This is a genomic window from Kitasatospora sp. NPDC001159 (assembly GCF_053598235.1).
This window is the reverse complement of sequence record NZ_JBSFJV010000039.1, coordinates 1-57,254: the sequence shown is the minus strand read 5'-3', so window position 1 is coordinate 57,254 and position 57,254 is coordinate 1. Positions and strand designations below refer to the sequence as shown.

General features: G+C 71.3%; 53 protein-coding genes, 1 tRNA gene and 1 pseudogene (1 of these 55 running past the window's edge). 30 read left to right on the top strand and 25 right to left on the bottom strand.

The window, feature by feature from the left end; genetic code table 11:
• The 11 genes and pseudogenes from bldG to ACWC9T_RS21175 all read left to right on the top strand — a co-directional run.
• On the top strand, positions 1–312 hold the 3' portion of the coding sequence (bldG, locus tag ACWC9T_RS21225; RefSeq protein ID WP_188305076.1) for an anti-sigma factor antagonist BldG. It extends 30 nt beyond the left edge of the window; the window shows 312 of its 342 coding nt (coding positions 31–342); its start codon lies beyond the left edge, outside the window; the stop codon is at positions 310–312.
• Between the two features lie 159 nt (positions 313–471).
• Positions 472–879, top strand: coding sequence for an ATP-binding protein (locus tag ACWC9T_RS21220; RefSeq protein WP_449822589.1), 408 nt, complete (start codon positions 472–474; stop codon positions 877–879).
• A 188-nt stretch (positions 880–1,067) separates the two neighbouring features.
• Positions 1,068–1,431: pseudogene (locus tag ACWC9T_RS21215) on the top strand (cyclophilin-like family protein).
• 108 nt (positions 1,432–1,539) lie between these two features.
• Positions 1,540–2,304 (top strand): small secreted protein, encoded by a 765-nt coding sequence (locus tag ACWC9T_RS21210; RefSeq protein WP_449822588.1) that lies wholly within the window; start codon positions 1,540–1,542, stop codon positions 2,302–2,304.
• Between the two features lie 320 nt (positions 2,305–2,624).
• On the top strand, positions 2,625–4,157 hold the full coding sequence (locus ACWC9T_RS21205) for a DUF7059 domain-containing protein (protein ID WP_449822587.1): 1,533 nt from the start codon (positions 2,625–2,627) through the stop codon (positions 4,155–4,157).
• A 227-nt stretch (positions 4,158–4,384) separates the two neighbouring features.
• On the top strand, positions 4,385–4,843 hold the full coding sequence (locus ACWC9T_RS21200) for a hypothetical protein (RefSeq protein ID WP_449822586.1): 459 nt from the start codon (positions 4,385–4,387) through the stop codon (positions 4,841–4,843).
• A gap of 436 nt (positions 4,844–5,279) precedes the next feature.
• Positions 5,280–8,159: a type I DNA topoisomerase gene (gene topA, locus ACWC9T_RS21195; RefSeq protein WP_449822585.1), complete on the top strand. Its 2,880-nt coding sequence runs from the start codon at positions 5,280–5,282 to the stop codon at positions 8,157–8,159.
• Positions 8,160–8,318: 159 nt separating this feature from the next.
• A complete protein-coding gene (tmk, locus tag ACWC9T_RS21190) occupies positions 8,319–11,678 on the top strand; it encodes a dTMP kinase (protein ID WP_449822584.1) in 3,360 nt (1,119 codons plus the stop codon).
• A gap of 180 nt (positions 11,679–11,858) precedes the next feature.
• Positions 11,859–13,070 carry a DNA polymerase III subunit delta' gene (locus ACWC9T_RS21185; RefSeq protein WP_449822583.1) on the top strand — a complete coding sequence of 404 codons (1,212 nt, stop codon included), beginning with the start codon at positions 11,859–11,861 and terminating at the stop codon, positions 13,068–13,070.
• A 247-nt stretch (positions 13,071–13,317) separates the two neighbouring features.
• Complete coding sequence (locus ACWC9T_RS21180) at positions 13,318–14,511, top strand: hypothetical protein (protein WP_449822582.1); 1,194 nt, start codon at positions 13,318–13,320, stop codon at positions 14,509–14,511.
• Positions 14,512–14,703: 192 nt separating this feature from the next.
• Positions 14,704–16,335 (top strand): alpha/beta hydrolase, encoded by a 1,632-nt coding sequence (locus tag ACWC9T_RS21175; protein ID WP_449822603.1) that lies wholly within the window; start codon positions 14,704–14,706, stop codon positions 16,333–16,335.
• Between the two features lie 10 nt (positions 16,336–16,345).
• On the opposite strand, the gene leuE is transcribed toward ACWC9T_RS21175, so the two are convergent.
• Positions 16,346–16,996, bottom strand: coding sequence for a leucine efflux protein LeuE (gene leuE / locus ACWC9T_RS21170; RefSeq protein WP_449822602.1), 651 nt, complete (start codon positions 16,994–16,996; stop codon positions 16,346–16,348).
• Positions 16,997–17,200: 204 nt separating this feature from the next.
• Between leuE and ACWC9T_RS21165 the strand changes: the two genes are divergently transcribed.
• Positions 17,201–17,274, top strand: a tRNA-Thr gene (locus tag ACWC9T_RS21165).
• Positions 17,275–17,321: 47 nt separating this feature from the next.
• Here ACWC9T_RS21165 and ACWC9T_RS21160 read toward each other — a convergent pair.
• From ACWC9T_RS21160 to ACWC9T_RS21075, 18 genes are all read right to left on the bottom strand, one after another.
• Positions 17,322–18,680, bottom strand: a complete 1,359-nt coding sequence (locus ACWC9T_RS21160) for a tyrosine-type recombinase/integrase (protein WP_449822601.1) — start codon at positions 18,678–18,680, stop codon at positions 17,322–17,324.
• A gap of 106 nt (positions 18,681–18,786) precedes the next feature.
• Positions 18,787–18,981: a helix-turn-helix domain-containing protein gene (locus tag ACWC9T_RS21155; protein WP_449822600.1), complete on the bottom strand. Its 195-nt coding sequence runs from the start codon at positions 18,979–18,981 to the stop codon at positions 18,787–18,789.
• Between the two features lie 180 nt (positions 18,982–19,161).
• Positions 19,162–20,418: a DUF3631 domain-containing protein gene (locus ACWC9T_RS21150; protein ID WP_449822581.1), complete on the bottom strand. Its 1,257-nt coding sequence runs from the start codon at positions 20,416–20,418 to the stop codon at positions 19,162–19,164.
• 82 nt (positions 20,419–20,500) lie between these two features.
• The gene (locus ACWC9T_RS21145) at positions 20,501–21,370 is read right to left on the bottom strand and encodes a DNA primase (protein WP_449822580.1); all 870 of its coding nucleotides are present in this window, start codon (positions 21,368–21,370) and stop codon (positions 20,501–20,503) included.
• Between the two features lie 188 nt (positions 21,371–21,558).
• Complete coding sequence (locus ACWC9T_RS21140; RefSeq protein ID WP_449822579.1) at positions 21,559–22,323, bottom strand: DNA methylase; 765 nt, start codon at positions 22,321–22,323, stop codon at positions 21,559–21,561.
• Positions 22,320–22,910 (bottom strand): hypothetical protein, encoded by a 591-nt coding sequence (locus tag ACWC9T_RS21135; RefSeq protein ID WP_449822578.1) that lies wholly within the window; start codon positions 22,908–22,910, stop codon positions 22,320–22,322. Before ACWC9T_RS21135 ends, ACWC9T_RS21140 begins: the two co-directional genes overlap by 4 nt.
• A 189-nt stretch (positions 22,911–23,099) precedes the next feature.
• Positions 23,100–23,357 carry a hypothetical protein gene (locus ACWC9T_RS21130; protein WP_449822577.1) on the bottom strand — a complete coding sequence of 86 codons (258 nt, stop codon included), beginning with the start codon at positions 23,355–23,357 and terminating at the stop codon, positions 23,100–23,102.
• Positions 23,358–23,373: 16 nt separating this feature from the next.
• Complete coding sequence (locus tag ACWC9T_RS21125) at positions 23,374–23,808, bottom strand: hypothetical protein (protein WP_449822576.1); 435 nt, start codon at positions 23,806–23,808, stop codon at positions 23,374–23,376.
• A 35-nt stretch (positions 23,809–23,843) separates the two neighbouring features.
• On the bottom strand, positions 23,844–24,035 hold the full coding sequence (locus ACWC9T_RS21120) for a hypothetical protein (protein WP_449822575.1): 192 nt from the start codon (positions 24,033–24,035) through the stop codon (positions 23,844–23,846).
• Positions 24,036–24,269: 234 nt separating this feature from the next.
• Positions 24,270–26,333 carry a plasmid transfer protein TraB gene (gene traB, locus ACWC9T_RS21115; RefSeq protein ID WP_449822574.1) on the bottom strand — a complete coding sequence of 688 codons (2,064 nt, stop codon included), beginning with the start codon at positions 26,331–26,333 and terminating at the stop codon, positions 24,270–24,272.
• 128 nt (positions 26,334–26,461) lie between these two features.
• The gene (gene traA, locus ACWC9T_RS21110) at positions 26,462–27,091 is read right to left on the bottom strand and encodes a plasmid transfer protein TraA (RefSeq protein WP_449822573.1); all 630 of its coding nucleotides are present in this window, start codon (positions 27,089–27,091) and stop codon (positions 26,462–26,464) included.
• Between the two features lie 22 nt (positions 27,092–27,113).
• Positions 27,114–27,653: a hypothetical protein gene (locus ACWC9T_RS21105; RefSeq protein ID WP_449822572.1), complete on the bottom strand. Its 540-nt coding sequence runs from the start codon at positions 27,651–27,653 to the stop codon at positions 27,114–27,116.
• Between the two features lie 17 nt (positions 27,654–27,670).
• Entirely contained in the window at positions 27,671–27,913 is a 243-nt protein-coding gene (locus ACWC9T_RS21100) for a hypothetical protein (protein ID WP_449822571.1), read from the bottom strand.
• Positions 27,914–27,931: 18 nt separating this feature from the next.
• Positions 27,932–28,306 carry an RRQRL motif-containing zinc-binding protein gene (locus ACWC9T_RS21095; RefSeq protein ID WP_449822570.1) on the bottom strand — a complete coding sequence of 125 codons (375 nt, stop codon included), beginning with the start codon at positions 28,304–28,306 and terminating at the stop codon, positions 27,932–27,934.
• Positions 28,303–28,677, bottom strand: a complete 375-nt coding sequence (locus ACWC9T_RS21090) for a hypothetical protein (protein WP_449822569.1) — start codon at positions 28,675–28,677, stop codon at positions 28,303–28,305. The genes ACWC9T_RS21095 and ACWC9T_RS21090 overlap by 4 nt, the downstream gene beginning before the upstream one ends.
• The gene (locus ACWC9T_RS21085; protein WP_449822568.1) at positions 28,674–29,693 is read right to left on the bottom strand and encodes a DUF2637 domain-containing protein; all 1,020 of its coding nucleotides are present in this window, start codon (positions 29,691–29,693) and stop codon (positions 28,674–28,676) included. Before ACWC9T_RS21085 ends, ACWC9T_RS21090 begins: the two co-directional genes overlap by 4 nt.
• A gap of 73 nt (positions 29,694–29,766) precedes the next feature.
• The gene (locus ACWC9T_RS21080) at positions 29,767–30,147 is read right to left on the bottom strand and encodes a WhiB family transcriptional regulator (RefSeq protein WP_449822567.1); all 381 of its coding nucleotides are present in this window, start codon (positions 30,145–30,147) and stop codon (positions 29,767–29,769) included.
• Entirely contained in the window at positions 30,147–30,395 is a 249-nt protein-coding gene (locus ACWC9T_RS21075) for a hypothetical protein (RefSeq protein ID WP_449822566.1), read from the bottom strand. The genes ACWC9T_RS21080 and ACWC9T_RS21075 overlap by 1 nt, the downstream gene beginning before the upstream one ends.
• A 710-nt stretch (positions 30,396–31,105) precedes the next feature.
• Here ACWC9T_RS21075 and ACWC9T_RS21070 point away from each other — a divergent pair.
• A complete protein-coding gene (locus ACWC9T_RS21070; protein WP_449822565.1) occupies positions 31,106–31,876 on the top strand; it encodes a helix-turn-helix domain-containing protein in 771 nt (256 codons plus the stop codon).
• Complete coding sequence (locus ACWC9T_RS21065; RefSeq protein WP_449822564.1) at positions 31,873–32,346, top strand: NUDIX hydrolase; 474 nt, start codon at positions 31,873–31,875, stop codon at positions 32,344–32,346. Before ACWC9T_RS21070 ends, ACWC9T_RS21065 begins: the two co-directional genes overlap by 4 nt.
• On the opposite strand, the gene ACWC9T_RS21060 is transcribed toward ACWC9T_RS21065, so the two are convergent.
• The 4 genes from ACWC9T_RS21060 to ACWC9T_RS21045 form a co-directional block, all read right to left on the bottom strand.
• Positions 32,343–32,894: an HD domain-containing protein gene (locus ACWC9T_RS21060; protein ID WP_449822563.1), complete on the bottom strand. Its 552-nt coding sequence runs from the start codon at positions 32,892–32,894 to the stop codon at positions 32,343–32,345. The two genes, ACWC9T_RS21065 and ACWC9T_RS21060, sit on opposite strands and share 4 nt — an antisense overlap.
• 6 nt (positions 32,895–32,900) lie before the next feature.
• Positions 32,901–33,335: a GntR family transcriptional regulator gene (locus tag ACWC9T_RS21055; protein WP_449822562.1), complete on the bottom strand. Its 435-nt coding sequence runs from the start codon at positions 33,333–33,335 to the stop codon at positions 32,901–32,903.
• Between the two features lie 409 nt (positions 33,336–33,744).
• Positions 33,745–35,352 carry a tyrosine-type recombinase/integrase gene (locus tag ACWC9T_RS21050; RefSeq protein WP_449822561.1) on the bottom strand — a complete coding sequence of 536 codons (1,608 nt, stop codon included), beginning with the start codon at positions 35,350–35,352 and terminating at the stop codon, positions 33,745–33,747.
• Positions 35,349–36,017, bottom strand: coding sequence for a helix-turn-helix domain-containing protein (locus ACWC9T_RS21045; RefSeq protein WP_449788413.1), 669 nt, complete (start codon positions 36,015–36,017; stop codon positions 35,349–35,351). Before ACWC9T_RS21045 ends, ACWC9T_RS21050 begins: the two co-directional genes overlap by 4 nt.
• Before the next feature lie 125 nt (positions 36,018–36,142).
• Here ACWC9T_RS21045 and ACWC9T_RS21040 point away from each other — a divergent pair, with 125 nt between their 5' ends.
• From ACWC9T_RS21040 to ACWC9T_RS21020, 5 genes are all read left to right on the top strand, one after another.
• The gene (locus ACWC9T_RS21040; RefSeq protein ID WP_396477159.1) at positions 36,143–36,370 is read left to right on the top strand and encodes a hypothetical protein; all 228 of its coding nucleotides are present in this window, start codon (positions 36,143–36,145) and stop codon (positions 36,368–36,370) included.
• Between the two features lie 303 nt (positions 36,371–36,673).
• Positions 36,674–38,011, top strand: a complete 1,338-nt coding sequence (locus ACWC9T_RS21035; RefSeq protein WP_449822560.1) for a DUF3631 domain-containing protein — start codon at positions 36,674–36,676, stop codon at positions 38,009–38,011.
• A 472-nt stretch (positions 38,012–38,483) separates the two neighbouring features.
• A complete protein-coding gene (locus ACWC9T_RS21030) occupies positions 38,484–39,296 on the top strand; it encodes a DUF2637 domain-containing protein (protein WP_449822559.1) in 813 nt (270 codons plus the stop codon).
• Positions 39,297–39,702: 406 nt separating this feature from the next.
• Positions 39,703–40,263 carry a MobC family plasmid mobilization relaxosome protein gene (locus ACWC9T_RS21025; protein ID WP_449788409.1) on the top strand — a complete coding sequence of 187 codons (561 nt, stop codon included), beginning with the start codon at positions 39,703–39,705 and terminating at the stop codon, positions 40,261–40,263.
• Positions 40,264–40,271: 8 nt separating this feature from the next.
• The gene (locus tag ACWC9T_RS21020; RefSeq protein WP_449822558.1) at positions 40,272–41,993 is read left to right on the top strand and encodes a relaxase/mobilization nuclease domain-containing protein; all 1,722 of its coding nucleotides are present in this window, start codon (positions 40,272–40,274) and stop codon (positions 41,991–41,993) included.
• Positions 41,994–42,139: 146 nt separating this feature from the next.
• Here ACWC9T_RS21020 and ACWC9T_RS21015 read toward each other — a convergent pair whose 3' ends face one another.
• Complete coding sequence (locus tag ACWC9T_RS21015) at positions 42,140–42,262, bottom strand: hypothetical protein (RefSeq protein ID WP_449822605.1); 123 nt, start codon at positions 42,260–42,262, stop codon at positions 42,140–42,142.
• A gap of 26 nt (positions 42,263–42,288) precedes the next feature.
• Here ACWC9T_RS21015 and ACWC9T_RS21010 point away from each other — a divergent pair, with 26 nt between their 5' ends.
• The 6 genes from ACWC9T_RS21010 to ACWC9T_RS20985 all read left to right on the top strand — a co-directional run bounded on the left by ACWC9T_RS21010 (position 42,289) and on the right by ACWC9T_RS20985 (position 47,623).
• Positions 42,289–43,119, top strand: coding sequence for an XRE family transcriptional regulator (locus ACWC9T_RS21010; protein WP_449822557.1), 831 nt, complete (start codon positions 42,289–42,291; stop codon positions 43,117–43,119).
• 104 nt (positions 43,120–43,223) lie between these two features.
• Positions 43,224–43,424 carry a hypothetical protein gene (locus ACWC9T_RS21005; RefSeq protein WP_380421691.1) on the top strand — a complete coding sequence of 67 codons (201 nt, stop codon included), beginning with the start codon at positions 43,224–43,226 and terminating at the stop codon, positions 43,422–43,424.
• 59 nt (positions 43,425–43,483) lie between these two features.
• Entirely contained in the window at positions 43,484–44,224 is a 741-nt protein-coding gene (locus ACWC9T_RS21000; protein WP_449822556.1) for a hypothetical protein, read from the top strand.
• A gap of 2 nt (positions 44,225–44,226) precedes the next feature.
• Complete coding sequence (locus tag ACWC9T_RS20995; protein WP_449822555.1) at positions 44,227–45,531, top strand: UDP-N-acetylglucosamine 1-carboxyvinyltransferase; 1,305 nt, start codon at positions 44,227–44,229, stop codon at positions 45,529–45,531.
• A 2-nt stretch (positions 45,532–45,533) separates the two neighbouring features.
• A complete protein-coding gene (locus tag ACWC9T_RS20990; RefSeq protein WP_449822554.1) occupies positions 45,534–46,577 on the top strand; it encodes a serine hydrolase domain-containing protein in 1,044 nt (347 codons plus the stop codon).
• An 11-nt stretch (positions 46,578–46,588) separates the two neighbouring features.
• Positions 46,589–47,623 carry a UDP-N-acetylmuramate dehydrogenase gene (locus ACWC9T_RS20985; protein ID WP_449822553.1) on the top strand — a complete coding sequence of 345 codons (1,035 nt, stop codon included), beginning with the start codon at positions 46,589–46,591 and terminating at the stop codon, positions 47,621–47,623.
• Positions 47,624–47,690: 67 nt separating this feature from the next.
• Here ACWC9T_RS20985 and ACWC9T_RS20980 read toward each other — a convergent pair whose 3' ends face one another.
• The gene (locus ACWC9T_RS20980; protein WP_449822552.1) at positions 47,691–48,173 is read right to left on the bottom strand and encodes a hypothetical protein; all 483 of its coding nucleotides are present in this window, start codon (positions 48,171–48,173) and stop codon (positions 47,691–47,693) included.
• Here ACWC9T_RS20980 and ACWC9T_RS20975 point away from each other — a divergent pair.
• The 5 genes from ACWC9T_RS20975 to ACWC9T_RS20955 all read left to right on the top strand — a co-directional run bounded on the left by ACWC9T_RS20975 (position 48,082) and on the right by ACWC9T_RS20955 (position 56,710).
• Positions 48,082–48,381, top strand: coding sequence for a peptide deformylase (locus ACWC9T_RS20975; protein ID WP_449822599.1), 300 nt, complete (start codon positions 48,082–48,084; stop codon positions 48,379–48,381). The two genes, ACWC9T_RS20980 and ACWC9T_RS20975, sit on opposite strands and share 92 nt — an antisense overlap.
• An 849-nt stretch (positions 48,382–49,230) precedes the next feature.
• Complete coding sequence (locus ACWC9T_RS20970; protein WP_449822551.1) at positions 49,231–49,383, top strand: hypothetical protein; 153 nt, start codon at positions 49,231–49,233, stop codon at positions 49,381–49,383.
• A 566-nt stretch (positions 49,384–49,949) separates the two neighbouring features.
• Positions 49,950–54,542, top strand: a complete 4,593-nt coding sequence (locus ACWC9T_RS20965) for an AAA domain-containing protein (RefSeq protein ID WP_449822550.1) — start codon at positions 49,950–49,952, stop codon at positions 54,540–54,542.
• On the top strand, positions 54,539–55,525 hold the full coding sequence (locus tag ACWC9T_RS20960; RefSeq protein WP_449822549.1) for a hypothetical protein: 987 nt from the start codon (positions 54,539–54,541) through the stop codon (positions 55,523–55,525). Before ACWC9T_RS20965 ends, ACWC9T_RS20960 begins: the two co-directional genes overlap by 4 nt.
• 969 nt (positions 55,526–56,494) lie before the next feature.
• A complete protein-coding gene (locus tag ACWC9T_RS20955) occupies positions 56,495–56,710 on the top strand; it encodes a hypothetical protein (RefSeq protein ID WP_449822548.1) in 216 nt (71 codons plus the stop codon).
• Positions 56,711–57,254 lie beyond the last annotated feature (544 nt).

Sequence of the window (57,254 nt, the reverse complement as noted above, 5' to 3'; positions counted from 1 at the left end):
GGCGATCGTACGGTCGTCGAGGTTGGCGGCGAGATCGATGTGTACACCGCCCCGAAGCTGCGGGAGCAGCTGGTCGAGCTCGTCAACGACGGCAAGTACCACCTCGTCGTCGATATGGAAGGCGTTGACTTCCTCGACTCGACCGGTCTGGGTGTTCTGGTCGGCGGTCTGAAGCGGGTGCGCGCCCACGAGGGCTCGCTGCGCCTCGTCTGCAACCAGGAGCGCATCCTCAAGATTTTCCGGATCACCGGCCTGACCAAGGTCTTCCCGATCCACACCTCGGTGGACGACGCGGTCGCCGCGACCGACTGACGCGTCCGGGCCAGTCCCCGCGGCCGGCCCGCCCGTTCCATGCGTCCGGGACGCCGGGGCCCGTGAGGCCCCGGTGCTTCCCGGCCGCTCAGGGGCCGGTTCGGCCGGCCCGTTGGGGCCGTACCTCCGGCCCCCGTCGGAGCACCCCGAGGGGGAGAGATGGCAACCGTCGAACTTCGATTCAGCGCGCTTCCCGAGCACGTGCGGACGGCCCGACTGGTCGCCGCGGCCGTCGCCAGACGGGCCGGGGTCGACGAGTCGGTGCTCGACGAGGTACGGCTCGCGGTCGGCGAGGCGTGCTCCCGTGCGGTCGGTCTGCACCAGCGTGGTGGCATCGGCGGCACGGTCCGGGTCGCGCTGACCGATCAGGAGAAGCGTTTCCTCATCGAGGTCGAGGACGAAGCCGGCCCCGCCGCCGGTGCCGACGAGGGCGGCGACCCGGACGAGGACACCCTGGGCCTCGCCGTGATCACCGGCCTGGTCGAGGATCTGGAGGTCGCCGACGGCACCGGTGGTGGCGTGATCCGGATGAGCTGGCCGGTCTCGATCTCCTCCGTCGCGGTCTGAGAACCCGCGCCGTCCGTACCGGCCCGGGTGCAGGAACCCCAAGTTCCGGGACCCGGCTTCCGGGATTCCGGCTTCCGGGGATCCCGACTCCCGGGATCCCGCTGGCAAATTGTTGATCCTGGCGGTTCGCTGCTTCCGGCACGACCGGGTCCGATCGTCGATCGGACCTGTCGCGGAACAGGAACCGCATGCGGATTCGCATCCTGTGGCCGGCCGGTCAGGCCGCCGCCACGCTGCGGGCCACGCCCACCACCGAGGTGTTCTGGGCCGAGCTGCCGATCGTGTCGACGACCAGCACCTGGGGCGGGAGGTCTACTTCGGCACGCCTGTCAGCGTGCCGGGCGAGGACGCTGCCCGGCAGGTGGTCGGGCCGGGCACGGTCGCGTTCCGGACCGACGGCGACAGCGCTGCCCTACGAGCCGACGCCGATCTCGCCTGCCGGCGAATGCCCGACTGGCCAGCCCCTGCAACGTCCTCGGAGCGCTGGACGGGGACGCCCGGGTGCTGCGCACCGTCCGGCCGGGCGACCCGATCCGGGTCGAGCGGGCCTGAGCGGTGGCCGGCGGCCGACCGGGAGCTGAGCAGCCGGGAACCAGGGCTCGGGTGACGGCCGTGTAGGTTCGACGACCGAAGACGACCGAAACCGAAAGGCTTCTCCCGGTGAACAAGCGACTGCTGGCCGTACCCGCCCTCGGCGTGCTGCTCGCGTTCGGCGCCGTCGGCTGCGGCGGCAACGACAACAGCAAGCAGCTGGAGTCCTGGGCGTCGAACGTCTGCGGCGCCGCCAAGGACCCGATCGCCCAGGCGCAGTCCGCGCTCGCCGACACCGGCCAGGTGAAGACCGGCGAGTCCCCGGCCGACCTGCAGAAGCGGCTCTCGACGGACATCGGGCGGCTGGCCAAGACCAACCAGGACATCGCGGCCGCCATCGACGCGGCCGGCGCGCCCAAGGTGGCCGACGGCGCGACCCTGCAGAAGGACACCGTCGACGAGCTGAAGAAGGCGTCCGACGGCTACCTGGACGTCCAGAAGAAGCTGGACGCGCTGCCCAACAACGACCAGGCGAAGTTCGCGGACGGGCTGCGCAGCGTAGCCGACCAGGTGCAGCAGCTGGCCTCGCTGTCGACCCAGGCGCAGAGCAAGCTGCAGCGCGGCGAACTCGGTGCGGCGATGGCCAAGCAGGAGGGCTGCAAGCCCAGCCAGACCACCCCGAACGCGGGTGCGAGCGGCAGTGCCGGCGGCTCCCCGGCCGCCGGGGGCGCGAGCGGGACCCCGAGCGCCGGAGCGTCTGCCACGACCGGCGCCCCCAGCGGCACTCCCACGCCCGGTGCGACGGGCAGCGCGAGCCCGGCGGCCACCCCCTCCGCGGGCGCCGCCACCACTCCGGCGTCCACCCCGTCGGCCCCGGCCCCCAGCGCGAGCTGATCGAGGACGGCGACCAGAGGACGGCAGCCAGAGGACGGGGACGGAGGACGGGAACCAAGGGGAGCAGTAGCCGCCGGGGCCGCTCGTAGGAGCGACCCCGGCTGCTGCCTGTGCGGGCCGGTTGCTGCCGGGCGGGGCGGCCTGGTCCGTCTCGGTGGTGCCGGGATCGACGCGCCGGTTCGAGCGGCGAGACGCTCCGCCGGAGGCAGGGGTGCGGGCTCGGGCGGTTGCGCCCCGGGCGGGTTCCGGTGGGCGGGCGTCGGCCGCCCTCGGGTGGGCTGGTGGGGCGGGGGCGGGGTGGGGCGGGGGACAATGGCAGGGTGATCAGTAGCCCCGTTCTCGACCCGACCCGTCTGGCCAAGCTGCGTGAGGCGCTGCTGGCCGCGTCCTTCACCGCCGATGGCTGCCTGGACCTCTTGGGGCCCACCGGCTACGCGGCGTTGGCCCGTAGCGAGGCGGTCCCGGCGCTGCGTGCGACGCGGGGTGGCAGCCCGCTGGAGACCCTGGTGCGGCTGTTCCTGCTGCAGCAGCCAGTGCCGTACAGGGCGGCGGCCGCCGCGCTGCCGGTGGAGGACTGCCTGGCGGATGGCTGGCTGCGGTCCGACGGGGATCTGGTGCGTGCCACGGTGGACGTCCGGCCGTACGCCAATGAGGTTGCCGGGCTGCCCAGTTCGGATGCCTGGGTGGTCTCCGACCTGGGCTGCGCGGTGGGCGGCGCGGGCGGCATCGGCTCCGGGGAGACCGCGCACGGGGTGGCCCGTAAGGACCTGGTGCTCGGGGTCGGCGGGGCGTCCACGACGCTGGCCAACATCACCGTGCGCCGCCTCGTCCGGGCCGCGCTGGACCTCGGTTCGGGCTCGGGTGTGCAGGCGCTGCACGCGGCCCGGCACGCCCAGCAGGTGGTCGCCACCGACCTCAACCCGCGCGCGCTGCGGTTCACCGAGCTGACCCTGGCGCTGTCCGGTTTCGACAACACCGAGGCGGCCGCCGGGAGCCTCTTCGAGCCGGTCGGGGAGCGGAAGTTCGACCTGATCGTCTCCAACCCGCCGTTCGTCATCTCGCCGGCCGGCCGGTTCACCTACCGCGACGGCGGCATGGCCGGGGACGACCTGTGCCGCAGCCTGGTGCGCTCGGCCGCCGAGCACCTGGAGCCGGGCGGCTACTGCCAGTTGCTCGCCAACTGGCAGCACGTCAAGGGCGAGGACTGGCACGAGCGGCTGGCCGGCTGGGTGACGGGCACCGGGCTGGACGCCTGGATCGTCCAGCGCGAGGTTCAGGACGTCGCCCAGTACGCCGAGTTGTGGCTGCGTGACGGCGGCGACCACCGCGGCCCCGGCGGCGACTACCAGGCCCGGTACGGAGAGTGGCTGGACGCCTTCGAGGCGGGCCGGGTCGAGGGCATCGGCATGGGCTGGATCACCCTGCGGGCGGGCGGCGCCGAGAGCCCGACCGTCCGGGTGGAGGAGTGGCCGCACCCGGTGGAGCAGCCGCTCGGTCCGCACATCGAGGAGTGGTTCGACCGGCAGGATTTCCTGCGTTCGCAGGACGACGCGGGCCTGCTCGCGGCCCGCTACGTGCTGGCCGACGAGGTGGTCCAGGAGCAGGTCGGCGCGCCGGGGGCGGAGGACCCGGAGCACGTGATCCTGCGTCACAACCGGGGCATGCGGCGGGCCACCAAGGTGGACACCGTGGGCGCCGGCTTCGTCGGGGTTTGCGACGGGTCGCTGTCGGCGGGCGAGATCGTGGACGCCATCGCGCAGTTGCTGGGCGAGGACCGGGTGGTCCTGCGGGACCGGGTGCCGGAGTCGCTGCGGCTGCTGACCGAGCAGGGGTTCATCAACCCCGTTCGGTGACCCCCGTCCGGGGCTCCATCCGGTGGCCCCGGTGCGGTGGCCCCGGTTCGGCGACCGCCGGCCCGGTGCCCCCGTTCGGTAGAACGCTTCGTGGACAGCCCCCGGTTCACCCGCCCGTACCCTCCGGTTCGTCCGGCGGCCCCCGGAGGGTCGTGCCCCGTTGGTCCGGCGCTGTGAGGCTCTCCGTCCACAGGCTGTGGACAGGGCTGGGGAGCCGGGGGCCAGGGGTGGACACGACGACGGCGACGGTGGGTGGGCTGGTGCTCGCCCTCTTCGGTGGCGTGCTGCTGCTCTGGTGCGCCGCCGAAGTGCGCCTTCGCCACCGGGTGCGCCGGCTGGGGGTGTCGACGGTCGCCACGGTGGTCGCCGAGAACGACGCGCACGGGCAGCTCGACAGCGCGCCGCTGCTCTCCTTCTCCGTGCTGCCCCCGGTCGACGGGTCCGCCGGTGGCCGGATCTCGGAGCTGGTGCTCACCCGTCCGCGCGGGCACACCCCGCTGCGCCGTCCGGAGCGGTTCGCGCCCGGGGCCTCGGTGCGGGTCTGCTACGACCCCGACCGGCCCTGCCGGGCGGTGCTGGCGGCGGGGGAGGTCGGCCGGGTGGTGGTCGCCGACCTGCTGTGGAGCGCGCTGGGCGGGTGCTGTCTGGCGGCGGGCGCCGGGCTGCTGGCCGCGGTCGGCCGCTGAGGTCACGGCGGTACCGGACGGCCCGGCCGTGCCGAGAACCCCAGCCGTAACACCCGCACCAAACACATCAGACGTATCAGTCGTAACGACCATGCCGGTAATCCCTGGCGCGATCCGGAGAGCCCAATACCGGAAGCGCGGCGATTTTTCCGTTGACAGATCTTGAAATCCGTCATTCCATCCTCCGGAACCTGCCGAAGCCCCCCTCCACGGGGCGCGAACCTCCGTCATCGGGTTACCGTTCGAGTGGCGTCGGTGAGCCCGGCAAGTGAAAACGCGGGATCCGTCCGTTTGACAAGGGTGGCCGGGGTACGGTCACACTCCGCTGGTGGGGTGTCGTGCAGCGGCAGCCCGGGACGGTGGAGGGGTCGGGCGGAGCGCAGCCCGTGCTGCCAGCGCCGACCAGCCACATAAGGACCGGGAGAGAAGAGCGAAGGTGTCCCCGAGCAGCGAGACCGCGCACGGACAGCGACTCGTCATTGTCGAGTCGCCGGCCAAGGCGAAGACGATCAAGGGCTACCTGGGCCCCGGCTACATCGTCGAGGCGAGCGTTGGGCACATCCGCGACCTCCCCAGCACGGCGGCCGAGGTGCCGGACAAGTACACCGGTGAGGTGCGCCGCCTCGGGGTGGACGTCGACCACGACTTCGCGCCCATCTACGTAGTCAACGCGGACAAGAAGTCCCAGGTCAGCAAGTTGAAGTCGTTGCTCGCGGAGTCCGACGAGCTCTTCCTGGCCACCGATGAGGACCGCGAGGGCGAGGCCATCGCCTGGCACCTCCAGCAGGTGCTGAAGCCCAAGGTGCCGGTGCACCGGATGGTGTTCCACGAGATCACCAAGTCGGCGATCCAGGAGGCCGTGGCCAACCCGCGCGAGCTCAACCAGCGCCTGGTCGACGCCCAGGAGACCCGCCGCATCCTCGACCGGCTGTACGGCTTCGAGGTCTCGCCGGTGCTGTGGAAGAAGGTCATGCCGAAGCTGTCGGCGGGCCGGGTGCAGTCTGTCGCGACCCGTCTGGTGGTCGAGCGCGAGCGCGAGCGGGTGGCCTTCCACACCGCCTCGTACTGGGACCTGGTCGGCACCTTCGGCACCGGCCGCACCCCGGTGGACTCCGCCAACCCGGAGACCTTCGGCGCCCGGCTCGCCTCGGTGGACGGCAAGCGGATCGCCAGCGGCCGCGACTTCGGCCCGGACGGCCGGCTGAAGGCCGGCAGTACCAACACCCTGCACCTGGACGAGCAGGCCGCCCGCCAGCTGGCCGCCGCCCTGGCGCAGACCGCGTTCAGCGTCCGCAGCGTCGAGTCCAAGCCCTACCGCCGCTCGCCGTACGCGCCGTTCCGCACCACCACGCTCCAGCAGGAGGCCAGCCGCAAGCTGGGCTTCGGCGCCAAGCGGACCATGCAGGTGGCCCAGAAGCTGTACGAGAACGGCTTCATCACCTATATGCGTACCGACTCCACCACGCTGTCGGACACCGCGGTCGCCGCCGCCCGCGCGCAGGTCACCCAGCTCTACGGCGCCGACTACCTGCCGGACGCCCCGCGCACCTACGCCAGCAAGGTCAAGAACGCCCAGGAGGCGCACGAGGCGGTCCGCCCCTCCGGCGACCGCTTCCGCACCCCGGCCGAGACCGGCCTGACCGGCGACGACTTCAGGCTGTACGAGCTGATCTGGATGCGCACCGTCGCCTCCCAGATGAAGGACGCGGTCGGCCAGTCCGTCACCGTCCGGGTCGGCGGCGCCTCCTCCGACGGCCGGGACGTCGAGTTCTCCGCCTCCGGCAAGATCATCACCTTCCACGGCTTCCTCAAGGCCTACGTCGAGGGTGCCGACGACCCGAACGCCGAGCTCGACGACCGCGAGCGCCGGCTGCCGCAGGTCGCCCAGGGCGACCCGCTGGCCGCCGAGTGGATCACCCCGGAGGGCCACGCCACCAAGCCGCCGGCCCGCTACACCGAGGCCTCGCTGGTCAAGGAGCTGGAGGACCGGGAGATCGGCCGTCCCTCCACCTACGCGTCGATCATCGACACGATCATCCAGCGCCGGTACGTGTTCAAGAAGGGCACGGCGCTCGTCCCGTCCTTCCTCTCCTTCGCCGTGGTCAACCTGCTGGAGAAGCACTTCGGCCGGCTGGTCGACTACGACTTCACCGCCAAGATGGAGGACGACCTCGACCGGATCGCCGCCGGTGAGGCGCAGTCCGTGCCGTGGCTGAAGCGCTTCTACTTCGGCGAGGGCGATGGCCACGCCGCGGGCGGCGCCGCCGAGGCCGGCAACGGCGACGGCGACCACCTGGGCGGCCTGAAGGAGCTGGTCACCGACCTCGGCGCGATCGACGCCCGGGAGATCAGCTCGTTCCGGGTCAGCGACGACATCACCCTGCGGGTCGGCCGCTACGGCCCGTACGTCGAGCGCGCCTCCGCCGTCGAGGGCGAGCCCGGCCAGCGCGCCGACATCCCGGACGACCTGCCGCCGGACGAGCTGACCGTCGAGCTGGCCGAGGAACTGCTGGCCAAGCCCAGCGGTGACTTCGAGCTCGGTCCGGACCCGGTCAGCGGCAACATGCTGGTCGCCAAGGACGGCCGCTACGGCCCGTACGTGACCGAGATCCTGCCCGAGGGCACGCCCAAGACCGGCAAGAACGCGGTCAAGCCGCGCACCGCCTCGCTGTTCAAGTCGATGGCGCTGGACAGCGTCACCCTGGAGGACGCGCTGCGGCTGCTCTCGCTGCCGCGCGTGGTCGGCACCGACGCCGAGGGCTCGGAGATCACCGCGCAGAACGGCCGCTACGGCCCGTACCTCAAGCGCGGCACCGACTCGCGTTCGCTCACCAGCGAGGACCAGATCTTCACGATCACCCTCGACGAGGCGCTGGCGATCTACGCCCAGCCCAAGCAGCGCGGCCGGGCCGCCGCCGCCCCGCCGCTCAAGGAGCTGGGCACCGACCCGGTCAGCGAGCGTCCGGTGGTGGTCAAGGACGGCCGCTTCGGCCCGTACGTGACCGACGGCGAGACCAACGCCACGCTGCGCAAGGACGACGAGGTCGAGACCATCACGCCGGAGCGCGGCTACGAGCTGCTCGCCGAGAAGCGGGCCCGCGGGCCGGTGAAGAAGGCGGCGAAGAAGGCCCCAGCGAAGAAGGCGGCGGCCAAGAAGACCACCACCAGCAAGACGACGGCGACCAAGACCGCCGCCAAGAAGACGGCCGCCAAGAAGACCGCCACCAAGACGGCGGCGGCCAAGAAGACGGCCGCCAAGAAGACCGCGGCCGGCAGGACGGCGACCGGCAAGACCGCCGCCACCGACGAGGGCTGATCCGACGGCAGCCCGCCGAGAGCGGAATCGGGCCCGCGCCTCCACCCCGGGGGTGCGGGCCCGAGGTCTGTGCAGGGATCGTCACAGGCCGGTGATGACCGGGAACCGGAACCCCCGTTCGTCTCAATCGGGCAAAGCCCGGCCCGCTACGCTGGCCGTATGACGAGCGAGGAGCAGCCCACCCCCAGCGCCGCCCCGGCCGCCAGAGCCACCGGGGCCGACCTGTCCGAGGTCGCGCCCGCCGGAACCCCCGTGGACCGGGCTCGGGCGCTGCTGCGGACCCGCCCCTACCGGAGGCTGTGGACCACCCAGCTGATCGGCGCCACCGCCGACCGGCTCGGGTTGCTGGTGCTGCTGGCGCTCACCGTGATCGCGGCCGCCCAGGGCGGCCAGCTCGGCGACCTGCCGCGCAGCCTCGCCCTCGCAACCGCCGCCGTCCTCGCCGTCCGGGTGGCGGCCACCGGGCTGGTCGGCGTGGCGTTTCTGGAGCCGGTGCACCAGCTGGTCGCAGGGAAGCTCGACCGGCGCTGGACGCTGTTCGGCGCCGACGCGCTGCGCGCCCTGCTGATCGCCCTGGCGCCGTGGTGGACGGTCTGGCTGAGCTCCGGCCCGCAGCCCTCGGGCGCCGCCACCTACGTCCTGCTCGCCACCGTGTTCGTCACCGGCGCGGCCGAACGGGTCTGGGGGATCGCCAAGGCCGCCGCCGTCCCCGGGCTGCTGCCGCCGGCCGACCCCTACGCGCCCGCCGCCGAGCAGCGGCCGGCCGCGGCCAACCTGGACACCGTCCGCGGCATCGACCGCTTCACCGGCTGGGTCACCGTGCCGCTCGCGGCCGTCGGACTGGTCGCCTTCACCCTGGTCAACAACATCGGCGCGGCGCTCGGCTCGGACTGGCTGCGTGCCCACCAGCTGACCTTCGCGGCGCTCGGCGCGGCCGGCCTGTTCGCCGTCTCGGCCATCCGCGGCTACCTCCAGCAGCTGTCCCGCGGCCCGGTGGCCGTCGCTCCGCACTCGCCGCTGACCGGCCTGCGCGCCCCGACCGACGCCCCCCCCGGCCCCGCGCTGAGCAAGGGCCGCACCGGCAGCGCCCCGTACTTCACCTTCGCCGTCGCGGCCGGCTTCGCCTCGATGGCGGGCGTCGCCGCGCTGGCGCTGCTCACCGCCGCCGAGCACCGGGCCGGTCCGATCGGCTACGGCCTGATCGTGCTCGCTGCGGCCCTTGCCCCGGCGCTGGGCGCCCGGCTCACCCGGGCCACCCTGCCCTCGCTCTCCCGCCGCCGGCTGCTCGCGCTGGCGCTGCTCACCGAGGGCGTCGCGCTGATCCTGGCCGGGCTGGTGCTGGACTTCGTGCTGGTCCTGCTGCTCACCGTGCTGGCCGGCCTGGCCGCCGGGATCGTGGTCTCGGCCGGGCGCACCCTGCTCGCCCAGGAGGTCGAGGAGGCCCGGCTGCCCAAGGTCGCCGAGCACCTGTACGCGGTGCTCCGGGCCGTGGTCGCGGCCGCGCTGGTGGTCGTCCCGCTGATCGCCGCCGCTTACGGTGACGTCGAGTACGGCACCGTCGAGCCCGGCTCCTTCACCTTCATCCACGGCGGCGCAGCCCTCGCCGTCGCCACCTCGGGCCTGCTCACGCTGGTGCTCGCGGCCGTGGTGCTGCTGCGCACCGACGACCGGCGCGGCACCGCCCCGTTCGCCAAGGACCTGGTGGACGCGGTGCGCGGCGGCAGCGGCCCGGTGCCGCACCGGGGCGCCGGCACCGGCTTCTTCATCGCCTTGGAGGGCGGCGACGGCGCCGGCAAGTCCACCCAGGCCCAGGCACTCGCCGAGTGGATCCGCGGCAAGGGGCACGAGGTCGTGCTCACCCGCGAGCCCGGTGGCAGCCCGGTCGGGCAGCGGCTGCGCGGCCTGGTCCTGGACGTCGGCAACACCGGCCTGTCGCACCGTGCCGAGGCGCTGATCTACGCCGCCGACCGGGCCGAGCACGTCGAGAACGTCATCCGGCCGGCCCTCGCCCGCGGCGCCGTGGTGATCACCGACCGGTACATGGACTCCTCGATCGCCTACCAGGGTGCCGGGCGCGACCTGGCCGCCACCGAGGTCGCCCGGATCTCCCGCTGGGCCACCGGCGGGCTGCTGCCCGACCTGACCGTGGTGCTGGACGTCGACCCCACCAAGGCCCGCGAGCGCTTCACCGAGGCGCTGGACCGGCTGGAGTCCGAGCCCACCGAGTTCCACCAGCGGGTCCGAGCCGGCTTCCTCGCCCTCGCGGCCGCCGACCCGGCGCGCTACCTGGTCGTGGACGGCAGCCAGGCCCCCGGCTTCGTCACCACCGCCATCCGGCACCGGCTGGACCGCGAGCTGCCGCTCTCCGAGAAGGAGAAGGCCGCCCGCGCCGAGCAGGAGCGGCTGGCGAAGGAGGAGGCCGAGCGGCGCGCCGCCGAGGAGGCCCGCAAGAAGGCCGAGGAGGAGGCCGCCGAGCGCAAGCGCCAGGAGGTGCTGGCGCAGCTGCGGGCCGAGCAGGCCGAGAAGGAGCGGCTGGCCAAGGAGGAGGCCGAGCGGGCCGCGGCCGAGGCACGGCGCAAGGCCGAGGACGAGGCCCGCCGCCGGGCGGAGGAGGAAGCGAAGCGCCGGGCCGAGGAGGAGGCCAAGCGGCGCGCCGCCGAGGAGGCCCGGCTGGCCGAGGAGGCCGCCGAGCGCAAGCGGATCGCCGACGAGGCGGCCGCCCAGGCGGAGCTCCAGCGGCAGCGGGAGCTGGCCCGCGAGGAGCAGCGCCGCCGGGCGGAGGAGGCGCTGCAGCGGGCCGAGGAGGCCCGGCTGGCGCAGGCCGCGGCGCTCGCGGCGGCCGCTGCTGCCGCCGAGACGGCGGCGGACCGGGCCGAGGGACGGCCCGAGGCCGAGGACGCGGTGACCACGCAGCTGCGGGCGGTCCGGGAGACGTCGCAGGGCGGCTCGCGGGACGCCTCGGCGGGACGCGGCACCTCGGCGGGGCTCGGTGACGAGGCGACGCGGGAGCTGTCGCTGCGGGACCGGCAGACGGCCGCCCGGGCTGCCGAAGCGGCCGATGCCACCGCCAAGCTGCCGGTGGTGCCGGCCTCGGCCGTGGACGAGACCGCCGTGCTGCCGAGGGTTCCGGCGGTGGACGAGACCGCCGTGCTGCCGAGGGTTCCGGCGGTGGACGAGACCGCCGTGCTGCCCCGGGCCGAGCCGGGCCGTCGTCCCGGTGAGCAGGCGGACAGCACGCGTGAGCTGCCCGTGGTCGACGGGCGGCAGGCGGGTGCCGAGCGTCAGCCCGGCGTTGACCAGCCCACGGCGGAGCGGCCCCGACCCGAATGGGCCGAGCAGACCCCGATGGACGACCTGCCGAGCCTGACCGACACCCTGCTCGGCTCGCGCGACGAGTGGGCGCGCTGGGAGCAGGGCGGCGGCGGGGGGCGGCACGACGGCCAGAACCGGCGCGACGGGGACGGCCGGGGCGAGGACGGCGGCAAGGGCAAGGGCCGGCGCTGGGGCCGTCGGGGCTGAGCCCCTTTCGTACCGTTGACGGGCGGCGCCGTCGTCCCCGGCGGCGCCGCCCGTCGTCGTACCGGCGCGGTCCGTGCCCGGGGTGACCCGGACGGAGCAGTGGTTGTCGGGGTGGAGACGTATGCTCGACGGCGGGGAATCGGCGCCGGGAGCGCTGTCGTACTGAGCTTGGGAGCAGCGGTGGCCGTCTGGGACGACCTGGTGGGCCAGGAGCGGGTGGTCGAGCAGCTGACCGCCGCCGCCCGGGCGGCCGGGGCGACGGCCGAGGCCGGCCGCGGCGCCGCCCCGGAGCAGGGCGGGAACGCCTCCCTGATGACGCACGCCTGGCTGTTCACCGGCCCGCCCGGGGCCGGGCAGGTCACCGCCGCGCGCGCCTTCGCCGCCGCCCTGCAGTGCACCAGCCCCGACCTCGCGCTCGGTGGCACGCCCGGCTGCGGGTTCTGCGACGGCTGCCACACCGTGCTGGCCGGCAGCCACGCCGACGTCAAGTACGTGCGGACCGACGGTCTGTCCATCGGCGTCGGCGACATGCGTGACCTGGTGCTGCGCGCCTCCAGCTACCCGACCGGCGGCCGCTGGTCGGTGATCCTGGTGGACGCCGCCCACCGGCTCACCGAGGCCGCCGCGAACGCGCTGCTCAAGGGCGTGGAGGAGCCCTCCCCGCGCACCGTCTGGCTGCTCTGCGCCCCCTCCGTCCAGGACGTGCTGCCGACCATCCGCTCGCGCTGCCGGCTGCTCGTGCTGCGCACGCCCGCCGCCGAGGCCGTCGCCGACATGCTGGTCCGCCGGGACGGGGTCGAGCCGGAGGCCGCCCGGCTGGCCGCGCTCGCAGGGCAGGGCGACATCGAGCGCGCGCGCCGCCTCGCCGTGGACGAGCAGGCCCGTACCCGCCGCACCGAGGTGCTGCGGATCCCGCTGGAGGTCTCCGACATCGGCGGCTGCCTGAGCGCCGCCCAGCGCCTGGTCGACACCGCCAAGGCCGACGCCGAGGCGCTCGCCGAGACCCAGGACGCCAAGGAGACCGACGACCTCAAGGCCGCCTACGGCGCCGCCGAGGGCAGCAAGGCGCCGCGCGGCATGGCCGGAGCGGTCAAGGAACTGGAGAAGCGGCAGAAGAGCCGCGCCACCCGCACCCGCCGGGAGACCCTCGGGGTCGCGCTGCTCGACCTGCTCGGCTTCTACCGGGACGTGCTGGCGATCCAGCTCGGCTCCACCGGCGCGCTCGCCAACGAGGACCAGCGGCAGGCGCTGAACCGGGTCGCCCAGGCCGGGCCGGCCGAGGGCACGCTGCGCCGGATCGAGGCGGTGCTCGCCTGCCGCGAGGCGCTGGACCGCAACGTGGACCCGCTGCTCGCGGTCGAGGCGATGACGGTGGCGCTGCGGGCGGGCTGAGCCCGTTCCGGCCCCCGGTAGTCCTCCCGGAGTCGGCCCGGTGTCCCACCTTCGAGTGAACGGGCGATACTCGCCGGGCACACCCGCGTGTGATGGTGCGCCCGTTGTGCACGCTGGGGGCCGACTGTGTCCCGGCCGTACCCCGGGCCCCTTTTCCTGTGTAGGGAGGGCCCGCCGCCGGAGTGGTCGTCCCCGTACGGCACCGGGTCCGGTCCGGCGCCGGCCCTTCTCCGAGGTGGTGCGTTCCGTGGTTCGTCCGCTCCTCGTCATCCCCCTGCTGGCCGCCGCCGTCGGCGGCATCTGGCTGGCACGCGGTGCGCTCCAGCGCTGGCGTGACCTGCGCGCCGCCAAGACCTACGAGCTGGCGGGGGACCGGTGGCCGATGCTGCTGCGAGCGGCGGGGGCAATGGTCTGCGGGGTGTGCGTCACCGCGTTGACGCTGCTCACCGCACTCGGGGCCTTCGGCGGCCTCGGCCGGGGCAGGACGGGGGCGGACCGGTCGGAGCCCGCCGTGGACGCGGCCGCGGCGGGGGCCTGGGCGGGTTCCGGCGCGGGTGCGGCGGTCCGGCAGCCGGCGGCGCCGCCGACGCTGACCGAGTCGGCCTCGGCCGCTCCGGCTGCGGCCGGCGCCGTCGCTGCTGCCTCCGCTTCCGCTTCCGTATCCGCGACGCCCGCCGTGGTCAGTCACTTCGACAGCGTCGGGCACCCGGGCGGCGGGGACCTGCAGCAGTCCGCGGTGGTCGGCCCCGACGGGAAGCCGCGCAACGTCCGGGTCTGGCTGCCACCGCAGTACGCCAAGGAGCCGCACGCGCGCTTCCCGGTCGTCGTGATGCACGCCGCCACGCCGCGCAAGACCGCCGACGCCGAGGTCCCGGACGTCTTCGAGGGCATCGGCGAGGCCCTGCAGAGCGGCCGGGCCCATCCGTTCATCCTGGTCGCCCCCGAGGCGCCGAACGGCACCGCGCACCCCTGCGAGCTGGTCGCCGCCGCCCCGGCCGCGGTCTCCGACGACGTGACGCTGCGCACCACCATCGCGACCTCCTTCCGCACCCTGCCGCCCGGCCCGGCCTCCTGGGGCACCCTCGGCGTCGAGGGCGGCGCGCCGTGCGCGGCCGCGGCCGGGCTGGCCCGTCCGGACCTGTACGGTGTGGCCGCGGCGGTCTCCGGCCGGTACGACGCCGCCGCGCTCACCCAGACCGGCGCCGAGGCCCCGGCGGGCAGCGCGGCCAAGCTGCTGCTCGCCGCGGCCAAGGCCGACGCCGCCGGGCTGGACGCGGCCCGCAAGCTCCAGGCCGCGCTCAAGGCAGGCCCCGGCCCGGCGGCCAAGGCCGAGGTGCGGATCTCGGACAACGTGCAGGACTTCAGCCCCGACCGGGAGCGGCTGCGGATGGTCCGGCAGGCGGCGCAGTTCCTGGCCGAGGCACTGGCGAAGGCGTCCTGAACGGCGGTTGAGCGGGCGTTACGCCTCCCGGTACCCGGGCGGGTACCGGGCAGCTGCGTTTCCTCGCTCTCGTGCTTTCGTGTGGTTCGTGGAGCTCGTGGTTCGTGGAGCTCGTGGTTCGTGGAGCTCGTCGTTCATGGAGTTCGTGGCTCGTGGAGTTCGTGGGTGCGTGGGTTCGTGGAAGGGAAGCGGATGAGGGCCTTCGGGCGGCGGGTTCGGGCGGCGGCCGCGGTGCTGGTGGTCGGGCTGCTGGTGGTCTCGGCGGGTGGGTGCAGCGCGGGGCGGTCCGGCTCGGACGGTTCCGCGGGTTCGAGCGGGGTGCCGGGGCAGGTCTCGTCCGACTCGACGGGCTCCGGCGCGGCCTCGGTCACCCCGTTGGAGCCGCTGCCCGCCGCCGTCCCGGCCGCGCTCGCGCCGTACTACGCGCAGCGGCCGGTCTGGCAGCCCTGCGACGGCGGGTTCGAGTGCACCACCTTCCGGGTGCCGATGGACTACGACCGTCCGGGGGACGGCGACCTCACCCTCTCGGCGGCCCGGGCGGCGGCCGTACCCGCTGAAGCCGCCTCAGGTGCCGACGCCCGGCTGGGCTCCCTGCTGCTCAACCCGGGCGGGCCCGGCGGCTCGGCGGTCGAGTACCTGGAGGCCGTCGGCCGGACCTACGACCGCTCGGTGCGCGCCCGGTACGACCTGGTCGGTTTCGACCCGCGCGGGGTCGGCCGCAGCAGCCCCGTCAGCTGTCTGAACGGCGAGCGGATGGACGCCTTCACCGCCGCCGACCTCGACCCCGGCGACCAGCGGGCGATCGACGCGCTGGTCGCCGCCGACAAGGAGTTCGCCGAGGGCTGCCACCGGCAGGCCGGGGCCGCGCTCGGCCACCTCAGCACCGTCGAGGCGGCCCGCGACATGGACGTGCTGCGCGCCCTGCTCGGCGACGAACGGCTGAACTACGTCGGCAAGTCCTACGGCACCTTCCTCGGCGCCACCTACGCCGGGCTCTTCCCGGGCCGGGTCGGACGGGTGGTGCTGGACGGCGCGATGGACCCGGCACTCGACTCGCTGGCCGACAACCGCACCCAGGCCAGCGGCTTCGAGACCGCCTGGGCCGCCTTCGCCAAAGACTGCGCCAAGCGCGAGGACTGCCCGCTCGGCCGAACCGAGCAGCAGGTCGGTGAGCAGCTCACCGCCCTGCTCACGGCCGTCCACGACCAGCCGCTGCCGAGCACCGACAACGGGCGTCGGCTCACCGGCTCCCAGGCGACCACCGGGGTCATCCAGTCGATGTACGCCGACTTCCTCTGGCCCAAGTTGCGCAGCGCGCTCACCGACGCCAAGGCGGGCGACGGCACCGGGCTGCTCAAGCTCTCCGACGCCTACTACGGGCGCGCGGCGGACGGCTCGTACCCCAACCTGATGTTCGCCAACACGGCGGTGAACTGCCTCGACCTGCCCGCCCCGTTCCGCTCGCCGGAGGACGTCCTACGGGCGGTGCCCGACTTCGAGCGGGCCTCGCCGCACTTCGGGCGCGGCATGGCCTGGATGGCGCTGACCTGCGCCTACTGGCCGGTCCAGGCCACCGGCGCGGCGCACACCATCCGGGCCGCCGGCGCCGCCCCGATCGTCGTCGTCGGCACCACTCGCGACCCGGCCACCCCGTACGACTGGGCCCGCTCCCTGGCCGGGCAGCTGGAGTCCGGCCGCCTGCTCACCTACGACGGGGACGGCCACACCGCGTACGGGCGGCACAGCACCTGCGTGGACGGCGCGGTCAACCACTTCCTGCTGACCGGGGTGGCGCCGGAGCAGGGCAAGCGCTGCGACGGGTAGCCGGCTCACCTCACGCGGAGGAGACCGCCAGCTTCGCGGCGAAGCCCGCGAACAACACGGCGACGCCGCTGGTCAGTGTCGCGGAGAGGCGCTTGCGGCGGCGGAAGGCGGTGGCCAGCGTGGTGCCGGCGAAGATCAGCAGCGAGAGGTAGAGCAGGCTGAAGGTCTGCAGGATCCCGCCGAGCAGGCCGAAGGAGAGCACGGGCTGCCCGTACGACGGGTCGACGAACTGGGTGAAGAACGAGAGCAGGAAGAGGATCGCCTTCGGATTCAGCAGGCTGATCACCAGCGCCCGGCGGAACGGCCGCTCGACCGCCTCCGGCGCCACCTCGGCCGCCGGGTCGGCCTCGGCCCGGCGCTCGCGCCACAGCTGCCGGGCGGCGCGGAGCATCCCGAAGCCGATCCACAGCAGGTACGCGGCCCCGCCGAACTTGACCACGGCGAACACCGCCGAGTTGGCCTTCAGCAGCGAGGCGGCACCCAACGAGGTCAGGCTGATCAGCGTGAGGTCGCCGACGAACACGCCCGCCGCGGCCTGATAGCCGGTCCGGACGCCCTTCCGGGCGGCGACCGACAGCACGTACAGCGAGTTGGGGCCGGGCAGCAGGATGATGACGAGGGCGCCGAGGATGTAAGTCGCCAGGTCGTTGACGCCGAGCACGATGCGCTCCGGGTGGGGAAGGGGTGGCAGGGGGCGCTCATCGTAACGTCGCACTGGTGATCGGTTGAAGCGAAAACTATCCCCTCTTGCCCGCCTATGCCCCGCCCCCGTCCAGGCTCCGCCTCGGCCCCCGACCACCTCGGCTACGGATCACCTGCGAACCTGTGTAGACTGGCCCGCGTTGCCGCCACACACGGCAACGGTGCCGCCTTAGCTCAGTTGGCCAGAGCAACGCACTCGTAATGCGTAGGTCGCGGGTTCGAATCCCGCAGGCGGCTCGGAAACCAGAAGGCCCGGTCAGTGCTCTGACCGGGCCTTTTGTCGTCTACATCATGCGGCGGCGGCGACGGGCGCGGGCCGCTCGCGTGTTCGTGGTCTCAGTTGTGGTCTCACTTTCGGCCGGTTGGGGCCAGAGCGCGTTGCCCATCCGTCGGGCCGCTTCGCGGGTCGTCGGGGTGGTCGTCTTGACGTAACGGCGGGTCATGCTGATCTGCGAGTGGCCGAGGATTTCCATGATCGTGAACGGGTCCACCCCCAACTCGTTGAGGATCGTCCCGGCCGAGTGACGACTGCCGTCATGTTGGCGCCGGTCCTCGATCCCGGCCTCGGCAAGCAGCTCCTTGAACTCCTCCCAGTCGGCATGGGGGTCGATCGGCTGACCGTCGGGGCGGCACGTGACCAGGCCGTAGTCCTGCCACTCCTCGCCGGCCGCCACCCTCCACTCCTCCTGCTGCTGGCGCTGCTCGCGGAGGAGCGGGATCAGCGGCGGGAGCAAGGGGGTCGTGCGACGACTGCCCTTGGTCTTCGGGCGGGTGAAGGCGAGGCCGCCGCCGTGGCGCTTTGGGCAGGTGCTGGCGTGCCGGTCGCACCTTGGCGGACAGGGCTTTGGGCACCCCCGCGTGTAGCGGCGGTGCTTGGTGCACCCGGGCTCGCACGCGTCCCGGTGCAGCCGTTCGCCGCACGCGTGAGGGTCGTCGCACCCGTGGCGCCACTTCAGCCTCTGGAGTTGCCAGGACGTGTCCATCTGTCCGGCGTCCTCGTCGACGTACTTCCAGCGCAGGCCCAACGCCTCACCCTGGCGCAGGCCCTGGCCGACGCCGATCACCCAGCGAACGCGGGTTGGGCGCTTCATCGCGGCGACCAGGAAGCGCCGGGCCTCTTCCTGGGTGAACGGGTTCGCGTCCGTCTCCTCCACCGTGGGGGAGTCCACCAGCGTGGCGACGTTGCGGGCTACCTTCCCCCGGCGGTGGGCGATTTTCAGCGCGCGGGAAATGATCCGGTGCACCTTGAGGATGTGCGATCCGGCCCGGCCCTCGGCACGGAGCTGCCCGTACAGCTCGTCCAGGTGTTCCGGCAGCAGCCGGTCCAGCCGGTGCTTGCCGATGCCGGGAATGATGTGGTTCCGGGTCTTGGACCAGTAGTCGTCCAGGCTGCGCGGCTTCAGCCTCTGGTTTGCGATGGTGGTCAGGTAGGTGGTCATCCACTGCTCGACCGTCGGCGCCCGGCCGGCCGCCGCAACCTGGCCTGCGTCGCGGTCGGCCTCCAACTTCTTGACCTTGCGACGCACTTCGGGCTCGGTCTTGGCGCTGCGGTGGCGCCGGTCGGGACTGCCGTCCGCCTTCACGCCCATGGTCACGCGGCCGTGCCAACGGCCGTCCGCGCCCTGGTAGATGGTCGATTCCATGTTGGGCAGGCGGGTCTTGCGCTCGCTCACGCGGTGCTCCTGAAGTGGCGAGGGCGCCGAGCGTGATGCTGCCCGGCGCCCTCGAAGGACTGGTCGGTGGTGACGGTCAAGCGGCGTTGGCGGCCTGGCGCTCGATGTAGGCCTCGACGTCAGCGGGTCGGATGCGGCGGGAGCGGCCGATCTTGATGGACGTCAACTCCTTCTCCGCCAGCAGCTGGTAGAGCGTCGAGCGTCCGATGCGGAGCATCTTCGCCGCCTCCTCAGCGGTCAGCAGGACCGGGCGAATCGTGGTGGCGGGCACGGTCAAGGCGGTTCCTCCTGAAGTCGATCCTCTTGGCTTCCTTCTCAGGGATCCGCTACTGCCGCTACTGCCGCTACCTCCCTGGTCAGGGGCATGTTTTTGGTAGCGGATTCGGTAGCGGTAGCGGATTGGTGCCGCTCCCGCCGGGGCCGACGGGAGCGGCGGGAGCGGCGGGGCGGCCTACGGCGCGGTGGCGGCCTGCGTGGCGGGTAGCGGTTCGGTATCCGCTACCTCGGGCGTATCCGCTACCGGAAACAGGGGCCTGACCTGCGCGGTAGCGGCAGTAGCGGCAGTAGCGGATTCCTGGGAGCGAGGGGGCCGGGGCGGGCAGTACCGCAGCCAGGCGTCGGCGAGGTCGGCGGCGTAGTAGCCCTTGGCGCTGCTCTTGGGGCCGGTCTTGATGTTGCGGGGCTTGATGGGGTCGTTGTCGGCGGTGACGTAGTCGCCGAGCATGCGGGCGAGGGCGCGGGCGGTGATGGGCTTGCCGTCGAGGTCGGCCCACGGGGCGTCGTCCAGCTCGGCGAGCTTGCTCAGCAGTTCGGCGCTGAGCATGCGTTCGGCGCCGTTGAAGATGTCGCGCAGGTCGGTCAGGAGGCGGATGCCGACGGAGCCCTTGTCGTTGGCCTTGGCGGCGGTGACGAGCTGGACGCAGGCGGCGCGGGCGCGCTCGGGCCAGTGTCCGCCGGCGGCGTCGGCGACGGCGAGCAGCGGCTCCCACACGTCGGCGGGGCGGTCGCTGATGCCGTCGGGCAGCTCGGGCCACGCGTCGTGGAGCTGGTCGCGCACGGTGTTGGCCCAGGTGGCGAGGCGGTCGCGCAGGGCGTTGCCTTCGGCCTTGTGGATGCGCTCTCGGTACGCCTCAACCCGCTCGTTGGGGGCCCGGCGGCGCATCCGGATGATGACGGAGCGGCTCATGATGGTGTCGGGCAGGTCGCCGAGACCGGCGGTGGCGAGGGCGGAGTAGACGGGGAACGGCTGGACGGTCTGGGTGGAGCCGTCCCCGACGCACCGGTAGACGACGCCGCCACGGCGGTGGCCGGCGTTGATGAGGCCGCGCAGATCCTCGTTGCCTGCCGCTTTGGGACCGAAGACGGTGTCGATCTCGTCGAGCAGGACGGTCGGGCGGGCGTCGGCGTCGGACATCGAGCGGAACAGCGCGGCCGGGCTGACGTCGGTGGTGATCATCGGCCGGGGGACGAGCCCGTCGATGATCTCCAGTGCGCGCGTCTTGCCGGATCCGGGTTCCGGGGAGAGGAACGCGATGCGCGGGGTGGATTCGAAGCAGTCGAGCAGGTGGGTGTGGGCGTCCCACAGCACGACGGCGGTGTACGCGGCTTCGCTGGGGAAGACGTTGAAGCGGCGGTGGTGGGCTTCGACGGCGTCGAGGACGGCGGCGCCGTCCTCGGGGGTGGTGACGGTCGGGGTGGGATCGGTCATGCTGGCCTCTCCGGTTCTGTTGGGGCTGGATGGGAGCGGGCCGCCGGTCTTTGGTCGGATGTGGCGGCCCGCTTCGAGTGGGTCAGGCAGCGTGGGCGCCGGCGGCGGTGAAGCCCCGGTCGACGGCGCGGGAGGCGTAGTCGTGCGGGACACCGACGTTGACGGCGGCGTCGATGAGCTGCCGGGCGATGGTGTCGAGGTCGCACGGGCCGGGGCAGCGGGTGTGCTGGGCGGCGAGGAAGCGGGCGACGCCGAAGGCTTGCGATCCGGCGCCGCTTTCCGGGCAGTCCGCGATTTTGGCGAGGCCGCGTTGCAGGCCGGTGTGGATGTATCGGTCGGTGTGTCGGCATCCGCTGCCCACGGTGAGGGTCCAGGGCGGCGGGGGTGAAGAGGCCACCCGCGCCCCGTTCGGCGGCGGGGTGGCCTCTTCCTTGTCGGCCAGGGCGCGGACGGCGTCGGGCAGCAGGGTGATGGTGCCGGTGCCGTAGCCGAGCCACCGGGCGTAGGCCATGGTCGACTTGATGTCGACGCCGGGGCGGACGGCGTTGGCCGAGGTCATGGCGCCCCGGTAGACCCAGTGTTCGCCCCGGGTGCTGGGCACGGTGAGCGTGGCGGGCAGGGTGGTACGGGCCCAGGTGACGGCGGCGGCGTTGTCGAGGTCGACCACGGTCAGCCCGGCGCCACCGGGGTGGTAGGCCACCGCTTCGGCGTCCCGCCACGCTCGCAGCCATGGCGGGCTGGTCAGGACGGCGGGGTCAGTGGTGGCGGCGGCCCACGCGTGGCAGGGCGCTGGGCAGACGCACGGGCCCGGGACTTTCATGTTCGGTCGGCCGCCGCAGGCGGTGTCTTTACAGGCCGGGCAGTTGCCGACCGGGCGTTTCCCGGCTCGAAGCGGCAGGACCGGGAGGCCGAGTCGGGCCAGTTCCTGGGGGAGTTGAAGGGTGGGATTCACGCCGGTCTCCGGATGTCGTCGGCGGGGGTTGCTCGGTGACGTGCTGTTCGGCGCAGACCTTGTGTGCGGGCTTGCGCTGCTCGTCGCGGAGCGGGGTGGGACGACCGCACCAGCGGCAGGGTCGGGGGCCGGTGCGGTCGTAGTGGTGGGCGTCGCGCCAGTCCAGGACGGTCGCCACGACGGTGGTCCTAGGCGGCCTGTGCGGCGGGCGCGCCGCCGAGTTGGGCGGTGGCCTGTCGGCCGATCAGTTGGGTGTAGTCCGGGGGGATGGCTTCGGCGATCTCGCGGCGGACCGTGGTCCAGTGGATGCGCATGGCGTCCTGCCACTCGGGCACGCTGCCCTTGCCGCCGCCGTTGCCGTAAACCTGGAAGTAGCGGCCCTGTTCGGGGCTGACGTATCGGCCGTGGCGGTAGCCGATGGTCAGGCCCCGGTGCGGGACGTGCGGCGGTTGGTCGAGCGCGAGCCCGCCGCCTGCCTCGAAGTTCCTGTGCCTGAGTACCCGCAGGCCGAACATCTCCCCGCACAGCGTGAGGTCGACCCTCATGCGGCGGGAGGCGCGCCCGGGGGGCTGCTCGATGACGTACGGGCGGCCGGTGGACTCCAGCGCCTCGCGGGTGGGGTCGAGCAGGTCCGCGTACCGGTCGCGGCGCGCTTGGTTGGTACCGGCGGTGAGCGTGCAGTCGAACTGGCAGGGCGGCCCGGCGGAGATCAGGTCGAACCGCTGGCCGTGGGTGGCGATGGCCTCGACCGCGTCCCCCTGCAGGAACGGGAACGGGTAGTTCGGCTGGGGCAGGATGTCGACGCCGACGACGTCGAACCCGGCCAGCCAGAACCCCATGCTGGCACCGCCGATGTTGCAGAAGGCGTCCAGCACGGTCATGCCGTTTCGCGGCCGCGCGGGCAGCCACTCGGCCGCCGGGCGGAGGGCGAGGGACAGCTCCGGGGCGCTCACCGGACACCGCCGAGCAGGTCGGCGACGAGCGGGGAGAGATGCCGGTTGGCGTACTCGGTGAGGGCGCCGACCACGGCCTTGGCCTCGTGGGTGAGCGTGCGGCCGGGGCGGGCCGTGGTGGGGGCGGTGAGGATGTCGTCCGGGATCGGGAGGAGCACGGTGGCGGTGACCAGGACGGCGGGGCGGTCGGTGCGGTCCGGGCCGACCAGCACGGGCCACGGCTCACTGGGGTGGAACCACGGGTCTTCGTCCCAGTCCAGCGGGCGCCCGGCGGGGCGGTTCGTGAGCGCGATGTGGCGCAGGCCGACCTTGGCGCAGAACTGGGCGCCGCCGTGGTGGTCGCGGTACACGTCGAGCGGCTGGACGTCGCGGCGCACGGTCACGTAGCCGGGCGCCATGACGGGGGCGGTGGCCGTGCGCCACGCGGCGATGGCGAACTCCACCGGGCGGAGCGGAAGGCCGTTTTCGTGGAAGTCGTCGGCGTGCCGGGCGAGGTGGGCGCCGAAGCGGGAGCGGCCGTCGCTGGCGTTCTCCCGGTCGGCGGTGTCGTCCACGGCCGCGAGCGTGGAGCGGGTGAAGTCGGGCATGCTGGTCCCATCTCTGTGAAGGGGATGCACGGCCCCGCACCGGTCGACTCTCTGCCAAGATCAGGCGGCCGGTGTGGGGCTTCGTGCTGTGCGGCAGCGGGTCTGCCGGTCCCCCGCACCGTCCGGGCCCCGCTGGCTGCGGCGGCGGTCCGGGCGGCACGGCCGGTCGGGCAGCGGGTCCGGGCGCGGCTAGAACGGCGGCTCAGCGGAGTAGACCGGTTCGGCCCAGCCGAGCCAGCGCCGGGCGATCCAGCGCGGGACGGGCAGCAGGTGGCGGGTGCGGCCGGGGTCCCAGCAGCCGCAGTGGATGTACTCGGGGCCTTCGTACTCGGTCTCCTCGGCCCAGCTGCCGATGCCGTCGCAGTCGAAGCACTTCGGGTTGGGGGTGTCGGTCAGGTGGATCGCGGGGCGGGGCCAGGTGGTGTAGCGCAGGCGCAGGCGGGCCATGGGCTTCCTCTCCGGGTCAGCGGTTGCGGTTGGTGACGTTGACGCTCACGTTCACGGCGCCCTGCCCGCCCCGGCCTCCCCCGCCACCGCCGTTCTTGAGCAGGTAGAGGACGCCGAGGGCGGCGACGAGCAGTCCGAGACCGGTGGTGGCGGCGGCGAGGGTCTGGAGCAGGAAGCCGACGCCGAGTCCGGCGCCGCCGATGCCGATACCGCCGGCGAGCAGGCGGGCGGGCCACGGGTCGCGCACCGGGACCGGCGTCGGGGCGGGGGCGTGCTGGGCGGGCAGGTAGGCGAGGGCGGGCCCGGGGTGCTGTATCGGGGCCGGGAACGCGGTGGGCGGCTGGTAGAGGGCGAGGGGTGCCGGGGCGGGCTGGGCGGCGTAGTAGGGGGTGCCGTCCTGGGTGTAGAGCACCTGGGCGACGTACGGCTGCGGGTTGGCGGTGCGGTCCACGGTGCTTCTCCCGTCGAGGGTGGGCTGAGGGGTGGTCAGTGGAGGGTGGAGAGGTAGTGGGCGAGGGCGCCCAGCGCGCTGTTGACGGGTCCGGCGAGGCCGGTGCCGGCGACGGTGAAGCCGGACAGCCACACGAAGACGGCGGACCCGGTGCTGACGCGCTGGGAGCGGACGAGCACGACGGTGATGATCGCGAACAGCAGGGCGGAGGAAACGGAGACGATCACGGCGGAGGGTCCTTCCGGGTGCCCCGGGGCGGGTTCCGGGGCACGGTCGATCGGGTCGGCGAGGGGTGTCAGAGCCGTGCGGGGCGGGGGTGTCAGAAGCGTCAGGAGTGGGTGTCAGACGCGTCAGACACCCCTCGCGCGCACGCGTTACCTGGGGAAATCGGCCCGTCCGGCGTCAGGGCCGTCTGACGCGTCAGACGCGTCAGGGCCGTCAGAAACGGGCCGGGCGGCGGTTCAGGCCGCGACCGGCTGAAGCGGGATGATCTCGTACCGGCCGGCCTCTTCGGTCTCCCGCAGACGGCCGGCGTCCACCATCTCGGAGACCTGTCCGGACACCCAGCTACGAGAGCGGTGGAAGCGGTCGCAGTGCTCCATGAAGTCCGCCGGGCCGACCTCGGTACGCCCCGCGGCTTCAAACTCGGCGAGCAGCTCGGCCATGATCTTCTTGGCTTCGGCCTTGCCGACCCGCGTGCGCGGCGGGACCTCGGGCGGGGCGATCTCCACCACCCGGTCGACGGGCGGCAGTTCGGCGTCCGGGTCGATCCACCCGTCCTCGTCCTCGCCGCCGTCGTCGGGGTCCAGGTCGTAGTCGTAGTGCACCGGGGCGTCCTCCTGGTTGTAGATGCCGCCGTCGTCCTCGCCCCCGTCGTCGGCGGGCAGGGTGGGCAGGGGGTAGCGGGTGCGCTGGGTGAAGGCGGGGCCGACCGCGTTCGCGGCGGCCTTGCCGGTGACCGGGTCGCAGGTGGCCCGGATGTCGGCGAACTCGGCGACGGCCCAGGTGATGGCCTCCACCGGGGTGAGGTAGGCACGGCCGGGGGTGGCCCAGAACGTCTCGGGGATGCCGTTGGCGACCAGGTAGAGGTAGCCGGGCTTCTTGTCCTTCCAGACGTGCGGCGCGGCGCCCGCGTCCAGGGCCTCATCGGGAAGGGCGAACTGGGCGTCGCGCTCGTCCCGGACGCCGCACACGGCGCTGGAGCCAAGGGACGCGCGGGTGTCGGTGGATACCTGGGTGCTGGAGGCGCGCTGGAGCGAGACGACCAGGGAGATCCCGGCGGAGCGGGCTTCCTGGGCGATGCCGGTGAAGACGTCGTCGTCGGTCTCGCGCACCGTCTTGGCGGCTTCCTCGAACCAGGCGATGAGGTAGGGCATGCCCGGGGCGCCGTCGGCCTGGACGTCGGCGCATGCGGGTTCCCACTGCTTGTAGCCGTACCTGGCCAGCCAGGATGTGCGGGCCGGGATCACGGCGCGCAGGGCGGTGACCATGGCCTTGGTGTCGTCCATGGTGAGCGCGGCCCAGTCGAGGGCGGGCAGCAGCGGGCCGAGGGTCTGTTCGGCCTTGGCCGGGTCGGACGCCCACACGATCACGTCGCGGCGGGTGATGACCTCGTCCAGGGCGGTGATGCCGAGTTCGGACTTGCCGGAGCCGGTCATCCCCATGACCAGCAGGTGCATGGCGTTGCGGTGGGCGTCCGGGTCGCCGGGGAAGAACATCGCCATGTCGGCGCCGTCCTCGTAGATGCCCAGGTGGATCGGGTCGGCGATCGACCCGCCGGGGTGCGAGGGCCCCGGGTAGGGGAGACCGGCCTTGAGCAGGTCGTTGGGCACGACGGTGAGCGTCGCCCGGGACGAGTCGTCCGGGTCGGCGACCGCCCGCACCGCGTTCTTGGCGACCTTGAACGCCCCGGCGAGCTTGGGCAGGGCCTTGGACACGTCGTCCGGGGTCAGCTCGCCGGCCGGAAGCTGCAGCTCGAACTCGGCCTTGTTCGGCTGCACCTTCGCCGAGGTGACCATGGTCTTGGCGAGGCCGACCTTCTCCAGCAGCCCCTTGTCGCCGTCGTTCGGCGCTCCGTCGGGGTTGACCCGCAGCAGCTGGCGGATGTTCCATGTCAGCGCGAGGGCGGGTGCTCCTATCAGGTAGAGGCTGGGCAGGGGGCCGGCGGCGGGTCCGGCGAGGGCTGCGGCGGTGAACCAGGACGTGGACGCGGCCACGGTGATGGCGGAGTGCAGGCGGCGCTGCTGGCTGGTGGGCTTGCCGGCCCACCAGGTGGCGGCAGTGAGGCCGAGCGAGGCGAGGGTGAGCCCGACCGCGCCGGCCGCCGACTCGCCCCACATGGCGTTCGCCGGGAGGGACAGGATGCCGGTGCCGGCGGCGAGGATCCACGGCGGCAGGTAGGGCTTGGCGCGGTGGAGCAGGTACTCGCCGATGCCGCCGGCGTGCTGGTTGGGGTCGAGGTGCAGGTACCCGGCGTGCTGGCCGGTGTCGAGGTGGGCGATGGTCTGGGGCTGCTGGCGGCGCACGGGCGGCCTCCCTGGGCTGCTGGGCGAAGGGGAAGGTGGGCCCGGTCCGGGGCAGCGCGCGGCACAGCTCACCCAGCCCGTGAGCGGGGGCGGTGCGCGCCCTGCCCCGGCCGGGGATCAGAGCGGGATCAGCCGAAGTCGAAGCGGCGACGGGGCTGGCGGGGCTTGGCCACGCGGGAGATCTCGGGGTCGTACTCGCGCTGGAACGCGGCGTAGGTGCGGGCGATCTCGGCGGCGCAGTCCTTCGCGTCGTCGGCGGCCTTCTTCAGGTGCTTGGACACCCGGCGGGCGCGGGTCAGGGAGCCGAACGGCCGGCCGTCGGCGTCGGGGACCTCCTTGAGCACGGCGTTCAGCAGCTCGTAGGCCATGGCGAGGTCGAACGAGAGCTGGGCGAACGTGGCCCGGCCGCGCTCGCAGAACTCCCGGACGTCGGCGTTGGTAAAGAACTCCGGGTCGCCGAGCGGGGAGTACCCGCGCCCGCCACCGCCCTGCCCGCCACCGGACGGGGAGCCGATGGGGCCCGACGCCGGTCCCGGACCGCCGGGGCCCCGGCCGCCGCCGTACCCGCCGCCACCGCCGCCACCGGGGGTGTTGCGGGTGTAGGAGAAGTGGTAAGTCGGCCCGACGCGGGTGCGGGAGTTGCCACCGCGCGGGGGTGGGGTCTTGCCGCCCCCACCGGCGCTGCCGCCGCCGTTGCCGGAGCGGCGCGGGGGCGGGAACGGGCTGTCCGGGCCGGGGGAGCTGGGAGGGGTGCTCATCTGTGCTGCCTCCTACGGGGGTTCAGTCGGTCTCGGCGGTGAGCGGGGCGGTGGCGAGCTTGCGGCGGCGCTGCCACCAGAGCGTCTGCGCGGTGGCGGTACCGGCCAGCCACAAGAGGGCGAGCAGGCCGTTCGCGGGGCCGAACCAGACGGCCAGCGCCGACCAGGCGAGGCCGGTCGACCAGGCGGCGACGGAGCGGGTGCGGGCCCGAGCCTTGCGGCGCACGGCCGAGCGCGGGTGACGGCGCACCACCAGCGCCCACCCGGCGGGCAGCAGCACCGCCGGAACGGCGAAGGCGAGCGCGACGACCGGGGCGGCGGACAGCACACCGGCCGCCCCGAAGGTGCCGATCCCCGCCCAGACGGGCGCCCAGGCGACCCGGCGGCGCCACAGCGCACGACCGGTCGCGAGCGCCAGCCTGCCCGCGAGGGACGGCTGTTGGGGGACGACGAGCACGACCGGGGCGGTGCCCCGGCCGAGGTCGACCACGTGCGCGGCGGCAGCTCCCCGCCGGCCGCGTTGCTGCGGTATCTGGACCTTGGTGGTGCGGATGCGGGCCATGGCGAGCCTCCGTGCGGTCAGTTGGTGTAGCCGAGTTCGGCGGGGCTGACGCCGTCGCGGATGGCGGCAGCGTCGGCACGCATGTCCTGGGCCTGCCCGAGCAGGATGTTGGCGGCGGCGGCCGCCTGCTGGCGGGACCGGTCATCGTTGGTGAGGTCGGCGGCGAAGGCCCTGCCGCTCCGGGCGGCCTCGGTCTTGGCGGCGGCGCCCTGGTCGAGGTTCGCGGCGAGGGCCTTGGCGGCGGTACGGGTCCAGCGCATGGGGATTCCTCCGAGGGGTCAGGCCGCGAGGGCGGCGGCGTCGGCGCAGGTCAGGCAGGTGCCGAGGTGCGCGGGGAGCACGTAGCCCGCGTCCCGCCCGCAGGTGGGGCAGGTGCGGCGGGCGGCGTTGGCCTTGGCCAGGGCGGCGGCTTTCGCAGGGGTCATCGGCCGCACGGGCTTGGCCCGGTCGAGCCGGTAGAGGTAGGCAGTGCGGGTGCCGCCGAAGCGCGAGCGCCACATGACCTGCGCGGCGACGTCCTGCCCGCCCGGGCGCAAGCCCTTGGCGCGCAACTCCCGGCGGGTGAAGAGGCCACGCGGCGCCATGCGCCACGGGTAGGTGGGGGTGCCGCCGTGGCGGGCCCCGTCGGGGTCCCAGTGGCGCGGGCGGCTCACCGCTCCTCGCCCGTGGCGGCCTCGGGCAACTCGAAGTAGCCAACCAGCCTGATCGGCGTGCCGGCGTAGGTGGTGGTGACGCTGAGCCAGGCGAAGCTGCCCGTCGTGGCGAGGTTGACGCCGCCCGGGTCGAGGCCGAGGCTCTGGCGCCACTGCTCGAAGTCGGCGAGGGCGGTGGCGCGGTGGTGGAAGGCGAGGGTCAGGCCCTCGGTAAGGAGCAGGTTGCCCGAGGAGTCGCGCTCGTCGGTGACGACGCGCTCGCTGGTGATCCTCGACGCGGGCAGGTCGGGGTGGGCGGTGAAGAGGGCGAGCAGGGAACCGACGGCGTTGATCTGGGCGCCGGTGGTGGTGGTGTCGGTGGTGGTGGTCACGATGCCTGCTCCTCGACGCGGGGGGTGGTGGTCTCTTCGGTGGTGGCCGGGACGGCGTGCAGCGCGGGACGCTCCGGGCCGGCGGCGCTGAACTCGCGGTAGCGGTTGGCGACCCACCCGGCCGACCAGCCGGTCAGCTCGGCCGCCCGGCGCTGCGGAATGGTGGCCACCACGCAGGCCTGGATCTTCAGGCGGGCTTGGTCTTCGGGCAGCCGCTCGTCCACGGCAGGGGCGGTGAGAAGTTCCTGCCGCAGCCGCTCGATCTCGCGCTCGGCGTCCTGCTCACGCTCACGCTCACGGCGCTCACGCTCGCTCACCTCGCGCTCACGGCGATCACGCTCCCGCCGCTCGACCTCCTCCTTGCGCCGCCGTTCCTCGCGCTCGGAAGCCTCCCGGCGGGCCCGCTCCTCCCGCTCCTCGCGGGCCATGCGCTCCTCGTGCTCACGCTGCTTGTCGGCCATGCGCTCCTCGTGCTCACGGCGCTCACGCTCGCGCTGCTCGGCCCGGGCGTACTCGGCGATCCGGTCCTCGCGCTCCTGCCGCCGGCGCTCCTCCTGACGGCGGTCGCGCTCGGCCCGCTCATCGCGCTCACGGGCCTCACGAGCGGCCAGGGCGGCGGCGATCGCCCGCCGGTAGGCGAGCGAGGTTTCCGCCGTGACGATCAGCAGCAGCGGCGCCACCGCGTGGACTGCCACCCCGACCGCGTCGCGGTCCAGGGCGGACAGACCCACGTTGAGCAGCACCGTCATCAGGCCGGTCATCCAGCGCAGCACGACCGGCCAGCGGCCGCCGTCGCCGCCGAGGCGGGCGAGCGTGCTGTCCATGCGGATCACGATCACCACCGCCGCGTCCACGACCAGCGGCAGGATCGGAGCCGTCCACTGCCACCCCTTCGGAGTGTGTCCGGACATCAGCGGGGTCACCGTGAGCACGCTGTAGAGGACCGCGCCGAGCGTGATCGTCCACGTGCCCACGGCCAACGCCCGCTCCGCCGAACGGATCTGTTCCTGGCTCATCGGCGCCTTCACTGCGACCACCGCCCGGCGAGCGGTGAGCGCGTCGTGAGCGCGGTGAGCATCGGGGCGTTCATCAGTGAGCACCCCCGGCGGCGCGCCGCTCGCGGAGGGCGGCGCGCGAGCGGCGCTTGTACAGCGCGGTGCGCTCGGCGGGGGTCAGCCCACCGGCGATGCCGTGCTTCTCGTAGCGCTCCATCGCGAGTTCCAGGCACATCGTGCGGACCGGGCACCCGGCGCAGATCATCTTGGCGCGGCGCTCGGCCCACGCGGCGGCCTCAGCCCCGATCTCCTCGGGGTCGGGGTAGAACAGCTCGGTGTCGACGCCGACGCAGGCCGCGCCGCGCAGGTCGCCGTCCCCGTCCGGGTGGTACTCGGCCAGCGTGGTGGCCGCCGGGCGGGCGGCCAGGTGTGGGGTGCGGGTCGCACCGGCGATGAGGGTGTGCAACTGGGCCATCACGCCGCCGCCTTCCAGGTCAGCACCCGGCGGCGCTCGGCCGTGCGCATCAGCGAGGACGCGAACCGGGCCGCCGGCCCGTCCAGGTCCCGCAGGATCTCCCGCGCGGCGTCGAGCCGGGCGCGCCGGTCCTCGGGGGTTTCGTCCTCGGTGCCGGCGAACAGCTCGGCGTTGACACCGAGGCCGAGCGCGAGTTCCACGAACTCGGTCGGCGTCGCGGCGTCCTGGCCTGCGACAATCAGCTTCATGGGTCGTGTTCCTTCATCCGGACGGCCCTGAGCGGTCCCGGTGTTCCAGCACCGGGACCGCAGCCGTGTTGGGGTCGAACGCCGACGAGCGTTCGCGGAAGCCCGACGTACCTCCGCCGAAGCGGCGAGACGCCGGGCACCGTGATCGCTGGTCGAAGCCTCACCGGCCGGTGGCCCGGCGAGGCGACCTATGTCTCTTGTGGTCGATCGGGTTCATCGGGGCACCTCCTTCGGTCGAGCGGGCAGGGAAACTCACTGCAAGGGGGGCCACGCCCCCACTCTCCGGCCGTTGCTCGCGGTCGCCGGGCCACCTCGCCAGTCAGGGCCGGACCTTGCCGAACCCCTATCCCCTGGCCTTTGCGGAGATTGCAGCGTCCTCCGCCTCAGCTCACAGACGCCCCTTTGGAGGGGCTGTTGCACCACTCCGACAGGCGCGTTTGCGCAGTTCAGAGCAGCCCAAAGAAGGGCTGTCAGTTCGCCAGCCTCGCCATGCGAGACATGTTGAACATGTCTCTTACGATGCCGAGAAGCCGACGCTTCGTCAAGTCCTTCGCTTAGTTCGGCCGGTGAGTCCCGGCCGCGCATCAATAGATTCGGCTCTCCGACCCTGTCGGAACACGGCGCATCTGGACGGCTACGGTCCGACTTCGCTACGGTCGAAGTCGTCCCGGATCGTCCAAGCGCCGCACCATCGTCCAGGGGAGGACGGGATGGCCAATGAAAGGCTGCGAGGGGCAATCCTCGGCAGCGGCTTGAAGATTGAGCAGATCGCGGAGCGTCTCGGCGTGAGCCCACGGACCGTCGAGCGCTGGGTGGAGGCCAAGGACGAGCGCCGACCGTACCGGCGTTTCCAGTACGCGCTCGCCAACCTGTTGCAGCGAGATCTGTCGGACCTCTGGCCGGACGAGCAGACCAGTAGCGCGGCAGCGGAGGCCGGCCGGGCCGAGTTGGTGAAGCTGTACCCGCACCGCGCGGTCGTGCCGAAAGAGCTGTGGACGTCCCTCTACGCGAGGTCCACGCGGCACTTCGATCTGGTGGTGTACGCCGGCTTCTGGCTGTCGGAGGACCCGCTGTTCTTCCGCCTCGTCCGAGAGAAGGCGCAGGCAGGCGTGCCGGTAAGGCTGATGCTGGGCGACCCCGACTGCGTGGGTGTGGCTCAGCGGGGCGAGGATGAGGGGATCGGCCCAGCGATGGCGGGCAAGATTCGTAACGCGCTCGCCAACTACGCGCCGCTGTTCGGCGTCCCCGGAGTTGAGTTCCGTCTCCACTCGACGACGCTCTACAACTCGCTCTACCGAGCCGATGACGACCTGCTCGTCAACGGCCACGTCTACGGTGTCGGCGCCTACCTGGCGCCGGTGATGCACCTTTCCCAGGTGCCCGGCGGAGAGCTGTTCAGCACGTACGCGGCGAGCATCGAACGGATCTGGGAGAGCTCCCGGGCTATCACCTCGCCACATCTTGAAAGTGAGGCCGCATGAGCCGCATCGACTACTTCCATGACCCGGCCGCCCCGCCGGCGAACTCCGTTGTGCCCTCCGTTACCGCCGTCGTGACGGACACCGATGGGCGGCTGCTGCTGATCCACAAGACGGACAACAACCTGTGGGCCCTCCCCGGCGGTGGGCACGACATCGGGGAGTCCGTGGCGGACACCGTGGTTCGCGAGGTCCGGGAGGAAACGGGGATCGACGTCGAGGTGGCTGCGGTCGTCGGCCTCTACACGGATCCTGGTCACGTCATGGCCTACGACGACGGGGAGGTCCGGCAGCAGTTCTCCATCTGCTTCCGGGCACGCCCTGTTGGTGGCGTCCTGCGGACGAGTTCGGAGTCGAAAGAGGTCCGCTGGGTGAACCCAGCGGATCTCAACGACCTGGACATTCACCCGTCCATGCGGCTACGGATCCAGCACGGCTTGGCATCGGACCGCACGGAGCCGTACATCGGCTAGGCCGACGTGCCGATCTGGAGCAGTCGGCCTTCGACCCGCCGTGCTGCCTCATCGATCTCCGGCTCGGCGCGCCGGATGAACCGGCCGACGACGCTGTCGGGTCCGTACCGGCCCACAATCTCGGCGATCCGGTCGGGCGTCGTCGTCGGCGTGCCGTCAGGAGTGGTGGTCATGTCGCAGTAGATCAGCGCGTCAACCAAGTGGGGTTCCTCCAACGGGAACTCCGCCTCCAACTCCCGGCGAAGGCCCCGTTCCTCGGCTTCGAGCAGGGCACAGGAGTGGTGGGCGACCAGGCGCACGACGCGCTCGTCCACGTTCTCCGCGCGGAGGAACCGCGCGCCGTCGAGCGGGTGGAACCCGGTGTCGACGATCCGAGGCGAGTAGCCGACGTCGTGCAGGACGGCCGCGGACTCCAGCAGCTCGGCATCCGGGCCGAGGATCCCAGCCAGGGTGCGCGCCTTGCCGGCCACCCCCTTGGAGTGGGCCCAGCGGCGGGGGAGGTCGGTGGACAACAGGGACTCGGCAAGGTCGTAGGCCCACACGGGCATCTGCTCCTAGGTGTGATTGGCGGGCAGGGCGCGGATGGTCCGGCCCTTTCCGTGGCGCACTTCGAGGACCCCGGCGCCCTCCAGCTGCGCGAGGGCGCGTCGGACGGTACCCCTCGCTGCACCGGTGTGCTCGGTGAGTTCTTTCTCCGAGGGGAAGACGGCCCCAACGTCGAGCTTTCGGGCGAGGGCGGCGAGCTGGTCGAGCACCGGAACCTTGGGCTCGGCGCGTCCGACAACCCATCCGACGCCGGGCTGCGACCGAATCAGGCCCTCTGCCGCGAGGACGTCGAGAGCGCGCTTCACCGTGGTGCGGGCGACGCCGTGCTCCTCCATCAGCTCCGCCTCAGAGGGAAGCGCCGTCACCGTGGAGTCTCCGCTGATCTTGGTCCGTAGCGCATCGGCGATCCGCAGGTAGGTACCGCGCGGGCTCCGCTCGGGCACTGGCCGCTCCCTTCTCTAGGTCGATACCTAGACAGGATGAACGATTCCGGGGGAGACCTGCCAGCCTCCAGGCCGTCTGCCCATCGCGGCGGCGTTGGGCTGGCGGGGCTGGTCAGGCGCCCGGTCTCAGTTCTGGTCTCAGTCCACTGCGTCCGTGACGATCCGCTTCGGTCCCGTGTAGTCCGCTGACCTGCGGTCCGGACGAGCGTGGACGACCACGGACGGTGATTGGGCAAACTCGTAATGCGTAGGTCGCGGGTTCGAATCCCGCAGGCGGCTCAGTGAAGGCCCAGGTCAGATACCCGCTGACCTGGGCCTTTTGTCATTCCTTGGCGTGCGGGCAGGCGTCGGTAGCGCGCTGCAGGATCGCTTGCGTGAGCGATGCGTGAGCGCGGGTGTTGATCTTGGGTTAGCCCTTGGCCTTCTTGGCCTTGGACTTCGCCTTCTTCGCGGCCTTCCGCTTGGCCTTCTCGGCTTCGGCCGCAGCCTTCGCGGCGGCCTTGGCGTGAGCCTCGGCTTCGGTCTTCCGCTGGAGGGGGACGAGCTTCGCAGCGGCCTCGGCGGCGTCCTTGGCAAGCTCGGGCAGGACGCTGGTGTAAATGTCCGAGGTGATCTTGATAGAGGAGTGGCCGAGCATGTCGGACACCACCTTCATGTCGACTCCTCCTGCGAGCGCGAGGGTGGCCGCGCCGTGGCGGAGGTCGTGCAGGCGGATCGGCGGCAGGCCGGACGCGGTCACGAGCCGCTCGAACATCTCGGTGACCGTGCCCGGGTGGAGCCAGGAACCATCCTCGTTGGTGAAGACCCGGCCGGTGTTCTTCCAGGCCGGCCCCCAGTCGGCCCGCTCCTTCTGCTGCCGCTCGCGGTGGAGCCGCAGGACGGCAACCGTGTCGTCGTCCAGGGCCACCGTTCGGAAGCTCCCATCGGTCTTGGGGTCGGACTCCTCGATTGCCCAGCCGTCCTGCACGAGCTGGGCCGTCACGGTCAGCGAGCTGTTGTCGAGATTGGTCTCGGACCACGGCTGCCCGCACGCCTCACCCCGGCGAAGCCCGCGGAAGGCGATCACGTGCCACAGCGCGTACAGGCGGTCGTCGGCCACGGAGTCGAGGAACGCGCCGGTCTGCTGCGGTGTCCAGACCATCACGGGGGAGGGCTTCACGCCGGTCGCCTGCCACTGGGCGACCCGCTCCGGCGTCCAGACCAGGGCTTTCGGCTTGGCAGCCGGGTCGAGCTTGACGTGGGCGGCCGGGTTGAGGGTGATCAGGCCCTCGGGGATCGCGTCGTTCAGGGCGGTCCGGAGCGTGGCGCGGATGCGCTGGCGGGTGGTCGTGCCGGTCGTGCGCCGGAATGGCGGCATCTCGGCGAGCTCGGCCTTCAGAGCCTTGCGGCGGGCGCGGTTCTCCACGCCCTTGATCGGAACCGTGGCGAGCTCGGCCTTCAGCGCGTGCCGCAGGGCGTTGTTCTCCAGGATCTCCTCGTTGGCGTCGGCGATGGCCGTGAACATCTCGGCGAGCGTGCTCACCCGCAGCCGGTCGACGCGGATGTGCCCGATCCGGGGCTTGAGGTGGACCCGCACGTCACACTCGTATCGGGTGATCCCGGACTTGCGGATCTTCTTGCCGGCCAGCCAGGTATCGAGCCACTCGCCCACGGTGACGCGGCTGGAGAGATCCTGACCAGCCTTCAGACGGTTGCGGGTTTCCTCGATGTCGGGCAGCTGGGCCTTCTCGTCGGCGACCTTCACCAGCAGCTCGGCGACCAGGGCCAGGTCGTCGGGGTCGTCCTTGCCGAGGGCGAGCAGGCCACGAACGTGGTCGAGGTCGGCCTGCGCCTCCTTCAGCGTCTCGTAGCCGGCACGGTTGAATGAACGGCGGGTGCCGTCCTCGGCGTTGGGCAGCTCCTGGCGTATGGAGTAGGAGCCGTGCTTACGGCTGCCTGCCTTTGGGCACGCCTTGCCGAGCGGCTTCCCGGTCTCGGCGTCGCGGCAGTAGCAGCGGTGGTAGGTGGAACCCTTCATTCGTCCTCCAGATCGGTATCGGTGTTCAGCGGGGGAAGCTCGGCGTCGAGAAAGTCGAGACTCGGTGCGAGGTACGGGACTTCCAGACCGATCTCGCGCAGTTGTGCCCTGACAGGTTGAAGCCGCTCGCGGATGGCTGCGACGAAAGCGTCGTGCTTCTCCTTCGGGCCGGGAGGCCATTCCTGCTGGAAGAACTTGAACTCCAGCTGGAAAGCGTCGTGATGCTCCTCTTGGAGCTCCTGCCAGATCCGGGCGTGCTCCCGGTAGAGGCGGAGCCGGTACATCCCGATCGAGCGGCGGTCCTCTCCGGTGAAGTGGGTGAGGGCCGACCAGCGAGGGTGGCTCAGCTCGGGCAGGTAGTCGACCCAACCGCCGAGAGCTGGGGAGAAGAGCAGCTCGACCGGAGCGACGTCCAGGGCCTCAGCCACAACGATCAGCTCCGGAATCGTGATCGTCTTGCGCCTGCCGGACTCCCAGTTGGCGATGACGTTCCGGGGGACTTCGTAGCCCAAGTTCCCTGTTTCGTCGGCCACATCCTGCGCGGACAGTCCAAGGTCTTTCCTCCTTCGGGTGATTGCTCGGATCACGTCCTTGGTGATCCGTTCGTGCCAGTCGAGTGCGTCCTCGTCGTCGGTGGACCAGTGTTCCTCGCGGCGTTGTGTCATATCGACACAGTAGCCACTGGAAATCTCTTCTCCGTTGCGGCACTCCGCCGCAGCCCCCTTCCGGGGGGAAGCTCTGATTTGGAGTTCATGTGCGAACTGGTGAGATATCGGCGACAGCGCAGGGGATGGGTCGGGCCGAACTTCTCAGGCTGCCGGCGGCTATCGACCTCGATACCGCCAACCGCGCCATCGGCCTCGGACGGAGCAAGGGCTACGAGCTGGCCCGCCTCGGCGCGTACCCCTGCCGGGTCCTGCGGCTGGGCAAGAAGTACCGCGTGATCACAGCGGACCTTCTGCGCCTGCTCGGCATTGAGGCGGCGGCCGGTGAAGGTTCGGCGGCTGATGCAGCTTGACGTGGTGAGAGCCCGATCGACAAGCCTGTCTGCCGTGGGCGTACTTGCCCGATTGGAGTGGATCCTCCACCGGCATGACCGTACGTTCGTGGTCCCTCGGCGGCCTCGGCCGCCGAGGGGCCGCCGCCAAGGCGCAAGCAGTCCCTGCGAGTTGAGCGGACCGGAACCCCCGGTCCGCCGGCCCCAGGACGCACGAAGGCCCCCGGTGCAGCGAACACCGAGGGCCAGGCGAAGTCCTTACCCACGACCTTCATCGGCGGCGCGCGACGAATCAGGTCCCGCGCCCCAGTCTGGAGCTTCACCATGGAGTCTACGTCCCACCGGCCCGATCCGGCAGCTTCCACCGCGAGTTTGCCGCCGGTCGCGAGGCCCGGCGAGCCCGGATCCTTCCTGCCGGGCCAACAGCCGGAGCCCGTGTCCACAGCCTGTGGACAGGATGCCGAGGCGGCGCCTGCCGAGCTCACCGCCCCGGACGGGACCGACCTGATGCCCGACACCGAGGCGACCGAGGGCGCCGACCTGCTCGCGCGGCTGAGGGCCCAGATCGCGAAGTTCGTGATCCTTCCCTCCGAGCAGGCCCTGGACGCTGCCACGCTGTGGGTCGCGGCGACCCACCTGCAGAGTTCGTGGCAGCACGCCCCGCGCCTGGCCGTGGTCGGCCCGGCCAAGCGCTGCGGCAAGTCCCGCCTGCTCGACGTGCTCACCGAGACGGTGCACCAGCCGGTGCTGACGGTGAACTCGACCCCGGCCGCCGTGTTCCGCTCGATCACCGAGGAGTCGCCCACTCTGCTGGTGGACGAGGCGGACACGATCTTCGGCAGCCCGAAGATGGCGGAGAAGAACGAGGAGATGCGCGGCCTGCTCAACGCCGGGCACCAGCGCGACCGCTACGTGCTGCGGGTCGTCGGCAACGACCACACCCCGCGTAAGTTCCACACCTTCGCCATGGCGGCCATCGCCGGCATCGGCGACCTTCCCGACACGATCATGGACCGCTCGATCGTGATCCGCATGCGCCGCCGCGCCGAGGGCGAGAGCGTCGCCCCGTATCGCACCAAGCGCGACAGCCCCGACCTCCACGCGATCCGCGACAAGATCGCCCGCTGGACGGCACCGCTCGCCGACCGGGCCCTGCGCCTGGAGCCCGCCATGCCGGTCGAGGACCGCGCGGCCGACACCTGGGAGCCCCTGGTGATCGTCGCCGACCTCGCCGGAGGCCCCTGGCCCCGCCGTGCCCGCCAGGCGTGCAGGCGCATGGTCGACGCTGAGGTGCAGACGGAGGAGGACAACCCCGGCGGCGCGCGGATCCTCGCCGACATCCGCCGGATCTTCCACGCCGCCAGCGAGCCGGAGCCGGACAGCATGACCACCGGCCAGCTGCTGTTCGCGCTCAACGGCAACGAGGAGGCGCCGTGGGCGGAGTCGGCCCGAGGCGGGCTGACCCCGCGCGCACTCGGCGCGATGCTCCGCGAGTTCGGCATCATCTCCGGCAACGTGCGCCTCGGTGACGGAACCCAGCGCAAGGGCTACACGCGCCACAAGTTCCTCGACGCCTGGCGCCGTTACTGCCCCACCGTCCACCCCGTCACCCCCACGGCCACGGCCACGGACGAGAGCGCGGGCACGGGCAGCAGAGCCTGACCAGCCTCCCCGAACTGCCGTCCCTGCCGTAACAGCGCAGGTCACAGCACCTGCCGCCGGGACGGAACGGCCTCCCAAGACGGGAATCGCTCCCGCACCGGGGACGGCAGCACCCCGCCTGCAAGACGGCGCGTGGGACGGCAACCGTCCCACCCCGCCATCGACCCGCCGCCGCCCGGACCTAGGCGCGAGCGGCGGGCCGACCCCGGGACGGGAAACACATCCGTCTTGTGCCGTCCCTGCCGTCCCTGCCGTAAAACCGCAGGTCAAAGGCCATGCCGCCGGGACGGATACGAGCCCCAAGACGGATACCGCACCGTCCCGAACCCGAACACCGCCGCGTCCACGGCACCACCCGGGCAGCCGAACCCGCCCCAGCCCAGAGCCAGTCTCGCAGCCCCAAGACGGCAAGACGGCAAAGACGGCAATCCCACAAACCACCACCGCCCGACCCGCGAGGACCACCTTCCGCATGACCGCCACCACCCCACCGCGTCTGCCCCGCCCGGACGCCGTCCTCGTACAGGCCGCCATCGCTGGCGCCCTGTCCTTTGCCCACCTCCACGACATCGCCGAAGCCGCCGGACAACACGGCTGGAAAGCCTGGGCCTACCCCGTCTCGGTCGACCTGCTGCTCGTCGCCGCCTGGCACCGCATGCGGACCCTGCGCGCCACCGGACGCCCGGCCGGCACCGCCTGGACCTGGTTCGCCATCGCCCTGACCGCCTCCCTCGGCGCGAACGTCGCCACCGCCGGACTCCTCGACCTCGCCCACGTCCCCGCCTGGCTGCGGATCCTGGTCGCCGGATGGCCCGCCCTCGCCTTCTTCGGCGGCACCCTCCTCGCCCACAACACCACCGCAACCGCCACCAAACCGAAGCCCGCCGAGGGCGAGCTCCCGCTCCGCGAAAACCCCGAGTACACCCCGGCAGTCCAGCCCGTACCGAAGGCGGAGCAGGACGGCCTGTCCAGCTCCACGCCGGTCACAGAGCGCAGGAACGGCGGCCCGGCCTCCGACGAGGAACCAGCCGCGCCTCGCAAGCGCACCGGACGCCCACCGGCAAAGACCATGGACCAGCTCGTGGAGATGGTGCGGCCGGTCGTCGCCGAGCACGGCGTCAGCGTCGCCGTGGTCGAGAAGGCCCTCAGCGACGCCAGGATTCCGATCAGCAGCAAGCGCCGGACGGAGCTGATGACGCTCCTGCGGGATGAGCAGGCCGACCCTCAGCCCGAGCACGCCGACCGCGAGCCTGAGCAGGCGCGTGAGCATCCGGTGCCCGCCTGACGCGTCACCGCTCCATGGGTGGCCGCCCGCCAACGACTGGCACGGCGCCTGGCGGGCGGCCCCTTCACCGCCAATCGGTCTGGCGGATGTCCAACACGTGGTCAGCGACATTCGCCAAAGCATCGAATCACGCTTCCGCCGAACCGCTCGCTGCCCGAGCCGGTCTGCGCGCCGCGTGCACACCCCGCTCGCACCACAGCGCCTCGACGACCCCGCGACAGGAGATCAGCCCGTGACGGACACCCAGCACCCCCACGACACCACCGACGAGAGCGCCAAGGAGGCGATGAAGTCTCATACCGTGAAGGGTCTTTGGCGGTGGGCGTTCGGTAGTCGAGCCCCTGGCGGAGCCAGTAGTACCGCGAGTCCGACTCGTGGCCGGACTCGCGGGATCCCCGCCCCAGGGGTGGCGGAGAAGGCCCGGCGCGAGGGCGCGCCGGGCCAGGAGGCCGGGGCCGAGGGCGGCCCCGACCCGGACAAGCTCCTTGCCGTCCAACAGCAGATCCTCGCCGACGTCCGCCCGACCGAGACCGACAACGAGTCCTCCGACGACAGCGCCGCCGATGCGGCCGAGCCGAAGAACCGCCGCTACACCGGCACCAAACGCGAAGAGCGCGTCGGCCCTCTGCGGTTCGAACCCGAGGAAGAACCTCGGCTGCGTGCTGCTGCCACCGCCAACGGCTACCGTGGCCTGTCCGGGTTCGCCGCCGATGTCGTCCTGGCCTTCATAGCTGGCCGGTTCTTCATCGACCTGCCCTTGGCGGAAGAACGCCGACTCATCCACGAGTTCCGCGCCCGCGTCCTGCGCCAGATCAGCGGTATCGCCAGCAACGTCAACCAGATCGCCCGAGCCCTTAACGGCGGATACGAGCCCCCAGCCGACATCCGCCGCACCCTCGACGAACTGCACGGCCTGCTCACTGAGATCGCCGAGGCCCTTCGCCAGCCCGCCAGCCAGGAAGGCTGAACACTGCCGTGATCGCACCCATCAAGAACCCCGGCTCCAACACCCGCGGCCTGCTCGCCTACCTCTACGGACCCGGCCGCCACGACGAGCACCGCGACCCGCACATCGTCGCTGGCTTCGCCATGCTCGCCATGCCCGACCCCGGCCGCGACGAGAACGCTACCCTCACCCAGCTCGCCCGCTACCTCGACGAGCCCGTCCGCCTGCGCAACAGCGAGCCCGGCAAGAAGCTCACCGACCACGTCTGGCACTGCCCCGTACGCGCCGCACCCGAGGACCGCTACCTCTCCGACACTGAATGGTCCGAGATCGCCGAACGCATCGTCCGGGCCGCCGGCATCGCTCCCAAGGGCGACGACCTCGCGTGCCGGTGGATCGCCGTGCGCCACGCGGACGACCACATCCACATCCTCGCCACCACCGTCCGCGAGGACGGCCGGCGCCCCAAGCTCCACAACAGCGGCCAGCGCGTCGGCACCGAATGCCGCGAGATCGAGAAGGACTACGGCCTGCGTCAGCTCGGCACCGGCGACCGGACCGCCGAACGCCGCCCCACCCAGGCCGAGATGCACAAGGCCAAGCGCCTCGGCTGGGAACAGACCAGCCGTGAGTGGCTCCAGGACCGCATCCGTGCCGCCATCCCCCACGCGAGCAACGCGGAGGAACTTCTCGCCTACCTCCACGCCGATGGCGTCGAGGTCAAGATCCTTCGCTTCCCGTCCGGCGACCTTCGGGGCTACTCCGTCGCCCGCTCTGGCGACCTGAAGGCCAACGGGCAGCCGAACTACATCCCCGGCGGGAAGATCGCCCCCGACCTGTCTCTGCCCAAGCTGCAGGACCTCCTCGCGGCCAGCAAGCCGGAGGAGCACCCCACCGCCCGCCGCAACAAGCCCGCCACCCGCTGGCAGCACGCCACCAACGCCCTCGACACCTTCACCACCGACCAGGACACCGCCTGCGACAGTGGTGACGCGCGTGCGCAGGCGCACATCACCGCCCTCGGTGAACTGATCGAGGCCACCGCCCAGACCGCGCCCCAGGACCTACGCGCCGAACTCCGAGCAGCAGCAAAGACCTTCGCCCGCGCCCAGCGCTCCCAGATTCGTGCAGACCACACGGCGGCAGCCGGTCTGCGCCAGGCCGCCCGCGACCTCGTGAACGCTGGCAGCGGCAAGGACGGCAGCACCCTCTCCGTCCTCGTCGCGGCCCTCGCCTGGGCCGCGATCCTCTCTCAGCGCTGGCACACCGCCAAGGGCCACGCCCAGCAGGCCGAAGCCGCCCGCCGAACCGTCCAGCACCTCCAGACCGCCTACGACCAGGCCGCCGCCGACCAGCTCGCCTTCCTCGTCCAACGCCAGCCCAAGGAGCAGACCCGCAACACCCTCGCCAGCGACGTCCGCGCCGCCATCCCCGACCACGCCGCCCGTATCCTCGCTGACCCCAATTGGCTCGCCCTCGCAACCGTCCTCGCCGACGCCGAAGCCGGTGGCTACACGCCCCACCAGCTCCTCACCGAGGCCGCCGCCCGCCGCGAACTCGGCAGCGCCCGGCTGCCCGCCAAGGTCCTCATCGCCCGCATCCAGCACACCAGCTACAACCCCGCACCCAACCGCACCGTCGAAGCCGCACTCCTGCGCTCGCCTGCCACCCCGACCGTCCGCCATCACGCCACCAGTCCGACCACTGCGGCTGCCCTCCAACAGCCCGGGACCCAGTCCCGACGCCGCTGACCATCAGCGACCGGAAACGACTCTGCGATGGTGAGCCTCGGCTACGACGGGCTCCTGGCCGAAACGACCTGGAACTATGTCAACGGCCCTGTGGGCGGTCCACCAGTCGGTGGACCGCCCACAGGGCGGTTTCTGTTGAAGCTTGATCAGCTATCGAGGGTGGCGTTCAGGTACTCCTGCACCGGCTCGAAGAGCCCGTACGGCACGTACTCGGAGATCTCGGCGAGGGCCACCCACGGATCGAATTCCCGCCCCTCGCCGTGAGCCAACCCAAGAGTCCGTCGCGACTTCGCTGGTGACGTCGCGCCTGGAGTTCAAGGCGGCCCGGTACGACGCCCTCGCCGAGGCTCTGCCGGGCCGAATTGCGGCTGCCCAGTTGGTCGGTGCAGCCGAGGAACGAGCCCGCAACGTCGCCCAGCTCTACAACATCGCCGTCCGGCTGTGCATCAAGATCGGCGACAACAACCTGGTTGCCATCACCGCTGACCGCGCGCTGACTGCCGCCCGGGCAGGCGGAGATCCGCTGGTCGTTGCCGAGGCACAGCGCATGGTCTCCAGCGCCTGGCGCCGCCAGGGCAGCCTGTCTCGGGCGACCGACATCGTGGTGGTCGCGGCCGAGGACCTGCTCGCGGACAACTCAGTTCCAGAAGCCGCCCGTTTGGCCGCCCGCGGCGACCTGTACGCCACCGCCGCCTACACCGCCGCGAAGACCGGTGACCGCTCCTACGCCCACGCCCTGATCCGGGAGGCCGCCGACAGCGCCGCCGCTGCTGGCCGGGCTTCCGGCTTGACGGATGGCATCCAGGGCGTCGCCCTACACGAGCTGTCGGTCCACTACGAGCTCGGCGACGCCGGCCAGGCAATCGAGTTGGCCAGGACCATCGACCCCACCGCGCTACCGACCGCCGAGCGACAGGCCCGCTTCTTCACCGACGTGGCCCGCGCATTCGACCAGTGGGGCAAGCCCGAGCAGTGCTTCAAGGCCCTGCTCGCCGCCGAGGAGGCCGCCCCGCAGGAGATCCGCCGGGGCGCCGTCCGCGACCTCGCCGCCAGCCTGCTGCGGCACGACCGCAAGCTGCCCGGTGTTCGGGACTTCGCCGCCCGAGCGGGCGTGCAGATTGTCTGACCCGTAGCAGGATTACGGCCCGTAGCCCGGCTACGGATCCGGTCTTCGGCCTGGCAGTTCACTGGGGAACGTCCACTCCCGCCCCTGCTGCCGAAGGCCTTCGCATGCCAACGCACAGCACCTCCCTGCCCTCCGTCGGCCCCCAGCACGCCGCCGAACCGGACCGCGACCGGTTCGGCGCCTTCCTGACTGCCTCCTGGGCCGCCCTGCACCTGCCCGTGCTGGCCTTGCTCGGCCTCTCGGTCCACCACCAGGTCGAAGCCCGTTTCCAGGCTGCGGCGACCGCGCCGGAGCCCATCTCGTAGGTCATGACGACCGCCAGCCCCCCTTCTTCCGCTCGCTCGCCCGAGAGGAGAACCAGCCCATGCACCGACTGCCAGAAACTCCCATGATGAGCGCCGAGTTGGCGCGCATCGACTACCGCACCACCCCCGAGTACTACATCGACACCGAACAGGTCACCGACCCCGTGGTGCTGCACCTGTTGAGCTGCTGCCCGACCGTGTTCGGCCTCAAGAAGGCCGTCGCGGACCTGCTGGCCGGGAACCTGGACATCACGCTGCCCGAGCCCGTCGGGGTCATCGAGCCCGGCGCCACGGTCCGCGGCCAGGTGATCGCGGCGGCCGGAGCCGTCATCGCCGAGGGCGCGTTCGTCACCGGCCCGGTGCTGGTCTGCCCCGGCGCGGTGATCGAGGCCGGCGCCCGGGTCCGCGACAACACGGTCATCGGGCCTGACTGCCGGATCGGCTTCGGCGCCGAGGTCACCCGCTCCTTGCTGACCGGTGGCGTCTTCATGAAGCACACCAGTTTCATTGGGGACTCCGTACTCGGCCTCGGCGTCAACATCGGTGCGTTCGTGTCCACCACCGGCCTGCGGGTCACCTCAGGGCCGGTCACCGAACCGGCCACCGAAGAGGTCTGCGCTCACCTCGACGGCCGCCGCGTCGCCACCGGCCAGACCAAGTTCGGCGCGGTGATCGGCGACGGCGTGATCGTTCCCGCTGGCACCGTGCTCCAGCCCGCCACCCTGATCGGCGCGCACACCCTGCTCTACCCGAAGACCCAGGTCGGGGGCTTCTTCCCGGCCGGAAGCCAGGGAAGGTGACCATGCCCACCACCGACACCACCCCGACGACCGGCGAGCGGGCCGTGCGGATCACCGGCGGCCGCCGCCTGGCCGGCACCGCCACCGTCCAGGGCAGCAAGAACATCGCCCTGCACCTGTACGCCGCCGCGATCCTCGCCGACGACCCGCTCACCCTGATCGGCGCACCCGAAATCCTGGACACCCTGGTTGTCGCCGACATCCTGCACCGCACCGGCACCCGCACCACCGTGACCGGCGACGAGTTCGCCACCCGCCCGGCCGACTCCTACTTCCCCGTCATCCCGGACGATCTCGGACGGCGCATCCGCACCACCGCGGTGATGGGCGGCGCTCTGCTGGCCCGCACCGGCAAGGTCACCTTCCCGCTGCCCGGCGGGGACGCCTTCTGCGCCCGCTACATCGACCGGCACCTGGCCGCGATGGAAGCCGCAGGGGCCGAGGTCGAGGTGGACCGGGGCCGGGTGCGGGCCCGATTCACCGGCAAACGGCTGCCGTTCATCACCGACGCCGAGACCCGCTCGTGGGGGCCGAGCCTGGGTGCGACGGTCACCGCGATGCTGCTGGCCGCCCGGACTCCGGGCACCTCCGCGATCCTCAACCCCAGTGTGGAACCCGAGGTCACCCACACCGCCGCCCTGCTCTCGCAGGCCGGCGTCGGCATCGAGTGGCGCGGCAGGAAGGTCCTGAACGTCACTGGTACCGGCCGCATTCGGGGCGGGGTGTTCACCGTGCCGCCGGACCGGCTGGAGGCCGCCACCCTCGCGCTGGCCGCCGCCATCACCGGTGGCACCGTCCACCTGGATGGCTTCCCGCCGGCCGCGTTCCCGGACGGGCTGGTGTCAGTGTTCGCCGATGCCGGAATCCAGCTCGACCCGCTGGACGGCGGAACGGCCATCAGCACCCCGGCTGGGCGGCGGCCGGTGCAGATGGCCACCGGCCCGCACCCGGGCTTCCCGACCGACGTGCAGCCGCAGCTGACCGCCTTCCTCACCCAGGCCGAGGGCACCTCCCGCATCAACGAGCGGATCTACACCCAGCGCGACACTCACCTGCCCGCCCTGGCCGCGTTCGGCGCCGCCGTCAAGGCGACCGGCTCGGTGATCACCGTCCGGGGCCGATCCGCCCTCACCGGCGCCGACGTGGCCGGGGAAGACATCCGGGCGGTGACCGCTCTCGTGATCGCCGCCCTGGCCGCCGAGGGCACCTCTACGATCCGAGGGATGTATCACCTGCGGCGCGGATACGGCAGCCTGCTGCCGAAGTTGGCCGCGCTCGGTGCCGACCTGACGATCGACCAGGAGTAGCCGTGACCCTCACCGTGCCGTGGAAGCCGAACGCGCTCGCCGACCTGCGCGAGTGCCTGGATCTGATGACCGCTGACGGCACCGTGCCTGGTGGTGTCATCGCCCACGGCACCTTCGACACCGAGCCCGGCTACCTGGCGTCCGGCGTCGTCGCCCCGGAGTGCGGCGACGCCCGGCCGGGGCCGGGCACGGTGTACGACGTGGCCTCGCTGACCAAGGTCCTGGCCACCTGGCCGCTGGTCGGCACCTCCCTCATGGATGGCTTCACCCTGGACACCCCGATCCGCGAACTGCTGACCGGCATCCCGACCGAGGCGCCCGGAGGCCAGGTGACGGTTCGCCAGGTCCTGACCCACACCTCCGGCCTGCGGGCCGACACCCGCCTCGACCAGTACCGCAACCGCACCGAACCGCTTGCCCACCTGATCTGCGGAGAGCCGCTGATCGCCGACCCCGGGGCCGGTCACCGCTACATCAACCGCGGTTTCATTCTCCTCGGCCTGGCCCTGGCCCACTACCGCTGCCAGCGCCTGGACGAGCTGGCGGCCGAGCTCTGGCAGCACCTCGGCATGGCCAGCACCACCTACGGCCCGGTGCCCCGCTCCGCCCAGGTCGCCCCGACCGAGCAGCGGCTGACCGGCGGGCCCCGGCTGTGGGGGATGCCGCACGACGACAACGCCGCCCTGCTCGGCGGAGTCGCCGGCCATGCCGGGGTGTTCACCACCCCGGTCGACCTCGCCACCTTCGCCACCCACCTGCTGGCCTCGCACGCCACCGATGGGCCCCTGGGCCGCTGGCTCACCGCCAGCATGCAGCCGCAGGCCGAGATCGAGCCGGGCCTCGACCGCGGCCTGGCCTGGATCCTCGCCGACGAGGGCAAGGTCGCCTACCACCACGGCTTCACCGGGACCAGCCTCTACCTCGCCCCGGCTACCGGCCGCTACCTGGCCATTTGCACCAACGCCGTCTACCACCACCAGGACAACCGCACCCGCCTCGCCCCGCTGCGGGCTCTCGCCCTCAAGGCGATCACCGACGAACCCTAGGAGGGCCACCCGTGCCCAGCACCACGCTCGCGTCCCTCACCACCCTGCGGCTCGGCGGCCCGGCCAGCGACGTCCTGCAGGTCGCCGACCCCGATGACTGGTTCGAACTGGTCCGTACGATCGGCGACCGGCAGGAGGACTCACCCCTCACTCTCGGTCACGGCAGCAACGTCATCGCCTCCGACACCGGCTACGAGGGCACCGTCGCTGTGATGAACACCCGAGGCATCGCCGTGAAGCGGGTGGGCGACGACACGGTGGCCGCGACCGTCCAGGCCGGCCACCCGCTCGCCGACCTCGTCCAGTGGGCCGCAGCCGAACACCTCGCCGGGATCGAGTGCCTGGCCGGCATACCCGGCACTGTCGGCGCCGCCCCCGTCCAGAACGCCGGCGCCTACGGCCAGCAGGTCTCCGACGTCCTTGACCACCTCACCGCATGGGACTGGGACATGGGCCGACTGCGGACGCTGCCCGCCCCGGCATGCCGCCTCCGCCACCGCGACAGCCGCTTCAAGAACGACCCCGGCCGCTGGACCATCCTCACCGCGACGTTCCACCTCACCCGCTCACCAGCTGCCCCGATCAGCTACCAGCCGCTCGCCGACGAACTCGGCGTCCCTGTCGGTGCCCGACCGCCGGTCGCCGAGGTGGCCGCCGCCGTCCTCGCCAACCGTCACCACCGTGGACTCCTCCTCGACCCCCACGGTCCCGACGCCCGCCAGGCCGGATCGGTCTTCCTCAATCCGCCCGTCTCCGCCGCCCAGGCCGCCCGCTGGTCGGCGGCCGGCTGTCCGGTCCACACCGACAGCGACGGGCAGCTGCGGGCCAGCGCTGGCTGGCTACTGGAGCACATCGGTTACCGCCCCGGCTACAAGATCGCGGACGGCATCCGCTGCTCGGAACGCCGGACCCTCACGCTCACCGCCCACAACGGAGCGACCGCGACGGGCTTCGCCCAGGCCCTTACCGAACTCTCGGCGCAGGTCGAGATCGCAACCGGAATCAAGCTTCGGCCCGAGCCGACGTTGGTCGGCGCCTGGGCATAAGGAGTCGTGTGGGAACCAAGACCTCCATGACCACCGAGACCGTACCCCTCCGCGCCGCCATCAGCAGTCAAGACGACGGCGGGCACTGGCACTTCGCACGTGGCACCACCGACCCACCGTTGCATACCCGTCTCCGCCTCAACTGGCGCTTCCACGCCGCCGCCAACGACCCGCAGCAGACCAAGGAGATCAGGTGATCAAGGTGCGGCCCAGCCAGCAGATGCAGTCCCTCGGTGTCGTCCAACAGGGCATCCACATCCTCAACCAGCCCGCCGAACCCTTCGGTCTCCCGGCCGAACGCGCCGCCGCCCAGACGGTGATCGACGAACTGTTCGCCGTCGTCGATCGCATCGGCCGCGTCCACTCCTTCGCCAAGGGCATGGGCCTCGCCGCCCCGCAGATCGGCATCCCCCGCTCCGCCGCCCTCGTCCTCCCCCCCCACCGCCGGCGCCGAGCCGATCATCCTGCTCAACCCGACGATCGCGGCCGTCTCCGACGAGACCGACGAGAAGTACGAGGGATGCCTCAGCTTCTTCGACGTCCGCGGCATGGTCCCCCGTCCCCTCCGCATGAGCGTCACCGCAACCAGCCTCGACGGCATCATCACCACGGTCACCTACGAGTTCGGCCTCGCCCGCCTCATCGCCCACGAGATCGACCACCTCGACGGCCTGCTTTACACCGCCCGCATGCGCCCCGACGTCCACCCGATCCCGGTCGAGGAGTACCGGGGCACGGGCTCGGCCTGGGCGTACTAATCAGCGAAATGGCGCTGGCCGCATCGAACGCGCTAGAGGCTGAGCACATCCGAGCAGGCACGCATGCCAGTGACACATGTCACACTTCTGACATGTGGGTAAGAGACTTGTATTCAGGCGTAGGTGGCGGCCTCTACACCGGCGTTAATGGCGGGGCATACACCGGCGTTGGCGGCGGCGCGTACACGGGAGTGGGTGGAGGAGCCTATGCGGGAGTAGGTGGCGGTGCTTACACAGGCGTAGGAGGGGGCCTGTACTCCGGCGTCGGCGGTGGGATGTACGCGGGCGTAGGTGGCGGCTTGTACACGGGCGTCGGCGGCGGCCTCTACTCAGGCCCGGGGGGAGGTCTCTACAACGGCCCAGGAGGCGGCCTCTACCGAGGCGCGTGCCCGAACCCGTTCATGTGGAACTGGCCCCCTCGGGCAGTCATGCGGCAGTACATGGAAGAGCACGGCATGTCACACCTAGTCGAGATGCTCTCCCACCAGGGCTTCTGGGGCTGACGGCGCCGGCTCCGAGACCGCCACCGGACCAGCCGAGTCGACGAGGCGTGGTCTCAGTCTGGTCTCGTTCACCCCCGCCCAGGTGGGTCCGGCTGCTGCTCAGCGGTTTCGCTTCGGCGCAGGTCAGGACGTATCCGCCGCCTTCACGAGGCCCGGGCCGCTCAGCGGCCCGGGCCCTCGTCGTCTCGTGGTTGCAGTCGCTGCTCACCGCCGCCCGGATCATCTCGATCTCCACCGAACGCTCACACCAGCCATCATGGCCATGCTCGGCAGGTGCCTCGCCGTCGCCTACTGAGCCTTGAGGCCAGCCATCGCGGGTGTTCCCCAGGTTGGCTTGGAGGTCGACGTGCCCACTTCGACGGGCGCCGTGTTCGGGATCGACGCCTGCCTCCGCCTGGTGTACTCCCACCACGCCAACGCCGACGCCGACCCGGTCACCCTGCAGTACATAACGCCGCCCTGGCACGAGGGCGGCCAAGCCCAGACCATCGAACAGTAGGCACACCCAGAGACACCAACGCCGCCACGGCGCCCCAGCCCTGGAGGCCGAACACCCCGATCGACCACTCGCCCTCCAGGGGTTGGCCACGCACCGTCGCCCGCCACCTCCAGGAGACGGGGGCGAGTTTGGGCCGCTGGTCGCCCTCCACCCTCGGAACGGGCAGCAACTGTGGCCCGCGACCTCCGCCAGGTCTCGCCGGCGGAATCGACCAGCGGTCGCCCGACTGGGACTCCGGTATCCGCCAGATCGGACAGGGCCGCCAGGTTCTGGCGTGATGCTGTGTGCTTTCCGGCGGCAGGCGCCCTCCTTGGGCGATATTCAGACAACAAAGATGAGTTGGATACTGCTCAAGCCAGTAGGCCGGCGCTTGAACTGGCCGACGTTTCCCCGAGCACCTGAGCGTAGCCAGGAAGCTACCAAAGGTGAGGTGGCCTGATACTTGATGGAACCATGATGGCGATCACGGCCAGATGCACCTGCTGACAGCCTGCGATGTTTGCCCTGCGACTAGCTTCCACGGATCCTGAAAGGCTTTCTACAGGCGACACTTGGAGGGGTAGGCCTTGAAGCAGCCAGCGCTGCGCGCGGATGATCCGCAGGTTGTCAGGCACACGCGTGACCTGGTCGAGTTCCTACGGGAGTTCGTGCGCAGTTCCTACAAGCCGGTGCGCGACTGTTCGAAGTACAAGCAGGTGCTCTGGCTTGCCGAATGCCCCGACGAGCTCGTTCCCGCGAAGCTGGCAGCCAGCGGGGTGCTGTTCAAGGTCAAGCACTATCCGGTACGACCCGCGCCGACAGTTCCCGACGTGTTGCAGGGCTGGATTGAGCCGCAGGACGTGGCCTCCGCAACAACCGGGGACCCGCTGCTGGCTGAGGTCGGACCCGGCCGCGGCTATGCGGAGGACGAGGACGGCAACACCTACGAGATCGACGAGATCGCCAGGGAAGACGCCCTGGACGTGCTGAACGCCTACAGCCGCTGGCTCCCTGAGTGGAGGCGCTGGGCGCAGCGCGAGCAGGCGGAAGAGCCGTACCGGCAGCTACACCGCCGCCTCTACCGCATGGCGACCCAGATCCAGCGGGAGGGAGAGGTCTTCGAGGCAGTCCTGAGTACCGGGCTGTTGTCCTTGGACCGTGGGAGCAAGAGAGAGCGGGTGTACAGGCACGTTCTGACGGTCCCCTTGGTGCTGGCTGTGGACCCGGCGACGGTTCACATCACCGTCTCGCTGTCGGACGGTGACAGCCCGAGGCTGGAGGACGGGGACTTCCTGGACGAGACCCACGGCTACACCGCGCAGTTGCTGAACGCGCTGCGGTCCCGGGTCGAGGAAGACACCTTCCATCCTCTGTCCACGGATGCCCTGGAGGTGCTGCGTTCCTGGTGCGAGCGGGCTTTCGGTATGGAGCACGCGGCACGCTTCGACGATTCCTGGAGCCGCCCGGACGAGACTTCCCAGGCCGAGCCCAGCGTCTCGTTCTCGCCGGCGATCGTTCTGCGCGAACGTGGCCAGGGGGCGCTGGTCACCTTCTACGACGGCATCGCCCGCCGCTTGGCTCAACCGGGCGCCGTGAGCCCGCTCGGGCTCGCGCAGTTGCTGTTCCAGATCGAGCCTGAGGAGCGGACGGGCTGGGCGGCTGGAGGGGCGGGAGGTTTCGAGCCCGCGCTCGGACCGGATCCGTTGTTCCCGCTCCCGGTCAACCGAGCACAGCGCGAAGTGCTGAGCCGGCTGCAGAAGGACACTGGTGTCGTGGTTCAAGGACCGCCCGGAACCGGCAAGACCCACACCATCGCCAACCTGATCTCGGCGCTTCTGGCCGACGGCAAGCGGGTCCTGGTGACCAGCGAGAAGGCACAGGCGCTGAAGGTCCTGCGCGACAAGATCCCGCAGAAGCTGCGCCAGCTCTGTGTTCTGCAGGGAGACTTCAGGTACGAGGGCGGGGACGAACTCGGACAGTCTGTCCGGTCCTTGTCCCATCTCAGCGCCTCGGTGACAACCGATCAGCTCGCCGAACGCATCGAGGGGCACCAGCAGGACCGGTCGGACCTGGAGAAACTACAAGCCGAACTGCGCGCGGACCTGCGTGATCTACGGGAGGCCGAGTGGGTTGAGCACCCCGAGCCCGCAGTGGCGCCGGGGTACTCCGGGCGGCTCGCAGAGATCGTCGAGCTGGTCGCCGAGCGCGCGCCGTCCTACGAGTGGCTTCCCGAACTGCCAGCAGATGCGCCTGCCCGTCCGCCGATCACGGCCGAAGAAGCCCAGCGCCTCCTCGGGCTTGTGGAGCGTCACGGGTTCGAGGTGCTCACTTCGCGTGCCTTCCTGTGTCCTGCCCCCGAATCCCTGCCTGCTCCGGCTCGGTTCGAGGAACTCGTGCGAAGTCTGCAGGCCGCTCTGGAGGTGTCAGGCAGCGCGCCCTCAGAAGCGTCACTGACGATGGCGGACCGAGGAGAGGAACTGATCGACACCGTCATCAGGCTCCTCGACACCGCTGAGCGGGCGCTCCAGCAGGAGGGGCTGCCGGCAGATCCGGCAACGTGGCCGCAGGACCACTGGGAGACCACCGCGCTGGTCGACGGCATGACTGACAAGCGTCAGCAGCTATGGGAAGGGGTGCGCCGCCACTCCGTCCGTGCCGCGGAGGTACGTGACCGACTGCTCGGCATGCCTCTGATGGAGGTCGTGCTCCCTCAGGTGTCGCAGACCGAAGAGCCGCACCAGCGGTCGGCTGCCCGCGAGTTCGCGCAGTACCTGAGGACGAACGGCCAGCCGAGCAGATGGGCGCTGAAGAAGCCCTTCCACAAGCAGGCTCGTCCTCTGCTGGAGAACTGCCGGGTCGACGGCCGCGTCCCGCGGACGGCCGAGGAGGTAGAGGCCGTGGTCGTGCACCTCGAACTGCGGGAGTGCGCGCGGCAGCTCCAAGAGCGGTGGAAGGCGTTCCCCGCTCCCAAAGTCGAGGGCGACTCCGAGGCGGTGTTGTCCGAGTTGTTGGACCGCTACACACTGTTGCAGGCGGTGGACTCGTTCACCGGGGCGGCGCGTGCCGTGCACGACGCTCTGGTGAAGGCCGGGGTGAAGGGGCTCATGGTGCGCTCCCCGGAGCAGTGGAACGAGGTACGTCAGACGGCCGGGCGCGCGCGGCTGGTGCTGTCAGCCAGGCTGGCGGAATGTGAACTCGCTTCCTTGATCGAATCGCTTCCCAACCCGAGCGGCGCCGATGTACCCGAGTTGGCGGAGGTCCACCGCGCAGCGTCGAACCGGGACGCAACCGCGTACGCCCGGGCGATCGACGCCGTGGGAGCTGCCTACCTGCGGGAAGCCGACCGCAGGCAGGCGTACGAGCTGCTCGCGCAGTTGCAGAAGGGACTGCCCGAACTCGGGCGCGCATTCGCCGCTTCACCCGCGGACCCGCGGTGGCAAGGGCGGTTCGCAGAGCTTGACCGGGCGTGGTCCTGGCAGTTGGCGAAGCGCTTCATGGACCGCATGCTGTCTCCGGGGCGAGAGCCACAGCTCGAGAGCAAGCTCGCGGACGTCGAGGAACAACTCAAGAGCGTCAAGGAACAGCTCGCCGCGGACCGGGCACTGTTGCACTGCCTCGAGCGGATGACCACCAGGCAGAAGCAGGCGCTGAGCGCCTACGCCACTGCGATGTCGCATGCCGGACGCGGTGCGACGGCGCAGGGAAAGCGGCATCTGGCCGCGGCCCGGTCCGCGATGCGTGACGCGCGTGGAGCGGTGCCCGCGTGGGTCATGCCGCTGCGGCAGGTGGTCGAGATGCTGGATCCGGAACCTGACGCCTTCGACGTCGTCATCGTCGATGAAGCCAGCCAAGTCGGCTTGTCTGGACTGCTGTTGCTGTGGTTGGCGCCCCGGGTGATCGTCGTCGGCGATGACAAGCAGTGCGCACCGTTCTATACCGGCAACAAGCACGACAAGATCAACCAGAAGGTCGATGAACGGCTGGCCGGCTTCACCGACTGGCAGCGGGACGGCTTCAACCCGAAATCGAACCTCTACGAGTTGCTGTCCGCTCGCTTCCCCGAGGTCATCCGGTTGACCGAGCACTTCCGTTGCATGCCGGAGATCATCAAATGGTCCTCGCGGCAGTTCTACCCGGACAACGAGTTGGTCCCCCTGCGCCAGTACGGTGCCGACCGGCTGAGGCCCCTGGAAGTTGTCCATGTGCGCGAGGGCTACTGCGAGGGGACGCGTGAGCGTCTCGTCAACCGGCCTGAGGCGGAACGCCTGGTCGGAAAGCTGCAGGAGCTGATCAGCGACCCTGCGTACGCGGGGCGGAGTATCGGAGTTATCGTCCTGCGGTCCGGCGCGCAGACGCGGTTGCTGGAGGACCTGATCGACGCGGAGATCGGCCCTGAGGCAAGTGAGCGGCACAACATCCGAGTCGGAACCGCCGAACAGTTCCAGGGGGACGAGCGGGACGTGATCCTGCTCTCCATGGTGGTGGACGGTGACCACGTCCGGGCGCTGACCGGCTTGAACGACGGCAGGCGCTTCAACGTCGCGGCGAGCCGTGGCCGTGATCAGATGTGGCTCTTCACCTCCGTGACCCCGGATCAGCTAAGTAGCAAGGATCTGCGGCACTCCCTGCTCACCTACATGCAGAACCCGCCGGCCTTGCACCCCGCACCGCCGACCTTGGCGACGGTCACCCCCGATGAGAGGTGCGCCCCGTTCGACTCACTGTTCGAGCAGAAGGTCTTCTTGGAGATCAGGCGGCGCGGTTACCACGTCCTTCCCCAGTGGGAGGTCGCCGGCAAGTTCATCGACCTGGTCGTGGTCGGGGAGGACGCGCGGCTGGCTGTGGAGTGTGACGGCAGCCCTCACCACGCCACCAGCAAGAAACGCCAAGAGGACTACGAGCGTGAGCGGGACCTGCGGCGTGCGGGATGGACGTTCTGGCGAGTGCGCAGCAGCGAGTTCGCGCTGGCGCCCGACCAGGCGCTCGCACCCTTGTGGCGCAAGCTCACAGCGCTCGATATCCGGCCGGGCGCGGCCGAATTCGAACAGTTTGCCTCTGATGGGGCGAGCACCTGGAACCCAGTCGCCTTGTCCGACGGGGCGCCGTACGCGGACATTGATGACGAAACGACCGATGCCGAAGATCTGTCCGCCGATGACGCCCAAGGAGACCTGACATGAGCCAGTCGTTCGACGAGAGCGTCCTCATCGAGATCGCCTATTTGATTTGTGGTGACGATTCACCACTGCTGTACCGCAGGGGCTACGAGATCGCCGAGTTCCTGCGGCGCGCGAAGTGGGAGGACGTCCCCGACCCCGATGGCACATCGCGGCACCAGTGGACGCTCGACCTGCTTCGCGAACGCCAGGAGGAAGGCGAGGGCGATACCCTGAAGGCAGTGCTGCGACTCGCCGACCAGCGTGAGTACGTTGGCCAGCCGTGCGAGTACAAGGCCACTGTCGCTCGACTCGACGAGGTTCTCGCCCTGGAAGGGTGGCGAATCGGCTACACGGAGGGACAGCCGGTCCTCGTACCGGTCGAGGCCGACGCCGGCGATTCGGTGCGGATGCCCAGGGTCGAACTGCAGGTCTCCGTCTCGCAGGTAATCAGCGACCCGGCGTTGGCAGCGGCGGTCCAGACCAGGCTCGACGAGGCGCACACGTGTTACGAGCACGGTGCGTACACGGCAGCCGTGATCATGCTGGGCAGTCTCCTGGAGGGGGTTCTCGTGCACGTCGCCCAGGTGCGCGCAGTTGCTCGGACACTGAGAAAGCGACCGGAGGACATGGGCCTGAAGGAGCTCGTCGATCTCGCGCACGACAACGGCTGGATCGAGCACGACGCGAAGCTCGCTTCGGAACTCGTGCGGCACTACCGCAACCTGGTGCATCCAACGGCGGAACGACGAACCGGCCACGGGCCCAACCGCGACACGGTCGACATGTGCTGGCCGGTAGTCAACGCGGCTCTCAACGACCTGGCTGCCACTGCGTCGGCCGCACCCGCCCGGCCGGCCCCTTCGGCTCCGGCCACCTCCGAGACGAACCGCCCAACCCCGGCAACCGTCGCCCGACCTCGACGTCCTTCCGGGCCGGCCAACGGACGGGCGAGCCGTTCGCGTAGTGGGGCAGGGCCCGCACAACCGACGACGAATCCTGGATAGCCCGCAGGCCCGAATCGGACGCGTCGGCAATCTCGACATGCCACTTTGGCAGGTGGCCGCCGCAAGCGCGGTCGAGGGCTATGGCCTGGTTGCAGTTCTGGTTGCATTCACCCCCATCCAGTGCCGTTCAGAGCCAAGTCGCCAAGCCACTCCGCCGCAGGTCAGGACCTCTGCGACCGTCCTCGGACGGCCGGACGAACATTTGGAAAGCGTGTTGGGGGCAACCCCTCACGAGTCCGAATCTCGTATCCTCCGCCGGCAGAAGGCCTGGACCGCTCAGCGTTCCAGGCCTTCGTCCGTCGTTTCTGCGGCCTGGCGACTACTCAACCCCGCCCCGCCGGTGAGCCGCCGGCCGAGCCATCGGGTCGGCACCCGCCGAGCGCTGCGCACCGGCAAAGGCCCGAACCGGCAGGCACGGCAGACGTGAGGCCCCAGGTGCGCCAGCACCCGTTGAGCCACAGGCATGCGTGCAAGCTCTACTTATGGTTGATTTCATCCACACGGTACTACCAGAAAGCCACCCGACGTGACACGAAAAAGGCCGCCATGAATGAAGCATCGAATTGGGTGGATGCTCGCAGGCGCCCCGGCAATAAGAAATAGTTTATATCAAACTATGCCTCTGAGCTGCGATGAAACCCCTCCGTCGACCTGGCGAGATCGGCCAGGAAACGCGTCAGCAAGGCCCACCAGTGCTGCGACCTGGGACGTTTTCGCAAAACACTCGAAGTGGTTATGCTGTTGAGCGCCTCACAGGGGTTCGCGTTCAGCGGTCGTTCCGCCGGACCGCCGCGCCCTTCGTGATGATCAACAGCCCTCAGGGGGAGGTGGAACGGTCAGGCTGCTGATCTGACGCATCGACAGATGACGCTAGGATCAGTTGATCCCGCACCCAGCGGGACCTGGGTGTCCGGACTTACCGGAGGCCCGGACGCCCCGTGCCAGCAAGTCCGGTAGGGGGTAAACCCAATGGCCGACAACAACAGCCCGACCAGCCAGGCGGGAACGGCCAGTGGGCACCGTGAACTGAACCCTGCTGCAACCGACCGCCTCGCCGAGGCGATCATCCGAAACACGAAGGCCATCGAGAAGGGCACCTGGGCGACCGGGCTCCTCGTACTCGTGACCAGCGTGCCCGTCGTGATCGCTGCAGTCCCCGCGGTCAAAGCCCTGATGGGCCACTAGCAGCAAGGAAAGGCGCGTGGCCCGGAGCTGCAACTCCGGGCCACGCAAAGCGGTGCTCCACACAACAGTGGGGGTCGGTCTTGCTCACCTCGGGCCGGCCCCCATGCGTCTCAACTCGACTCGCGCCTAGGCGCTTGGCTGTCAATCTAAACGCTTGACAGCCAATCTACAGCATCCAAATGTGGTGTGCTTCTTTCTGTCGGGCCGTCAACGCGGAAGTTTCCAGGGCCTTCCCCCGCGATGTTTCGAAGCTCTCCCACAGACGGCCATGCAGGGCCTTCGGCCTTACTGGGGCCCAAGGGATCCGCCGCAGGGCGTCACACCTAAGCGTGAGCCTCGGCATACTCCGTTCTCGCCTCGGTCGCCGGGAGGGCGGCAGGGAAGGCCTAGATGAGCCCAACTCTGGCAGCGGGATCGGCGCGTCAAAGACATCAACGACGAACTCCGATGGGTGCAGTTCGTCCTGAGTGAGTGGTGCTTCAGGCTGCGAGGCGGAGTCTGTCCTGGTAGCGGGCTTGGTGGACACGACGGTGTTCCTGCTTGA

What these genes read in the sequence shown, in the direction of transcription:
- ACWC9T_RS21220 (WP_449822589.1), top strand. Translation starts at nt 472, where the DNA reads ATGGCAACCGTCGAACTTCGATTCAGCGCGCTTCCCGAGCACGTGCGG.
- tmk (WP_449822584.1), top strand. Translation starts at nt 8,319, where the DNA reads ATGACGAGCGAGGAGCAGCCCACCCCCAGCGCCGCCCCGGCCGCCAGA.
- ACWC9T_RS21175 (WP_449822603.1), top strand. Translation starts at nt 14,704, where the DNA reads ATGAGGGCCTTCGGGCGGCGGGTTCGGGCGGCGGCCGCGGTGCTGGTG.
- ACWC9T_RS21160 (WP_449822601.1), bottom strand. Translation starts at nt 18,680, where the DNA reads ATGGAATCGACCATCTACCAGGGCGCGGACGGCCGTTGGCACGGCCGC.
- ACWC9T_RS21150 (WP_449822581.1), bottom strand. Translation starts at nt 20,418, where the DNA reads ATGACCGATCCCACCCCGACCGTCACCACCCCCGAGGACGGCGCCGCC.
- ACWC9T_RS21135 (WP_449822578.1), bottom strand. Translation starts at nt 22,910, where the DNA reads ATGCCCGACTTCACCCGCTCCACGCTCGCGGCCGTGGACGACACCGCC.
- ACWC9T_RS21130 (WP_449822577.1), bottom strand. Translation starts at nt 23,357, where the DNA reads ATGGCCCGCCTGCGCCTGCGCTACACCACCTGGCCCCGCCCCGCGATC.
- traA (WP_449822573.1), bottom strand. Translation starts at nt 27,091, where the DNA reads ATGAGCACCCCTCCCAGCTCCCCCGGCCCGGACAGCCCGTTCCCGCCC.
- ACWC9T_RS21105 (WP_449822572.1), bottom strand. Translation starts at nt 27,653, where the DNA reads ATGGCCCGCATCCGCACCACCAAGGTCCAGATACCGCAGCAACGCGGC.
- ACWC9T_RS21100 (WP_449822571.1), bottom strand. Translation starts at nt 27,913, where the DNA reads ATGCGCTGGACCCGTACCGCCGCCAAGGCCCTCGCCGCGAACCTCGAC.
- ACWC9T_RS21085 (WP_449822568.1), bottom strand. Translation starts at nt 29,693, where the DNA reads ATGAGCCAGGAACAGATCCGTTCGGCGGAGCGGGCGTTGGCCGTGGGC.
- ACWC9T_RS21080 (WP_449822567.1), bottom strand. Translation starts at nt 30,147, where the DNA reads ATGGCCCAGTTGCACACCCTCATCGCCGGTGCGACCCGCACCCCACAC.
- ACWC9T_RS21075 (WP_449822566.1), bottom strand. Translation starts at nt 30,395, where the DNA reads ATGAAGCTGATTGTCGCAGGCCAGGACGCCGCGACGCCGACCGAGTTC.
- ACWC9T_RS21070 (WP_449822565.1), top strand. Translation starts at nt 31,106, where the DNA reads ATGGCCAATGAAAGGCTGCGAGGGGCAATCCTCGGCAGCGGCTTGAAG.
- ACWC9T_RS21065 (WP_449822564.1), top strand. Translation starts at nt 31,873, where the DNA reads ATGAGCCGCATCGACTACTTCCATGACCCGGCCGCCCCGCCGGCGAAC.
- ACWC9T_RS21060 (WP_449822563.1), bottom strand. Translation starts at nt 32,894, where the DNA reads ATGCCCGTGTGGGCCTACGACCTTGCCGAGTCCCTGTTGTCCACCGAC.
- ACWC9T_RS21050 (WP_449822561.1), bottom strand. Translation starts at nt 35,352, where the DNA reads ATGAAGGGTTCCACCTACCACCGCTGCTACTGCCGCGACGCCGAGACC.
- ACWC9T_RS21045 (WP_449788413.1), bottom strand. Translation starts at nt 36,017, where the DNA reads ATGACACAACGCCGCGAGGAACACTGGTCCACCGACGACGAGGACGCA.
- ACWC9T_RS21040 (WP_396477159.1), top strand. Translation starts at nt 36,143, where the DNA reads ATGGGTCGGGCCGAACTTCTCAGGCTGCCGGCGGCTATCGACCTCGAT.
- ACWC9T_RS21035 (WP_449822560.1), top strand. Translation starts at nt 36,674, where the DNA reads ATGGAGTCTACGTCCCACCGGCCCGATCCGGCAGCTTCCACCGCGAGT.
- ACWC9T_RS21030 (WP_449822559.1), top strand. Translation starts at nt 38,484, where the DNA reads ATGACCGCCACCACCCCACCGCGTCTGCCCCGCCCGGACGCCGTCCTC.
- ACWC9T_RS21005 (WP_380421691.1), top strand. Translation starts at nt 43,224, where the DNA reads ATGCCAACGCACAGCACCTCCCTGCCCTCCGTCGGCCCCCAGCACGCC.
- ACWC9T_RS21000 (WP_449822556.1), top strand. Translation starts at nt 43,484, where the DNA reads ATGCACCGACTGCCAGAAACTCCCATGATGAGCGCCGAGTTGGCGCGC.
- ACWC9T_RS20995 (WP_449822555.1), top strand. Translation starts at nt 44,227, where the DNA reads ATGCCCACCACCGACACCACCCCGACGACCGGCGAGCGGGCCGTGCGG.
- ACWC9T_RS20980 (WP_449822552.1), bottom strand. Translation starts at nt 48,173, where the DNA reads ATGCCGCGGACGTCGAAGAAGCTGAGGCATCCCTCGTACTTCTCGTCG.
- ACWC9T_RS20960 (WP_449822549.1), top strand. Translation starts at nt 54,539, where the DNA reads ATGAGCCAGTCGTTCGACGAGAGCGTCCTCATCGAGATCGCCTATTTG.
- ACWC9T_RS20955 (WP_449822548.1), top strand. Translation starts at nt 56,495, where the DNA reads ATGGCCGACAACAACAGCCCGACCAGCCAGGCGGGAACGGCCAGTGGG.